Raw genomic sequence first — 44,991 nt, forward strand, 5'->3', positions numbered from 1 at the left:
GCACCGACAAAGCGAATCTCCGGCCGCTGTGCCGGGCCCACCACGTGTTGCGCGGCGAACCGGGCTGGACCTTCACCACCAACGACACCGGCACCCTCACCGTCACCACCCCGAACGGCCGCAGCTACACCGAAGAACCACCACGCACCGGATTCGCCTGACGGACGCTCGCGAGCACGACTTCCGGTCGGGTCAGCCGACTGGTGCGCGGTCCGGCAACGCCCGCTCCCGGCTGGGAGGCGCAGCCGCGCGGTCCTCAGCGGACGCTTAGCAGGTTTCGGAGCCGGTCGGCGGGCGTGCGGATCGAGTGATCGCACGTCCTTCGGATGGAGTAAGCGCCGCGGGGAAAAGAGATTCACCCCCGCCGGAACGCCGCATCCAATCGAGTGATGGCGGTAGCGCCGGTGGGGGCTGCTGCTAAAGAGGTGACATGCGATTTCTCCCCGTTGTCTTTTCCGCCCTGTTGTTGACCTCTACGACGGGTGCCGCCGTCGCCGCCCCGGCGCAATCCGCCGGGCACGGGCATGGCCACCACATCCACGCTCACGGCACTTTCGCGCCGTACACCCCGGGCGCGAACGCCGTGACCCACGACCCGAAGCTGGCCCCCGCCGGCTCGAAGGCCGCCGTTTCCGGTTACACCAACGCGCACCGGACCAAGCTCAAGCTGTACGTCAAGGGCCTGCTGCCCAACCGCGAATACGGTTCTCACGCGCACTCCAAGCCCTGCGGTGCGGCCGCCGCCGACTCCGGCCCCCACTACCAGAACGTCGTCGACCCCGTGCAGCCTTCGGTCGACCCGAAGTACGCCAACCCGCAGAACGAGATCTGGCTCGATTTCACCACCGACGCGAACGGCGCCGCATCCGCGGTGTCCACAGTGGATTGGGGTTTCGCCGCGGAAAGGCGCGCGCACTCGGTCGTCATCCACGAAATGCACACCCACACCGAGCCGGGGCACGCCGGTATGGCCGGTGCCCGGCTGGCCTGCCTGAACGTCGGCTTCTAGCCGTGCCAAGCGGGATCGCGGGGACCGCACCCGCGATCCCGCCCCCGGTCAGGCCGGGGCCGTCCGCAGCGATTCGGAAAGGGTGACCAGTTCGCGGACGTCGTCGTCCAGGCTGTCCCCATCGGGCATCGCGACGGGCATCGCCTCCGGCGGCACCGGTTCGCCGCGGGCGCGCGAGCGCAGCGCTTCGGCGAGCTGGTCGGCGAGCGAACCGTCGTGGCCGAGGTGCGCCAGGTACGGGCTGATCCGGACCAGGCCGTCACGGCACTCGATCACCCGCCGGTAGTACTTGCGGTGCACGCCGCGCAGGCTCAGCGCGTCCCGCCACGGGTTGAGCGGGGCCCTGCCGAGCGCGTCCTCCGGGAACGCCTCGTGCAGGAGTGTCCACAGCGGACCAAGCCGGTGGTAGGTCCGCCGGTGCTGCCGCCACACGCGGCCGGCGGCCAGCCGGGTGGCGACACCGGGGTACGACAGGCCGACGACGAGCAGGATCGCGCCGGGGAACACCAGGAAGACCGTGCCCTGCACGAGCAGCCACGGGATGCCCGCGCCCGCCCAGTGCACCAGGACCACCGCGGCCAGCGTCGATCCGCCGACCGCCGAGATGGCGAATCCCACCGACGCCACCCGCAGGCCGCGGGCCAGCCTCGGACCGGCGCCGCGGGCGTAGCGCCGCGTGAAGAAGTACGCGCTCGCGATGCCGTAGGTGAGGTAGAGGTCGACGGCGAGGTAGAAGATCGAGACCCCGGCGCGGGGGTACTGCGACGGCGGGGCGTCCGGCATGAACACCGCCACGGCCGCCATCACCAGTATCGCGGCGCCCAGCGGCACCGCCTCCAGCCAGGCGCGCCGCTGCGCTTCGGCGACCGGAAGCGCCGAGAACAGGAAGAAGCAGGCAAGGGTGTAGACCAGCCCGCACAGGAAGATGTGCTGGAACAGCAGCGGCACGATCGGGCCGGGGTCCGGCTGGTTCACGTTCCCGGCCAGGAAGCCGAACGGGTACGCGGCCGCGAAGCAGGCGAGGCACGCGGTCACCATCCAGCGCGCCACATCCTTCGGCGCGCGGGTGAGCTGGTAGATCTTCCACAGCAGGGCGGGGTAGAGGATCACGCCCTGGAGCACGGTCAGCGCGACGTTGGAGTTCACAACCAGCCCAGCCGTTCGCCCAGCGCGGTCTCGATCCGCTGCGCGGTGGCCCCGTCGGAGGACTCCGGGGCGACGTGGTCCAGCACGGACGCCCATTCCAGGATGATCGTCGCCACCGTCTCCGCTTCCCGCTCGTGGTCGGTGTCGTAGGAGGTCCGGTGCAGCGCGTACCGGACCGACTCGGGTTCCAGGTCCGGGTACTGCTCGCGCAGGTCGCCCGGCGGTGCGACGGGCGGGGTCAGCGTGGTGACCAGGCTGTCGTCCTCCGCGGTGGCGACGTGACCGGCCAGCATGTGGCCGAGCTCGTGCAGGATGATGTGGCACTGGTGGGCCTTGCTCGTGTCCTGCTGGTACACGATGTAGTCGGCCCGTCCGGTGGCGATCCACACGCCGAACGGCCCCGGCACCGGGATCCGGTGCGCGATCAGCCGGATCGGGCGGCCGCGTTGTTCCCCCACCTTGCGGCACAGTTCGAGGACGTCGAGCGGTGGGTGGATGCCCAGTTCGTTCAGCAGCCGCCTGCAGCGGCGCCGCAGCTTGCGTTCCTGCACCAGTCACCCCGCCGTCGGTGTGAGTGGCCCCGTCCTTCGAAGCATCGCCTAGACCGTAGTGACCCGGCCGCCGGCCGGTCACCCCCGACCCCACCTCCACTCGTTCACCATTGTCCCCGAGCCGGGCGTGCGGTGCGCGCTCAGCGGTCGACGAGATGTGCGAGCGTGGTGATGAGGCGTTCGGCGATGTCCGGCGGCCACGGGAACGACGGCGACACCGCGCGCTGGTGGGCCAGTCCGTGCAGGCCGAGCCACAACGCGACGGCGTCGGCGTCGAGGTCGGTGCTGGTGGCGCGGCCGGCGTCGACGCAGTCCGCCATGGCGTCGGTGAGCAGCCGCAAGGTCGGCTGGCCGAGTGCCGCCATGTCGTTCTCGGTCAGGGAACTCGTGGTCAGGTCGGGTATCCAGAGCCCGCCGAACATGGTGCGGTAGCGCCCGGGATGGGTGCGGGCGAACTCCAGATAGCCGTCGCAGACGCCGAACAGCCGCTTCCGGGGATCCTCGCCCGCGGCGTCCCGGCCCGCGCGCAGCCGGTCGTCCAACTCGGTGAAGGCGTCCTGCACCACGGCCAGCATGATGGCGGGCTGATCCGGGAAGTGCCGGTAGATCGAGGGCGCGGCGATCCCGACGCGGCGGGCGACGGAGCGCAGCGTGATGGCGCTTTCGTCGCCGGTCTCGTCGAGCAGCTCGACCGCCGCCGCCACGATTTCGTCGCGCAGCTTGGCGCCTTCCCCCCGGCGGTTGCGGGTGCGCGTCGTGGTCCTGTGCTCGCCCATGCCGTCAGCTTACACCGCAAAACTTATAGCTGTTAGCTCTTGTGATCAGTCGACTAACAGTCGTAGCCTTACGGGCGTAATCACAGAAGATCGGAGCACGTCATGGCCACCGCCACCGTTACCACCGCCACCGAGATCGTCCTGCCCGGCAAGGTCGGGCCGGGCGGCCTGCGGGTCCGCACCCGTGCGCTGCCGGAGCCCGCCGCGGGCCAGGTCGTGCTGAGCATGGACGCGACCGGCGTTTCGTTCGCCGAGCAGCAGATGCGCCGGGGCAAGTACTTCGACCAGCCGCCGTTCCCGTTCGTGCCCGGGTACGACGTGGTCGGCATCGTGACCGCGATCGGCCCCGGCGTGGACCCCGCGCTGATCGGGCGCCGGTTCGCCGCGGTCACCAAGGTCGGTTCCTGGGCCAGTGCCCTGCTGCTGGACGCCGCCGATCTGGTGGCCGTGCCGGACGGCGTGTCCGCGGCCGCCGCGGAGACCGTGGTGGTCAACGGGATCACGGCATGGCAGATGCTGCACCGGACCGCCGGGGTGCGCACCGGCGGGACGATCGTGGTGCTCGGCGCCAACGGCGGTGTCGGTTCCACGCTCGTGCAGCTCGCGAGACACACCGGGATCACGGTGATCGGCACCGCGTCGGAGCGGCACCACGCGGCGGTGCGCGAGCTGGGCGCGATCCCGGTCGACTACCGGGACCCGGAGCTGTACCGGCGGATCAGGGAGATCGCGCCGGACGGGGTGGACGCGGTGTTCGACCACGTCGGCGGTGCCGCGGTGGTGGAGTCGTGGCGGCTGCTGCGGCGCGGCGGGACGCTGGTGTCCTACGGCACCGCGGCGACGAAGGACGAGGAGGGCGACTCGCGGCTGCCGGTGCTGAAACTGTTCGCGCGGCTGGCGTTGTGGAACTACCTGCCCAACGGCAAGGGTGCGCGCTTCTACAACTTCTGGGCAGGCAAGCGGCGTCTCGACGCGTTCCGGGACCGGCTGCGCGAAGATCTCACGCGGGTCCTGCGGCTGCTGGCCGACGGAGTGCTCACCCCGCAGATCGCCGCCGAGTTCCCGTTGTCCGATGCCGGTTCCGCGCTGGCGCTGGCCGAATCGCGCACCGTCGCGGGCAAGGTCGTCATCGTGCCGGACGCGCACCGGGTATGACCGCGGATTCGTGCCGGGCCCGCGCGATCGACCCGCGGCTGGTGCGGGACGCGCACGGGCTCCTGCGGCCGACCGCGACCAGTACGACAAGGCGGCCCCGGCGCGGCCGCCCGCCCCGGCCGATGTCGGTCCCGGCGCGCCGTAGGTCAGCCGCCCGCCGCCAGCACGCTCGGCACCCTGTCCGGGGCGGCGGTGCGCAGCAGGCCGTAGCCGATCCCGGCGGCGCCGTTCAGCAGCCCCGGAATCCAGGTGCCGTACGGGCTCGCGCAGCGGAATTCGCCTGCCAGCACCGAATTCGCGATGGTGCCCGCGACGCGTTTCGCGATTTCAGCGCTGGCCGGGTCGCTCAACATGGTCTCCACCAGCCCTAGCGTTCCGTGGCAGAGCGAGTCGTTCGCGAACCCGGTGACCGAGGTGCCGGTTTCGTCGAGGAGATCGCGCCGGACGGCGGCCACCGCCCGGCGCAGGTCTTCCGCGACCGCCGGGTCGGTGAGCACGCCGAGCAGTTCGCCTCTGGCCAGCCCGATCCCGGCGGCGCCGTGGCACCACGCGTTCATGAAGGCGTCCTCCGGTGTGCTGTCGCGGCGGTCCGGCCAGCCGCCCGCCGCGCGGTCGAACTGGGCGTGTTCGTAGCGGAGCACGGAGGTGGCCGCCTCGGCGAACCGGTCCTGCCCAGTGGCCAGCGCGATCCTGCTCAGCGCGACGGCGACCCCGGAGGCGCCGTGCGAATAGCCCAGCATCGGTACGCGGTTGCCCATCGTCGGCACGGTCAGCCCGTCGGGATGCCGCTCGGCCCTGGCGAGCAGGGCGGTGCCCGCGGTCAGCAAAGCCAGTTCCGTTCGCTCATCCGGCCGGGCCGCGTGCAGAACGGAGATCGCGAGCGCCGCGCCCGCGGTGCCGGACATGACGTCCAGCTCGGTGTCCTCGGCGAGCCCTGCGATCATCGCCTGGACCAGGTCCGCGGCGGTGTCGAGCAGCGCGTCCGAGCGCCAGAGCGAGCCGAGCCTGGCCAGTGTGTAGACGGCGCTTCCGAGTTCCGCGAACATCCCGGCCGGCTGGTCCGCCAGGTGGCCGGTGGCGTCGACGATCCTCGTGGTGATCGATTCGGCGGCCTCGCGGTACCGGCTTCGCCCGCTCAACTCGGTCAGGCAGGCCAGGAACAAGGCGATTCCGGCGTCACCGTCGTACAGGTCGAGCGCGGTCGGCGCGAGTACCCAGTGCCGCTCGGCGGCCAGGCGCAGCGTGAGCCACCTCGGCTGCCTGTCTTCGGCGATCGCGGTGTCGAGCAGCCGGTCGCCGATCAGGGTGGCCGCTTCGAGCGCGGTGGGCACGTCGATCGGCGGCGCCAGCGGACGGGGCACGACCGGCGTACCCGGCGCGACGCGGTCACCGGCCAGCGCGGCCAGCGATGCCTCGATGCACCAGCGCTGCCGGGTCAGGTCGGCTTCGCCGAGCGCGGCGATTCCTTCGCGGACCGCGTCGAGCCCGGAAACGGGGTAGAAGTCCGGTACCAGCACACCGGTTTCGTCGCACAGGTCGCGCGAGCCGACGGTGACCGTGAACGCGGGGATGTCCCGGCCGGTGAGCTGCCGGATCTCGCTCGCGATCAACTCCTCGCGGCCGGTGACCTCTTTGTGGCCCTTGGCGAGCAGCTCGAACAGGCAGGACCGGTCGAGTGCGTCGCCGAGCACGTCCGGGTGCCATGACTCCAGCAGGATCCGGGCGTAGATCATCGACGAGCGCAGGATCGGCCGCGCTTCGGCCCCCGAAAACGCCGCGATGGGGCCGTTTTCGGCCAGCAGCTCGTCCCGGTGTGCGACGAGCAGGCGGTAGGCGTCGGTGAACCCGGCGAGCAGCTCGGCCCTGTGGTGCCACGGGTCCACTGTGGACGATCCGAGCGCCGCGCGGTTTTCGGTGGCGGGCATCGGCAGGTGATCGCGTTCGCGCCGCATCCGATCGGTGCCCGCGTCGACCCAGTGCGGCAGCGGCATCGGGGTCGGCGCGCCCTGCGCGCCGGTCATCCCGCTCATATCCACCGCGCGGACACCCGCGGCGTCCTCTTTGACCACCCGGTTCGGGAGCAGGCCGATGCGGAGGACGGTTTCCTTGCTGTGCGCCCGGATCGGCGGTACGAAGACCGATTCGAGGTCAACGAACACCGGGTGCTCGCCGGCGGCGATCAGGTTCTCCGAATGCATGTCCTGCGCGCGCAGGGCGTGCAGGAGCGCGAGTTGTGCGCCCTGCCGCCAGAAGAACCGGGTGACCTCGGCTTCGGTGGTGCAGCTCGCGGGCTCGGCGAACTCCACCCAGCCGTACTCCCCGCGGTCGAAGACCTGCAGGTGGCGAAGCGGATGGCGCAGCCCTCGGTCGTTCGCCCAGGCCAGGAGGGCGGAGAAGTGCCGCTCCGTGGCCAATCCCCGTGGTTTGTAGACGATCCGCCGTCCGTCGCCGAACGTCACCACGGCGACGCTTCGGCCGCCGCGGTGGGTGTCCCCGGCGCCGAAGTCGATCGCCGTGACGTCGGCCGCGGTCAGGCCGGGGAGGATGGCGGGTAGATCGTCCCGGAGCCGTACGGCGAATTCGGCGCGGACGGTCGCCCACGTGCTCAGCTCGGTCACCAGTTCCCTGGCGAGCACCGGATGTCGCGAGAGGATTTCGAGCGAGAACTCCGCCTCCCGCAACAGGTCCGCAAAGGACGAAAAGCGGGCCTCCGGGGTTTCCCCGGTCAGCCGGTCCCGCGCCGCGTGCATTTCCCGCACCAGCACGGGGGTGACCATGGCGGCCAGCTGCCTGGTGTCGCGGGCGAACAGGGGATGGTCCGGCGCGAGCCAGCCGAGGTCCCGCCGGAGCTGGCGTTCGCAGTGACCGAGCAGCGGCGCGGCGAGCGTGAGCACACCGTCCACATCGGCCGGTTCCGGGTGGGCCCACGCTTCGGAGAGCACGGCCAGCCACTCTGGCCGCTCGGGAAGCCTGGCACTGAGCTGTTCGGCGGATTCGCCAAGCACCAGAAGAAGTTCGTCGGATTCCCACCGGGTGAGGTCGATCTCGACACCGCCGGTGGCGAGCTTGTCCCGCCGCCACGCGGCAAGCCTGCGCCTGCCGCGTTCGCGGGTGTTGTCGTCCGCGGTCACCGGCGCTGCCCTGCGTTCGGGCAGGGACAGCGCCGGTGACCAGTTCAAGGTCAGCAAATCACCTGGCTGCTGCACTCCGGCGCGAACACCGAGTTCACCGTGCACGCGGCGCCCGTGAGCGCCGCCAGGTCGGCGGTTGCCGCGGTCTCCTCCAGGTCAAGGTCGGTGAGTTCGATCCGGCCGATCGGGTCGGCGATTTCGGTCAGCATTCGGTTTCCTCCCAGGATTGACGGAATCAGCCCACCACGCCGGCGAGCCATTTCCGGTAGTACGCGACGCTGGTGTCGATGTCCGGGGTCTGGCCGCAGATGTCGCCGGGACCCCTGCTGACCACCCCGGCGAGCTGGTACCGGCCGAGGCTGCCCTGCAGCACCGGCGAGCCGGAGTCACCGCCGCACGAACCCGACACGTCGTCGGGGTAGTCCGTGCAGAAGTCGCCTTTCCGGATGCCGTAGGCGTCGCCCGCGACCGGGTCGCTCACGCACTGCGGGCTCGTCGGCGGCACCACCGGCGAGTCGAGCCTGCTCAGCCGCACGGGAAGCTGGTCGGGGGTGTGCTGGTTGACATCGGTGAAGCCCCAGCCGATCTGGCGGACGACCGTCCCCGTTGCGGGCATCTGGGTGGCGAGGGAGATGGGCTGCTGCGGCACCGCGTGATCGAGCCGCAGCAGCGCGATGTCCATGCCGTTGTTGCGGTCCGCGCTGTTGACGTAACCGGGGATGGGCTTGATCTCGGCGACGTTCGCCGTCGAGCCGCCGGTGGTGCGGTCGTTCGAACCGACCCGTACGCGGTAGGTGGCGGGGTCGATCGGGGTGTAGGGCGCGCCGTTGGCGCCCGGTTTCGTCACGCAGTGCGCGGCCGTCAAGACCCAGTTCGGGCCTACGAGGGAGCCCCCGCAGTACTGCGCGTTCGGATCGCCCTTGTACTCGCGTTGGATGGAGACCACGAACGAGTAGGCCTCGTTCGTGGGTTTGCCGTTGATGATCGCCTGCGCGGGCACCGCGACCGCGGTGCTGCTGACGAACACGAAGGCGACGGCCAAGGCACGTCGCCAGACACGTGGTGTCACTCCAGGTATTCCTTCCCCAGTGAAGGTGTGTCGACGCGATCATCCTGCCAGCAAGAGGCCCTGGTTGGGGAGGAAATCCGCAAAATGGACGAGGCCACTGCGGGCGAACGGGGTACCGCGCCCGGTCGCTCGCGGGGATTCCTGGCAGCGAGGGGAAGCGGCCGTCACCGCGCCCATCGCCGCGGGAACTCGTCGCGCTGCCGTGCGTCGACCGCTTCCAACCGGGCACCGGAGGCGGGGCGTCGGCGCAGAGGAAGCGGCGGCCGCGCTCGCGTCCGTCGAAGTAGGGGAGGGCGCCTGCCGCGGTCCAGTCCTGCTCCAGCGCGTCGAGGAAGTCGGTCCACCAGCCGAGGTGGTGGAAACCGGGCCGCTCGACGTGCCACGGCGAGCCCGGGAGCTTCGGATGTCATGGGGCCTCCGGTCGTTGCTCGGCGATGGCGCCGGCGTAGGCCGTTCCCGTTCACATCTTGCGGCTCCACTGCCCAGGAAAGGTCTCGGCGAATCCCGGCCGAGTCTGTCCTTAGTGGACACCAAGGTGGCGGACCTGGCGAAGTTCGCCTGGTTCGCGGCAACGCTCGCACGGTGATCTGCCCGGTCGTGTCAGGTTCGAGGTACGGACGCGCCACCGGGCAGCACCGGCAGTTCGGTCAGCCGGGTACGACGAGGTGCGCGGCGCGATCGTTCGGGCCCGCTTGTGCGTCGTTCCCGCGCCGCACTACGTTGCTGGAATGGATCTCTTCTCGCGCTCGTGGACGGCGCTGCGCACGGCGGTCGCCGATCTCCACGACGAGGACTTCGCGCGGCCGTCCGGCTGCACCGGCTGGCTCGTCCGGGACCTGGTGTGCCACCTGGTCATCGACGCGCAGGACGTGCTGATCACCCTCGTGACCCCCGCCGAGGCCGAACCGACCCGCGACGCGATCACCTACTGGGCCGTCGCCACGACGCCGCCGACCGGTGACGACCCGCTCGACGCGCTGATCGTCCGGTTGGCCGCCGCGTACGAGGAGCCGGGGCTGCTGAAGTTCCACCTCGACGACGTCGGCTCGGCCGCCGGGCGCGCCGCCGATCTCGCGGACCCCGGCGTGCGCGTCAGCACGCAGGACCAGGTCCTGACCGTCGGCGACTACCTCTCCGCGTACGTCCTGGAATGGACGTTGCACCACCTCGACCTGATCGCGCACCTCCCCGAAGCGGCCGGACCGCCCGCCGAGGGGCTCGCCAAGACGCGCGAAATGGTGGAAAAGATCGCGGGCGCCGCGTTCCCGGCATCGTTCTCCGACTCCGACGTGCTGCTGATCGGCACCGGCAGGCGCCCCCCGACCGACGCGGAGAAGGCCGATCTCGGCGACCTGGCCGCGAAGCTCCCGCTGGTACTCGGATGATCGGTGGCAACGCGGCAGGGGAGTCGTGCGTGGACGGTGCGGAGCGGCACTCGCCGGGGGTGCCACGACGGAGTGGAGGAACCATGCGCCGGATCAGTTCGGTCCTGCTCAGCACGATGCTCGTGGGTGGCGTGTGCGCGGCGACGGCGGGCACGGCGGCCGGTGCGGAACGCCGCGCCGACGTCAGACTGACCGCCGCACCGTCCACAGTGGAGGTTCCAGCGGGCAAGGCCGGTACCGTCACCCTCACCTACTCCAACGTCGGGAACGTGCCGAAGGAGGGCAGTTCGATCACCGCCCCGATCCCGGCGGGCCTCACCGCCACCGCGCGCCCGGCACCGGGATGGACCTGCCACCTCGACGAGTGGCCCTCGCTGATCTGCGCCACCGAAGGCACACTCGCCCCTGGTGACGTGGTCACCCCGGCCGAGGTCGACCTGTCCGCGGCCGTTCCCGTTTCCGCTCGGGTCGAGTTCGGCACGCTCGGCTTCTACCGCGACCCCACCGAGAACCCCGCCGACAACTATTCCACAGTGGACGTTCGGATTTCCTAGCGCGGAAAGTCCTCCGCAGCAATCGTTGCCGCCCCATTGGCTTGCCTGCGGGCGAACCTCTCCCGGGTTTCCCCGACGATGATCGGATCGAGGACGGGGTGAGTTTCGTCGGCGCGCGCCCAAAGTTCGGCGGCCGCGTCGCGTTCGCCGCGCGCGGCAGCGAGGTTGCCGAGACCGGTGTAGGCGCGCGCTGTTTCGTAGGCGCTTCCACATGCCTCGGCTCGGGTGGCCGCGTCCTGGTAGGCGGTGGTGGCGAGATCCTCGCGCCCTGCCCGGAACCACGCCCAGCCGAGGCAGTTCTGCGTCATGGCGGCGTCGAGCGGGAGTCCGAGTTCGTCGAAGAGCGGCAGGATTTCGGTGGCGAGGACGGCGGCTTCGCCGGGTTGTCCGAGCGCGGTCATGACGAGCGCGATGCCGCGGTTGGTGATGGCGGCGTTGCGGCGGTTGCCGGTTCGCTCGTAGCAGACGCGAGCAAGACGCAGATCGTGCAGCGCTTCGGCGTGGTGGCCCCGGTAGTGGGCCACCCAGGCGCGGTGCGCCAGCATGGTGCTTTCGCCGTGGCCGTCGCCGAGATCACGGTACAGACCGAGTGCTTCGCGATAGCAGTCGGCGGCTTCGTCGAGGTTGCCCTGGTCGACCATCGCGACCCCGAGATTGGCCGTCACGGTCGCGAGCGCCCACCGGTTGTCGAGTGCGGCGGCGGATTCGCGCGCCCACCGGTTGGTTGCGATCCATGCGTCCCACAGCTTGCTCGTGAAGAAGAAGCCGCGGAGGAAGTACGCCAACTGCCAGCACCGGTCGTGTTCGCCGCGGTCGTTCGCGGCACGGCACAACGCCACCAGGTTCGGCCACTCGGTCTGGAACCAGGCGAGGGCCATTTCGTCATCGTCCAGCCTGACCTGTTCAGGGACGTCTGGTTCGAATTCGATCGAGGGCTGAAACCGCTGTGGCGTGAGCAGACGGTCGGCGCTGGCGGTGCTTCGCACGGCGAAACCGGCGAGCCTGCGGAAGGCCGTTGCACGATCCCGCTCTGCCGTGCCGGTGAGCACTTCCTCGCGGGCGAACGTTCGCAGCAGGTCGTGGAACTGGTAACGCGCCACGTCGGGTTGCGCGAGCAGATAGGTGTCATGGAGCCGTTCCAGCGTTCGGTCGGCTTCGCGCAGGGAGAGCCCACCCACTGCGCTCGCGATGTGGACATCGAAGTCGTCGCCGGGATGCAGGGCGAGCAGCCCGAAGAGCCGGGACTCAGTGGCGGTGAGCTGTCGTACGGAGAGCAGGAACGCCGCGGACAGAGTGCGTTCGCCGTCATCGAGTTCGCCGAGCCGGGTGGCTTCGGCGCCGAGCCGCCGCTCCAACTCGCCGAGGTGCCAGGCGGGGTGGGCTCGCAGCCGCGCTGCCGCGATCCGGATCGCCAGCGGAAGCCTGCCGCAGCGTTCGGCCACTCGTGCGACACCATCCCCCGGCGGGAGCCCGGTGAGGGCGGTGAACAGTTCGACGGCAGCGGGTGCGGGCAGTACGTCGAGCGAGACGTGGCAGGCGTCGTCAATCGTGGTCAGCCTCGATCTGCTGGTGATCAACACCCGGCATTTCGGCTCGGCGGGCAGGAGCGGTCGCACCTGCGCCGCGCTGACCGCGTTGTCCAGCACCAGGAGCACGCTGCGCCCGCGAAGCCGGGACCGGTACAGGGCGGCGCGGTCGTCAGGGTCCGCCGGGATCAGCTCGGCCGGGACGCCGAGCACCCGCAGCAGGCGGTCGTGCACGGCGGCAGGACCGGCCGTGTGCTCCTCGGGGTCGTACCCGCGCAGATCCACGAAGAGACAGCCGTCGGCGAACCCGGCTTCCAGCCGGTGAGCGCAGCGGACAGCCAGCGCGGTCTTGCCGACACCACCCATGCCCGACACCACGCAGACACCGCTGTCGGCTTGCAGGGCGCGGCGGACACGCTGCATCTCGGCGCTTCGGCCGGTGAAATCGGCCGTGGCGGAGGGAAGCCCGGACGGGCGGATATCGGGTCGCGTACGGCGGCGTTTCGGTCCGTGGGGCAGGAAAGCCACCAGGGTGCCCGGTATGCCCAGTTCTGTTTCGCACAGCGTGGCCAGCGCCGGGTTCGGTGTCGCCAGCCCGGTCTCGACCTTGCTCAGGTAGCCCTTGCTGTAGTGCGTTCGCTCGGCCAGCCAGGCCAAGGTGTGGCCGGCCGCGACGCGGCGACGCCGTAGCTCGGCGCCGAAGGTAGCTCGTTCGCTCATCAGCCCCCATCGTCGTCGGATGACCAGTATGGCCGTGCTGAACGTGCCGCGGTACTGGCCCGCGATGGCCCGTGAGCCGGCCGGCTCATGGGATTCGGCCGGCTCACGGGGGTACGACGTGCGGTTTCGCCACATGCGCTGCCTCAGCCGCAGGCGAGGGTCAGCAGGGTCACGATCAGCCCGAGCACATGGGTCTGCATATCACCGCACCTCCTCTCCGCGCGTCCTGACCACGGAGGGGCTCTTGTCCTCGGACGTCGTCGCGGAGCCGCCGGCGAGCAGCACACCCGCGATCAACGCTGTTACCGACAGCCAGACGAGCAGCCGGAGGAGCAAGGAAAAAGAACAGGTGACCGTCATTTCGCCTCCTTCGACGAGCGCGCAGCAGAGCAGCGCTCGAGCATGCGAGCCCCGCCGTGGTCTTCCGGTGTTTTCGCCGCGGAATCGTTGCGGCTCATCAAGAATGCGGTCGCTGGCACGAGGATGACAACGATTTTCCTGTTTCCACTATCAGCGAGAAAGGAAACCTCGGGATAACGATCGTGGAGGTCGTGCGCGATCGACTGGACACCGTGATCCGCGTTGACGGAGTATTGGCGACCGTGCGTGAACCTGCTTGGGAGGACTGGTGAACGTGAGGGTGCTGGACGTGGTAGGGGAGCTGAAGCAGCTCCGGCGTGGACGGGGAATTGCTGCCCCTCAGCTCGGGCAACGTGTCGGGCCCGCATTGCGCGCGGTCTGCGAGATTTCGGAAGGCGAGGATGCCGCGGCGATTCGGAGAAAGGTTTCCGAGCGTTTGCAGGGCCTTGTCGCACCGCTGCCGGACGATCTGCGCACCGCCGTACTCGCCGCTTTCGGCCTGCACGACCAGGCGAGGAACCAGTTCTACCGTGAGCGGGTTCGCTGGGTCGCGGTGGAGCTGGACCGAGACGACCGGACGATCCGCCGTCGAATCGATCAGGGCATCGAACAGGTGGCCGAGCTGGCGGTCGCCGCCGAGCGCTCCGCGGAGCCGGCTCATCCCAGCCGCCGCTGGCACACCGAGTACCTGCGGGTGACCTTGGCGCTGGACCAGCCGGTACCGGAGGCGTTCGAGTTCCGCCGGGTCGTCGCCGACGCCGACGACATCGCCGAGCTCGACTTGGCCCTCACCCTGACCACGCCCGACGCGCGGAGGTCGGTGGCCGAGACGGATCTCCAGGTCGACGTGTTCCACGGTGGGTCGCTGAGCGAGCGGGTGATGGAGTCCAGCGACCGCGTCGGGCTCGCGCTGCGCCTGCCTTCCCCGCTGCGGCGCGGGGAACGACATGAAATCGCGCTGCGGTTCAGGGCCGCCCTGCGGTACCCGCACTACGTGTGCGTCCCGCGCCACCCCGTCGAGCACTTCGAGCTGCACGTCCGGTTCGCGCGGCCGTCGCCCGCGGATATCGTGTTGCTGGACAAGGTGTTCCAGGACGACGCGCGAAACCCCGCCGCGCGGGGCCCGGCCTTGTCACCGGACGAATCCGGTGAGGTGCACGTCGACTTCCGGCAGCTGGCGCCGGGCTTCGCCTACGGCGTGCGCTGGCGAGCGACCTGACCGAGCGCCTCACCCCGCCAACGCGGTCGTGAGGCGTGCGGCGAGTTCCTCGGCGATGCTCCGAGCGGAGCCGCGCAGATCCGCGACGGCGACGGCTTCGTCGGCGTCGAACCGCACCTGCTGTGGCTGTCCGACCGGAAACGAGGCAGTGGTCGCGGCGGCGTCACTCAGGTCACCCACCCGAACCGAGCCGGTCGGAGCCATCCCGATCGTGGGCGCGAACTTGCCGGGCAAGGGGATTTCGAGATCGGCCAGCAGCCCGAGGTGGTCGGTGAGCTGCTCGGTCAGGTCATTCCGGTCGAGGAGCCATCCGAGTGTGGCCTGGGTGGCGGGGAACCAGCAGGTGCGCTGGCCGGAACGATGCACCGCGAGCCCGCTGCCCACCGTCGCCGGACTCGATGCGTAAGCCCAGACCGCTTGGTCGGACGACTCGACGGTCAGCCCTTCCGACGGCGAGAACAGCCGTCGTGACCGTCCGGCGGAGGCCAGTTCGCCGCGAACGGTTTCGAGCTGGCGGATGCCGAGGCGTGCGGTCGGTTCGACGGGGACGAGGTGCAGCTCGACCGCAGGCTGGAGCCGATGCCGGTGACCGGGAACCAGATCGGGCAGCCAGTGCACCGGAATCGCTTCGGGAAGAGTGGTCCACGTGGCTTCGGTCCTGGCGCCCGGCCCCGACTCGGGTGGGAGCACGAGAGTGCGGCCCAGTGGCGGGCGGACGTGCCGCGGCTGGCGGGTGACGGTACGGATCAGGTCTTCGGCACCGGCCGGCGTGAACGCGTCGACCGCGTACCGATCCGCGGCGTGGGGCTGGAGGAAGAGCGGGATTCCTTCGATGCCTTGTCCTGGCAGGAGCACCGGCAGAATCTTCGGCGTCCAAGCCCGCCGGTCTCCCTGCAGGAGATCGCGCAGCAGGGCGGCCTCCGACTGCCCGCCGAGGTTCCGGTCATTGGGGCCGTTTCCGTCGCCCATCCGCCGATAGCCGTCCGACGCGACCACGATTACGTAGTCCGACTCGGTCATGCCTTTCTGGGCCCACGCTTGCCAGTCCTTCCGGTGGTCCTCCGCCCACTGGTCGAGTACGACATCGACACCGTTGTCCTGCAGGAACGACGCGAACTCGCGCACGGCCCTTCGGTGCTGTTCGTCGTCGTGGGTGTAGGAGACGAAGACCGTCGGGTTGCCGCCGGGGAGCCGGTCCGGCTGGCTTTCCTGGAATGACATCGGGGCCCTCGTAGTCCGGTCGTGGTAACGGCGTCGTTCTGGCGACGAACGATAGCAACGCCGGTATCCGGCCATTTGTCGTGGTGGCGGGCGAAAAGCGGACAAAACAAGGACATTTCATGGGTTCTTCTGCGGATGCGATACGACGCATGGCACCGTGCGTGCCGTCGTTGATCATCTTTTGTTCGCCGAAAGGACGACGATCGTGCCGAATCCGGATGGCGCCGTCAGGCGGCCGCGGGTGTACGTTTCGTACGCCCGCGAGTCGGATGAACACGCGTCGCTGGTTCGTGGGTTCGCCGCTTTCCTGCGCACCGAAGCGGGCGTCGACGCCCGCTTCGACCAGTGGTACGCCGATGGCAGGCGGGATTGGGTCGCGTGGGCGAGCGATCAGTTCGAGCGGGCCGATTTCATCCTGGTCGTCGCATCACCGGGGTACGGGCGTACGACCGGAATGCTCGATACCGCGATGCTGCACAACAACCTCGGCCGGAACCTGCCGAACGCGACGCACCGCATCCTGCCCGTGGTGCTTCCCGGTGGGTCCGTCGACGACATACCGCACGTGCTGTCCGCCTACGCGGCCACGCATTACGTGGTGCACGAGTTCACCCTTGACGGGGTCAAGGACCTCGTGCGCACATTTCACGGCTCCACCGCGCACGCGATGCCGCCGCTCGGTGCGTTCCTCCCTCCCGCGCCCGCGGCCGACCCGGTTCTCGTCGCCGCGCCGCGAAGGCTGCCGGGCACTGGCTCGCTGCTGCGCGCTGGCGCCGAAGTGGTCATCGGTGACGATCATTACCTGGTTCACGCCGACACCTACGACGAGTCCACGACCTCGGACGGCGCCGCGGTACTGCGCCGGGGCCGAGCGCTGTCGATCGGTGCGCCACGCGAGCAGGTCTGGCTGAGGCAGCTCGAAGCCCGGCAGGACACGCCGGTGGCCGTGGCGGCAGCGGCGGCCTTGGCACGCGAGCATGAGCTGCTCAGGTCGCCTGCCGGGCGGCGAACAGGGCTACCCCGATCGCTTGCGCTCACCCGGGAGGACGGTGTGGTGACGCTGGCGACCGGCTGGCCGGTTTCGAGCAGGACCGGCGCGCCGTGTGACACGCTCGCGTCGTTCGTCCCCGATCGCGGCGAACTCGTCGACCCGCTCCGCACCCGGGGAATCCTGCGCGGCCTCGCCGGCCTGTGCCGGAACCTCGCCGCGCTGCACCGCCGGGACGTCGTACATCGCTGCCTCGCGCCGGCAGCGATGATCCGGCTCGACGAAGGCGCGCTGGTGCTCCGCGACCTCGGGCTCGCCACCACCTCGTACGCACCGGGGGAGGGACCAGAGCCGTACCGGGCTCCGGAACAGCGCCGGCGTCATCGCGAGCAGGTCGGTCCGTGGACCGATGCCTACCAGATCGCCGCGATCGCGTACCACTTCGCGACCAGCCACCCGCCCCCGCCGTCGACACCGCCGCCGGCGCGCGGACTGGCACCGGCGCTGCCCGCTTCGGCGATGGAGGCGGTCGATGCCGCGCTTGCCGCCGATCCGGCACGGCGCCCCGATGTTTCCGTGCTGGCAGCCGTGTTCGACAGCGCGCGCTGAAATTCGTCCGAGGAGAGTTCCCGGTGCACTCCGTCACCCTGTCCGGCCCGATCGCACTCGTGCCAGCCAGGTCACTCGATGCCAGGCTCCGCGAGCAGGACGAGGGGTTCCCCGGCGTACTGCCGAACGGGGTGACGCAGGTCGTCGCGGACTTCAACGCGCGTCCGCGGGGAGTCGCGGCCACCATTGCCGCACCGTCGAACGGGGGTGATCGCAGCCTTCTCCTGTACACCTCCGCCTACGTCGTCCGCCTGTACGCAAGCGGGCGGGGAGACGCCTACACAGTGGCGTCGATAAAGCCGCTCCGGCTGACCGACCACGACCGGCTGGCCAAGGGCTGCCTGCTCGTGCGGGCGCACTGGCACGCGATGTTCGAGCTCCGCCAGGTTCCCCAGAACGCCGACCTGCCGGTGTATCCGTACCGCGCGGTCGAACCGGTCGGCGAGCGCCGGTTCAGCGCTTCCGCGATCTACGGCTTCGCCATCGTGGGCGAGCGGCTCCCCGAACGGAACCGGTATGTCCGGATCTGCGGTGACCCGGGTCAGCGTGGCCAGGTGGTCCGGGTCGAGGAGGAGCGAGCGGTCGTGCGGTTCGACCAGCCCGTCGACTGGGCACAGCTGCCACGGCAAGGGCAGCTGGCGGAAACGTCCAGTTCCATCGTGTTCGCCAAGCAGCGTGCGGCGGTCGAAGCCTTGCGCACGCGGCAGGCTCGCCACGAGTCGCTGCTCTCCGTGCTGGTGGAGCATCGGGTCCAACCCCTGCCGCTGCGGTCCGAGGTGCCGGGGGACGAACTGGACGAGGATCAGCTCGCCGCGTTCCGGAAAGCGCTCGGGGTACGGGACATGCTGCTCGTGCTGGGGCCGCCCGGTACCGGCAAGACCCGCACCATCAGCGGGATCGCGCGCTCGCTCGCGCTCGCGCGGGACCACGGGCCGGTGCTCGTGTCCTCGCACACGAACCGCGCCGTGGACAACGTGCTGGCCAAACTGCCGCGTGAGGTCGTCGTGGTCCGTGTCGGGAACGAGGGCAAGATCGATCCCGACGGCCGTCCCTTTCTGCTGGAGGTGCTGGCCGCGGACCTGCGCCGCGAGATCGTGGGCAGTACCACCAGCGCGCTCGGTGGTTACGCCGGCTTGCCGCTGGCTCGTCAGTGGGTGCCGGAGCTTGGTCGCCGGATCGGGGCGCTGGCGTCGGCGTTCGACGTGACCGCGCGTGCGTGGGCGGAACTGGACCGGATCCGGGGTCTGGTGGTAGGGCCCGCTCGGGAACGGGTGGCGCAGTCGCGGTCCGAGCTGGCGAGGCAGGAAGAACAGTGGGTGCGGCAGGGCCGGAAGCTTGCCCGGCTGGTTCGGCGCGACGAACGCGCTCGCGCCCGCAGGTGGTGGTCACCCTTCGATGCCGTGGCAAGGGCTGCGGCGCGTGCCAGGGCGCGACGGCTCGCGGTGCGGCAGGCGGAGTCGGCCGGGCTGGCGGAGGCCGTCCGCGGGTGCCGAACCAAGGTGGCCGACGCAGAACGCGCTTTGGAGGCCGAGACGCGGGACATACCCGAGGTACGAGCGGCGGAGCAGGTCCTCGACGACGCGCGACGGCAGATCGAAGGCACCAGAACGGGTGTCGCTCAGGCAGTACAGGCGATCAGCGCCGCGCTCACACCGGTGGACGTGCTGCCGGGGATCGCGTGGGAAGGGGACCCGGCAGCCGTGCTGGCCGCGTTGTGGCGACTGCACGCGTTGCTGGAGCCGCGCCTGGGGCTGCTGGAGGCCAGGTCGGCCCTTCTCGGGGAATGGCGTGACGAGGTGTCCGGCGCCGTCGAGCAGCTCTATCCCGAACTGGTCCGGTACGCCGATGTCGTCGGGGCGACGTGCGTGGGTGCGGCGACACGCACCGAGATCTCAGCGGTGGAGTTCGATCTCGCGATCGTCGACGAGGCAGGGCAGATCGGGGTGCCGGACCTGCTCGTGCCGCTCGTGCGCGCGAAACGGTCCGTACTGGTGGGTGATCATCGGCAACTGCCCCCGGTCGTCAAGAGAGAGGTGACCGACTGGGCCCGCGAAACCGGTGACACCGCCATCGGCACGATGCTCGAGAAGAGCGCGCTCGAGATCCTCGTCGGAGAGCTGCCGGACAGCCACATCGTGCGCTTGACCCAGCAGCGGCGGATGCCGAAGGTCGTCGCGGACTTCATCTCGGGCACGTTCTACGACGGGACGTTGAAGACGATGGTCGACCGCACCCACGACCCGTCGTTGTTCGCCAGCCCGCTGGCCTTCGTCGATACCTCGCGGCTGCCGGAACACGAGCGCGCCGAATCACCGGCAGGCGAACGGGCACGGGGCGGCTGGGTCAACCACGCCGAAGCGGCCTTGCTCGTGCTGCTCGCGTCGTACTACCACCGGCGAGGGGCGGAGTGGGCGCTGATCGTGCCCTACGCCGCGCAGGCGAGGCTGGTCTCCGAACAGCTTCGCGCCAGTATCCGCGATTCCGACGCGATCGATGCGAATGTCGGCACCGTGGACTCCTTCCAGGGTGGTGAACGCGACGTGATCCTGTACGGCTTCACCCGGAGCAACCGCGCCGGCAACGTCGGATTCCTCGACGAGCTTCGTCGGGCGAACGTCGCCTTCACCAGGGTCAAGCGGCAGCTTGTCCTGGTCGGCGACATGGACATGCTGTTGCGCGCGGGGGATCTTCGATTCCGGGAGCTGGCTCTTTCCCTGCGCGATCACGTGCGCGAGAGCGGTGACGTCCGGAGATACGCGGAGGTCGCGGCCCGGTTGAAGGGAATGACGGCGTGAGTGGCGGGAGGAACCTGATGCCGTTCCCGCAGCAGCGGGCGCTGGAGGACGCGGAGTTCGGCAGGGGGCTCGTTCCGACGCGGATCTTCCCGCTGCTGCTGCCGGTCTGGCAGGTCGAGGTCAAGGCCGCGGTCACCGAAGGCAGACCGTACGAGCTGATCGACCGCTATCTCGAGCGCGGGATCGCGGAGGGCGGGTTGGGCACGACGGCGGAACTGGCCGGATTCTTCGCGCTGGACGCCCCGCTCGTCGACAGGGCACTGCGGTTCCTGGACGCGATCGGGCACATCACGGTGCGCGAAGGCAGGCTGTCCCTCACCGAACTCGGCTACCGGTCCCAGCGGGACGAGGTGTGCTACGTGATCGAACGGGAAGATCGCCGCAAGCTGTACTTCGACGGTTTCCTGTCCCGTCCTCTCTCCAGACCCCACTACGACGCCCGCGTGGTCACGCTCCTGCGCCCGCACGAGGTCAACGCGGCAACCGGGTACCCGAGCTTCAAGATGCTCTGGGCCGCGACCGGATTCCGCCGCGAGGCGCTTGCCGAGCTGGCGAGCCACGCGGATCGCCACCGCTACAACCTGCCGGCGCGGATCGAACAGGCGCAGAGCGTCGGCGAGGAACTCGTCCACCTGCCCCTCTACGTCGTGCGTGCACTCGATCGGCGACGGCAGGTCCGGCACCTCGCGTACAGCCAGGCAGGAGACCTGGCCGACCCGGATCTGAGCGAACTGTGCGAACGGAGCCCCGAAATCCGCGGCGTGCTGGACCGCGAGGAACTCGCGGCACGACCGGACGTCCAGGAACGGCATGTCAGCGCCTGGCTCCGCGGGAAAGACCTCGGACGCTTCCAGCCGGAACGGCTCGCACACGGCGGCTGGCAGGTCACCTTGACCGCCGACGTGGTCGAACCGGCCGGTTCGGTGCCGCTGAGCATGCTCGGCTCGTTCGCCGTGCTGAGTTCCTGCCTCCTCCGCATCGCCTGCGACGACGAGGAAACCAGAAGACGCGCGTTGCTCACGCGACTGGACGCGTACCTGACCGGTCACCTTCGTGCGACCGCCGCCGACGTCGAGGTGCGCGTCGATCGCGTCGCACGACAGCTCGGTTTCACCGCGGACACGAAATCGGTGCAGAAAATGGCCTCCGAGGGTGGCTGGGCCGAGTTGGCGAAGCGGTTTTCGGACTTGCGGGACGGGTAGCCGGACCGGACCGGAGCCGTCCACTGGACAATTCGTGGACAACAACGAACGCTTCGCACTGTCCATGGCGGACTTCGCGTGCCGGGTCTACATTTCCGGTGTTATGAAGAACCAGAACCAGGACTCCGCGTTCCCTTCGTTGCACCTCGTGGACCTGAAACCGTACGTGTCCGTGGTTCTGCTGGAATGCACGGACGACGAGCCCGCGCGGGCGTTCGAAACGCTGCGGCGCTTCCTGCGCAAGAACGCGGGCGATCCGGGGCGTGCGGACGGGATCCGCGTCCGCGCCGAAATCGTGTCACGTGCGGATGAAGTCCTCGACGAGGTCGGGCGGATGGACGAGTTCGGGGTCGACGAGATCCACAGCCTCGTCCGCGAGGTGACGCGAGTGCCCGAATGGGCGGAACGGGACGCCGGTTTCGTGGACGTGGTCCACCAGATGTCGGTCGCCGTTCGGCGGGACCGGCTCGTCGCCGTCTACTCCGGTTTCACCAGTGACGCGAAGTTCAGCAGGTGGATTCACCGGGAAGCCGCTCCGTACCGGTTCGTGCCCGCCGATCTGCTCGCCGGTGTGTTCCGGGGCGACGGCAGGATGCTGTGGGTGCGCGGGGTGCACCGCCGTCGCACCACCAAGTCGGACAGCAAGGCGCTCGGGGGCCTGCGTCTCCAGGACGCGCTCGATGCGATCGAGGACAGCACGTACGCGATGACCGCGGCGAAGGTCACCTACCTTCCCGGTAACCAGAACGCGGTGCTGCGCGACGTCGTCACGGTTTCCCCCGGCGCGTCCCGGATCTCGTGGAAGCGGACCTCGCACTTCCCGATGTTCGCGGCCGCGGTGGGCGAGGTGCTCGACGTCGTCGAAAAGGCACTTGCCTCGGGCGAGGAGCCGGAGCCGCAGTTTTCCGAACTCGCGGTGCCCGAGTCCGATCTCGGCCGAGTGCGCGGCGCGTTCGAAGCGCTGGTGGCAGAGCCGGATCTGGTGGGCGGGGACCCCGAGAGCGTCGAGGAATCCGATGAGCGCGCCGAATTCCTCCGTTCGGCCATCATCGCGGTGCGCGGCGAGCCGACTTCCGCAAAGGCATACCTTGACGTCGGCCGCGACGGCGCGGTGACGGGGACCTTGGTCGTCAGACCCGCCGAATCCGCCGGACGGGTGTGCTTGGACGTGGGCTATTGCGGCACGCCCACCGCCGAGGCGTTTACCCGCGAAGTCAAGGAGGTGATCGCCGAGGGTGATCTGCTGACCGTGTACTACGAATCGGGACACCTGTTCAACGGAAGCCAGGTGGTGCGGCAGAAGCCGATTTCGAAGCCGTTTCCGAACCTCGAGTTCGCCGACTTCTCCGGCTATTCGATCACGAAGGAGAAACCGGTCCGGCGGGATGGCCTGCGCCTTCACGATGCGATTTCGACGGATGGGGACGACTCGCTGTTCGCCTGGGGGGTACAGCGCTTCGGCTCCGACTGGCTGCTCTGCGACGACGGCGCCGGCGAGGTCGCGGACTACCTCCACCTGACCGACGACGGGACGCTGACCGCGATCCACGTGAAGGCGGCGGCGAACGCCGGTCCTGGCCGCCGGATCGCGGTCACCCCGTTCGAGGAGGTGGTCAGCCAGGCCGAGAAGAACGTCCGCTTGCTCGGCACGGAGAACCTGGAAGAGCGGCTCGGCCGTCCGCGGGCATCGCGAGCCGCGGCCTGGCATGCCGGACAGCGGAGCACGAGTGCCGAGTTCGCCCAGCAGTTGGCGGCCAGGGTGGCGACCGACCGGACCAGGGTCGTGATCGTCCAGCCCCACCTGTTGCGTGCTTCCCACGATCAGGCGCGTGCCGACGTCGTGGCCGGTCGGGTGACGAGGGATACCCTCAGCCTCGCGCTCCTCGACAACCTCCTGCACAGCACACGGCGGACCGTCACCGCGTTCTGGGACGACCTGACCGTCATCGGCTGCGCGTGATCGGCGCACTCAGGAGAGGGCCGGATCGCCCCATGCCAGTTCGGGCAGGTTGCTGGACCGGACGCCGGTTCCGGTCGGCCTCGTGCCCCCGGGCGAGGTGCGGGTGCCGGGCCGGTACATCTCCAGCCGCAGCTTCAGTGCGCCCGTGACGTCCACGTCCACCAGCCGCGGTTTGCCGAGCGCCGCACGGTATTCGGATCGCGGGCGCCCGTCGAGGCGCACCCGGAAGTGCCCGATCTGGAACGGCTCGGCGGCGTCGTCCAGCACCCCCACGACCGAGGTCATCCGCCGGTAGGCGGCGCCGAGGTCGATCTCGACGAAGCTCACGATTTCCGCGGTGCCCGAGGGCCGCACCAGCACGCTGTCGGCGTACTGCACGCCGTCGATCCGCGCGCGGCCCGATCTGATCTCGGTGCTGCTGGCCAGCCAGGGGAGGCCGTTGGCCAGCAGCACCGACCCGTTTGCCGCCGCACCGGTCGCACCGGTGGTGCCGGTCCATGGACCGCGTTCCGGAAGGGGAAACCGCCCGCGTCCGGTGATCGCCGCCATCAACTCCGATACACCGCCTTCGGTGAACGCGTCGATGCGGAAGCTCGTGGTGGAATGGGCGTTGAGGAAACCGGGGATCCCCTCGATCGTTTGCCCAGGCAGGATGACCGGGAGGATGCGTTCGGTCGCGCGGTGCAGATCCTCGACCAGGTCGTCGCGGAGCATCGCCGCCTCGAACTGCGCCCTGCGTCCCTCGCCGGGGAGCGCTGCGCCGTCGGCACGTCGCCGGTACTCGGGGGACGCGATGACCAGGATGAACTCCGCGGCCGTCAAGTGCTCGAGCGCCCACAGCGACCAGTCGCGGCGCTTGTTCTCGTACCACTGGTCGAAGCGCATGTCGAGTCCCATCCGGGTACGCAGGAACTCGGCGAACCGCTGCACGAGCTTCTGATGCTCGGGCGAATCGCGGGCGTAGGTGACGAACACCCGTGGTGCTTCGTGATCTGGCATCGGGGCCCCCGGGGAAGAGCGGTGTCGAAACGAATATTGTCGGCGACCGGTCGAATCAGGGCGATGCGCGTCACCCGATTGCCCCACTCTTGTCGATTTCGCCGTGCTGTCAAGGGTTTTCCGGCGAAGTCATCTTCTGGTCCGGACATGTCCGGGTGTCCGGATAATGTCCCGTTTTTGTCAGGTTTCGTGTCTGTTTCCGGCTCGTGCCACCGACTTACGATCAGCGCTCCTGAACGACGGGCACGAAGGGGCGATGACACGCGTGTACGAGTACGACGTGTTCATCAGCTATCAACGCGAGGGCAATCTCGTGCCTGCCTGGGTGCGCACCCATTTCTACCCGCGGCTGCGGGAGCTGCTCGACGATCACCTCGATCGCGAGGTGAGCATCTTCTTCGACGAAAACCTCCACGGCGGCGCTCGATGGCCGCTCGAGGTGCGGAGAGCCCTGCAGCGGGCCAGGATCCTGGTTCCCGTCTGCTCGCCGAAGTACTTCCTCAGCGAGTGGTGCCTCGCCGAATGGCATTCCATGGCGCGGCGGGAGGAGCTCGTCAGGACCGCTTCGCCGGAGGAATCGCGGACACTGATCTATCCCGTGATCTTCTGCGACTCGAGGAACTTCCCGGCGTACGCGCACGAACGCCGCATGCAGGATCTCAAGACCTGGAACGCCCCGTACGAGCACTTCATGGCGTCACCGGCGTACCTCGACTTCCACCACGAGGTGGCGCGGATCGCCGAAGAGCTGGAGGTGCTGATCGAACGGGCGCCGGAATGGCGGCCGGACTGGCCGGTGGACATGCCCGCCCCCGGCGCGCCCCGCCCGTCCGAATTGCCGAGGTTCTGACCGATGCCGGGAACAGTGGTCACCTTCTACTCCTACAAAGGCGGTGTGGGGCGGAGCTTCACGCTGGCGAACATCGCCGTCCTGTTGGCGCGCTGGGGCCATCGGGTGCTGTGCGTGGACTGGGATCTGGAGGCGCCCGGCCTGCACGACTACTTCCGGCCGATGCTGGAAGCCCCGCCCGCGGGCGGGGTGGTGGACCTGGTCGACGACTTCCTCGGTGGCCGGGTACACCCCACCGCACACGTCACCCGGCTGGCCCGTGTCGGCGCACTCGACTTCATCGCGGCGGGCAGGGACGAGCCGGACTACGTCCGCCGAGTCCAGGAAGTCGACTGGGAAGCCTTGTACGACAACGGCTTTGGTGACTACCTCGAACGGTGTCGCGACCGGTGGACGGCCGACTACGACTACGTCCTCCTCGACAGCCGCACCGGGATCTCCGATATCGGCGGTATCTGCACCGCGCACCTGCCGGACAGCCTCGTCGTCCTGTTCACGGCCAACATGCAGAGCATGCGGGGTGCCGTCGAGATCGCCAGGCGTGCCAATGAGGCCCGTGACCGCCTGCCGTTCGATCGGCCGCAGCTCGCGGTGCTGCCCGTGCTGTCCCGGTTCGACACCCGCGAGGAGTACGACCGGTCGGAGCAGTGGCGGAGCATCTGCGTCGACGAAACCCAGGGCCTGTTTCACAACTGGCTCGACCACAAGGTCCCGCCCGAGGTGATGTCCCGGCACCTGACCCTGCCCTACGTTTCCTACTGGAGCTTCGGCGAGCAGTTGCCGGTCCAGTCCGAGTCCAGTCCCGGTGCGGATCAGATCGGCTTCGCACTGGAGACCGTTGCGGCGGTCGTGTCGCGACATTTCGATCGCACGGACTTGCTGGCGGAGAACCGTGACGCGTATGTCGCTTCGGCGAGGACGGCCAAGCACGCCTTCACCCACGACGTCAGGGTGAGCACGACTAGGTCCACATTGGACTTCGCGGACGCGCTCATCGCCGATCTGGCGGAACGCGGTGTGCGGGTTCGCAAGTCGATGTCCGGTGACCGGTCTTTCCTCGACAACGCCGAAGACGACGCCCGGCATTTGTGCCTCATCGTCGATCGGAAGGTCAGCCGGTGGCAGTCCGCGGAGGTCGAGCTGTTCCTGCACCGCACGCTCGGCCAGGACCGCAGGGTCATCCCCGTGCTCACCGCCGACGCCGAGCCGAACGCGTTGCCCGGCTACCTCGGCAACCTGCGGTACCTCCGGCTCGGCCCGTCGCAGGGGCCGGTCGAGGTGGCGCGCGGGCTGGTGGACCAGCTCAACGGCGACGTCTCGCTCGTCGACGCCGGTGAGGTCGATCCGGCCGACGTGGTGCGGCTGGCCGCCGGCGCGTGGCTGCGCCCGCTGCTGTGGGAGCTCGTGGACGAGACCGTTCGCGCACTCGTCGTCGTGGCCGGAGCGGGCGACGCGGTGAGAACGCGGGAGCTCACCGCTGACCTGGCGCTGGCGATCAGGCCCCGCGCCGAGTCGGCAGGGGATGGCCGGCGCACGCCCGTGCCATCGGCCGTCAAGGCGACGCTCGAGCAGGCGAGGCAAGTGCTCGAGGTGCGGGCCAAGGGCCCGGACGGCAGCCGCCACGAGTTCAGCAGGTTTCTCCGCGAGTAGTCCGGTGCAGCGCTCGATCCGGTGGTCGCGATCGCGGCCACCGACCACGGTGGGGAAGGATCTCGGATGGCCGATCGATTGGGACACAAGCAGACCGCGGCGATGTTCACCCTGATGGTGCTCGCCCGCGACGTGTCCAACCCCGAGCTGGAAACCATCGTGGGCTTCACGCTCACCGGGAACGAGCGGAGAGAGCTCAACGAGCTCGGATACGTCGTCAGCGAGATGTCCGGACGCGCTTTCCACCACCAGCTGACCGAGAGCGGATGGGCGTGGTGCGGCGCCGAACTGGGAGCGAAGACGCCACCTCCCCAGTCGCGGAGCACCCTGATTTCCGGGCTTTACATCCTTCTCGGCGGCTTCGACGACTATTTGCGGCGCCAGAACCTGCGCTTGGCCGACCTTTTCACGCCCACCGTCGAGCTGACCACGGAGGACATCGAGAGCAGCATCCGGACGGCCTACCGCAAGCTCGCCAGGTCGCCGCGAGACTGGGTGGGGCTGGTGGACCTGCGGCCGATGCTCGGCGGCGCGTCCGCGCATGCCGTGGACGCCGTGCTCAAAGAACTGAGCCGTACCGGGAAGGTCCGCCTGATCCCGGAGTCCGACCGAAAGGCGCTCACCGCGGCCGATCACAAGGCGGCCGTCCGAGTCGGGGGCGAGGACAACCACCTACTGTCCATCGAGGCGCCATGATCGACCAGATGTCAGCGCTGGCCGCGCTGCGCTTCGACTGGGCCGATACTCCGGACCACGTGTGGCGGGACTCGCCGTACCACGTGGACGGGCTGCACACGGACGTTGTCGCGGCTATCGAAGTGGGGCTGCGCGACGCTTCGGCCAGCGGTGGGCCCAGCCCGATCGGATTGGTGCTGCAAGGCCAGAAGGGGGTCGGCAAGACCCACTTGCTCGGTCTCGTCCGGCGGCGGGTGCACCGTGCCCGTGGGTATTTCTTCCTCGACGACCTTACGGCGGGCGATGCGTTTTGGGAGAACACCGCCGACGCGCTGCGCCAGGGACTTTCCCGGCCCGACGAATCCGGTTCCTCTCAGCTCGTGAGCTTCCTTCGCCGGGTTTGTCTACGGGTCGGCGTCGATGCCGGGGCCACCAAGGCGATACTCGGCGGGCGCGGGCTCACCAGGACGCATCTCGAAACCTTCATCGACGGTCTGCGCACATTCGACAAGCAGGTCGCCGTCGAGTGCGCCGACACCGCACGGGCGCTGGTGCTCTACGCAAGTGAGGAAACGGGGAAGAACTACATCGGAGACGATTACCTCGGCGGGTTCGAGGAATCGAAGTCCGGGGAACGGCGGAAATGGGGGATCCGTCCGCAACCCAAGTCCGCGCAGGCCCAGGTGCGGGACATCACGCGGCTGTTGGCGCTGACAGGGCCGGTCGTGATCGGGGTGGACCAGCTCGACACGCTCATCGCGCGTTCCACCTTGCGCACGGACGAAGAAGGACCAGGCTCGGGCAGTGGCATGCTCGTGGCGCAGATCGCCGACGGGTTGATGCGACTGCGCGAGGTGACCCGGCGGACCATGACCGTGCTCATGTGCCTGCCCAATACCTGGGCGCAGATCAAGAACAACGCGGCCGACACGGTTCCTGACCGGTTTCGCGAGTCGTTGATTCTCGGGCGGGTGACCGATGCCGCGCTGGGCAAGGCGCTGGTGGAAAAACGGCTCGGCGTGGCGTGCGAAGCCATGGGTTTCACACCGCCGCACTCGACCTGGCCGGTCGCGCCGTCCGCGTTCGAGGGGACCTGGGAGGAGTACACGCCGCGTGAGTTGCTGAAGCGCATCGGTGCCCACATCGACACGTGCCTGCGAACCGGTGAGGTTCGCGAGCTGACCGCCTTCGGCGACCACGCGGCCCGCGTTCCCGAGCCGTCGCGTCCCGCGCCCGAGCCGGACCGCTTCGCCGAGCTTGACGCCTGGTTCGAAAAACTGCGGTCGGAGGCCGACGCGTCGATGCTGCTCGACCAGCGGACAGAGGACGCGGTGATGCCCGCACTGCTGTCCGCCGCGCTCAAGGGGTGGATCACCGAGGTCGGGGACGACAACATGGAATGGACTTGTGAGACCAGGACCGAGCGGAACGAGGTGCACGCCTGGCTGACCCGCACCGTCGACGAGGCGTCCGATCTGGAGGAGCACTGGGCGTTCAGAGCGATCGCCGCACCGCATCACCTGGCTGTGCTGCACCGCTTCCGCAAGGCGCGGTCCGCCGCGGGACTGCGGCAGGGTGCTGACAACCGGCACCTGATCCTCCTCCGCAACGCGTCATGGTCACCTGGACCGACGACTCAGGCGGAGCTGAGGGCGCTCGAAGCCGTCGGCGGGCAGCGACTCAAGCTCTCCGAAGCGGACGTCCGGACCTTTTGGGCGCTGGAAAAGATGTTCGTGCAGGGTGGCACCGATCTGCACGAGTGGCTCGTCGATCGGCGGCCTGCCGGACGGTCACAGCTGTTGTCGGCGGTATTGCCGGAGACACCGGCGGGGCAGCGTGCGGACGGGAGGCATCCACCCCCCGCGGACGGCGAACTAACGCTCGGCGCCGTCGTGGGCACGGGCGAGCCGGTGCGCGTCGAACTCGCGGCGCTGCGCAAACATGCCGCGGTGTTCGCTGGCTCGGGGTCGGGGAAGACCGTCCTGCTGAGACGAATCGTGGAGGAGTGCGCCCTGCTCGGGGTCTCCGCGATCGTGCTGGACCCGAACAACGACCTGGCTCGCCTCGGGGACGCCTGGCCGAGTCCGCCCGCGGGGTGGGGGCCGGACGACGCGCGGCTGGCCAAGCGGTACCTGGCGGAGACGGACGTCGTCGTCTGGACTCCCGGCCGGGCCACCGGCAGACCGCTGGCCTTCCAGCCGTTGCCGGACTTCGCAGGCGTCCTCGATGACGAAGACGAGTTCGCCGCCGCCGTCGAGGTGGCCGTGGCGACCTTGGCGCCGCAGGCCCGGCTGACCGGAAGCACCGTCAAGGCGAACATCGGGCTCGCCGTGCTGCGACAGGCGGTCATCCACCACGCCCGCACCGGATCGCGCAGCCTTCCCGCACTCATCGACGTGCTGTCCGATCTGCCCGAAGGGGTGAGCAACCTCAACAACGGCAAGCGCATCGCAGGAGATCTGGCCGAAGTGCTCAAGGCCGCGATGGTCAACGACCCGCTGCTGGCCGGGGACGGCCATCCCGTCGACCCCGGTGCGCTGCTCACACCGGAGCAGGGAAAGCGTGCCAGGGTGTCCGTCATCAGCTTCATCGGCCTGCCTGCGGAAGAGCAGCGTCAGAACTTCGTCAACCAGTTGCAGATGGAACTGTTTGCCTGGGTCAAGCGCAATCCGGCTGGTGACCGCCCGCTCGGCGCGCTGTTCGTGATGGACGAAGCCCAGACTCTCGCCGCCTCGGGCACCTTGACCGCGAGCACGCGCAGCACCATCGTGCTCGCCTCTCAGGCCCGTAAGTACGGGCTCGGCCTCCTGTTCGCGACCCAAGCGCCGAAAGGGCTGCACAACCAGGTCGTCGGCAACGCGATGACCCAGTTCTTCGGCCGCCTCAACAGCCCGGCCCAGATCGCCGCCGCCAACGAGCTGGCCAGGGCGAAGGGAAGCACGGTCGACGACATTTCCCGGCTGGAACGCGCCCAGTTCTACGTGGCGGGCGAGTCGTTCGGCTTCCGCCACCTCGCTACGCCGCTGTGCCTGAGCAACCACCCGGCCAGCCCGCTTCGCATCGAGGAGGTGATCGACCGCGCCCGAGGCCGCCGTCCCTGATGCGTCACTTCTCGATAACCGCCTGGACACTCCCCGCAGGTGCTGGCCACCGGCGGCAGGGTGCCCGAACGAGCGTCGGAACACTTGGCAGCCTTCCGTGGCAGCGGTGTTCTCGTTCGCGGGTGAGACGATCGCTTAATCCATGTTGGCGAGAAACCGGCTTCGGGCACCATGCCAGGTGACTGACAGCTGCTCACGGGCCCGAGTGCAGGCGACGAAGAGCAGGCAGAGTTCGCGCTGCAGGTCTTGCCGGTGAGTTGTTTCGTCTTCTTCGATCGGGGTAACCGCGTTCCTGGCCGGTATCTGACGATCACCAACCCCGATCACGGCGAGGCACCGGTACTCCAGGCCCTTCATCAGGTGCATTGTCCCGAGTGACACAGCCTCATCTGCCGCCCGTCCTTCGGCCAGCATTCCGGTGGGGATCGATGCTGACGACAGGGACTGTTGTGCCATGGTGAGTAGCCATTTCGCGCGTGCCGCGACGCCGATCTCGCCTGGTTGTACTCCCGAGCCCAGCCAAGTCCGGATCTTGGCTCGAAGGTGGTCGAGTTCGGCATCGAGGGTCGCGAAGCCCTGCGGTTCGGGCGGCAGCCCATGTACGTCTGATCGGCACCCCGCGATCGAGTCCAGACCGTCCTCCATGTCGTCGATCCGCTCTCCGCGCATCAACCCCAGGCTCCACGCCAGAATCTCGGCTGTGGTGCGGTAGTTGATCCGCAGCTTGGACGACCGGCCGCGGATGTTGATTCCTACGTCTTTCAGAGTAACCCTGTTGTTGTAGATCCTTTGGTGGGTATCGCCAGCGATGAAGATGTCGTCCCGGTCACCGGGGGTGGCCTCCCGCAGTAGTCGCCATCCCTCGGCACTGAGATCCTGTGCCTCGTCAACGACGATGTGCCGGTAGGGTTTGTCGTTTCGATTCTCAAGCAATCGAGTTGCCTCGGCGCGAACCGTTTCGTGCGTCCAATGGCCCTCCGTTCGAAGGGTTTCCGTGAACTCCAGCAGCGCTTGCCAGACCTGTGCTTTCTGGCGCGGCCCAAGTTGGCGACCACGACCATCGCGCTTGGCTGCCAGGTATTCTCGCGCTGAGGAAACGCGTTGAGCCAGCACGACTTGCCGCCATTCGTCGGCTAGGAAGCTCTCGCTGAAATCGAGTCCGAGGTTCTCTAGTATGTGCTGCCATATTATTTTCTCCTCGGCCCTTTGAAGGATCGAAGGCGACCCATGTGCATCACGGAAGATGCGATGGGCAAGTTGATCGACGTTCAGTACTTCGATACGGTTTGCGACCTCAGGGAAGGGTGTCAAGAGTTTGATTCCAGCCTTGAGGGAATCGGTGAGCGCAGAGGTAAAGGTGGTAACCAGAATTCGCCCTTCCCCTTGTTCCGCCAAGAAGTGTGCGCGGTGAAGAGCGACTACCGTCTTGCCTGTTCCGGGACCGCCGCTTACGCGTGCCGGCCCGCGGTACCGTTTTCGAACTACGCTGCGCTGGGCCGGGTGCAGGTAGATCCGCCACAGTGCGAAAGGATGTGCGAAAATGGCCATGAGCTCGTCGGGACCGTCGACGAGAACAATCCGGTCCGGGCTGCGCTTGACGGCTGCTACGAGGTCATCGGTATCGACTGGTTCTGCGACAATGGCTTCGCTGAGTTCCATCCAGACCTCGTCCGGCGAGAGTCCTGCCGCGAGCCCGTAAAGCACATCCCACTGGGTGCTCGGCAGGAAGGACTTGGCCGCTTCGAGTTGAACGGGATCCGTCAGCGCCCTGGCGAAACCCAGGGTCTGCTGGTCGATGCCGAGCTGTATCAGATCACCGTCGTCGACAGCGGCGAAGAGCCGGGTCGGGGCGGTCTCGGCCATTCGCGATAGCTCAGGCAGCGAGGCGTCGATAGCGACAGTGTCCCGGATCTCGATACGTCCGGTTGTGGCGTTCACCGACGCGGTGCGACCTTTTGCCCAGTCGTAAGCCTTGTCGTGCGGTAGGACTTTGAGCAAGACGTAGGTATCCCCGGACTCGGGAGCGAGCACTATGCCGCGCAAAGAATGGGTTATCCGGATGGACCGAAAGCGAGTGTCGTGCGCATTATTGATGCGCTCGAGATGGATTCCCGCGTGGTGCGCGTTCTCGAATCGTGCGAAGACTTCCGTGACTCGGTCTTGGACCTGCCGCTCCAGCCGGGCGAACTCGCGAAGGAAGTCCTTGTCGATAGCAAGTTGCGCCACTGCTCGATCCCCTCCAGGTGGTTGCCCGGTCGAAAGGTGCGGTTCGGTGCAGACCGGTCACGACGACCTTCTCATGAGGCTACCGCGATGGATTTCGATACTTCGGTCCACCGTGTCCTGTAGCGGCTTGTTGACATCGAGCAGGTCGGCGTGGTGTTGCCAAGCGTCGGTCGTGCGCTCCACCGTGTCTGCGACGACATCGGCCAGGTCTGCTCCGTTGGCGTGAAGCCGCTGTTCGAGACGACTGAAAGTGCGGTAGTCGACCCGCGAGAAGTTCCGGGTACCACCGAACTTGAGTCCGAGATCCTCCGGCTCGTTCTCAGCCCGGTAAGCGGCCGTACTCACCAGATCGTAGGCGGGAGAAAGAGTGGGCACCCGCTGGTTGGAGTAGATCAGCGACCAGTTCTTGAGATGTGCGTCGCCGTTCGAGATCAAGATGATGAATGTGAGTCGCCGGGCAAACTCTCGGAGCGCGGTGACGTCCCGGCCGCGGTACAGCAACGCCGCGATGGTCTCGAAGTTGCCGTGGTACTTCCGATCTGGGTAGACATTTCGAACCTGTGCGAGATCTTCGATGTGCACCGGCCGCCGGTGTTCTGCACGATCGAACCGGCGCACCGCGTATGCCCAGTCCTCGCCCTCCGGCCAGACGTGCGGCGGAAGTCTGTCGAGCTTGTCGCGGTGGACGAGGGTCACGTCCGGTACGTCGATGCCGACCGCCGTGGCAAGGGACATCATCGCGTGTTCGTTTCGTGGAACGTCGGCGTAGACCCGGTCCGGCAGCTTGACGATCCAATCACCGCCTTCGCCATGCGCGGGAAGGGTGAGTCGGTCGTCATGACGGATCATGGAGAACTTGAGGCCCACTCCTGCCAGTGAGAACCGCCAACCACCGTGCTCGCCGTCGCCATCGGGGCCGTAGGGATCCGCCCCCGCAGTGAACGGATCCCAGCCGTCATCGGGCGCATCCGCCTCAGCCAGTACCCGGATCGCCCCGGGAAGGTCGTGGCCTACCTGCGCGAGTAGTTCCATTTCGCGGTCGGCGGATACTCTTCGATCCGTGGCGATCCAGTCTCGTAGCCTGCCCTCTGGCAACAGGTTGGAGAACCATGCCGGTAGTCGCAACGCGCTGGCGTGGCGTGCGACGAGGTCCTGTTCGAAGACCAGTCCGAGCACGGGACGATCAGGGTCCGCAAGATACTCTTCAGTGAAGGTGAACCAGGTGTAGTCGCCGCGTTGGTTCAGGGTGCCGACTCGATAGTCGCCCAGCCAAACGCCGTGGCGTTGCTCACGCGGCGTCATAGTTGCTCTTCATCGTCCAGTACGAGCTCGGTCAGTGACGGCGTGTCTTCGAAGCCCCATTCGCACATGTTCTGCAGGAAATCCTGCAGATGCGTCGTCAGCAGTTCACGTCGTTTCTCCAGTGCCTTGGACAGGGCGCCGACACGGAGTAGCTCGATGATTTCGTCGGTGACCGCATGAGATTCAAGGACCTTCGACCAGGACGCCTCGTCGGTGACGACCTTGTCGACGAGCCGCAGGCCGACTTCCTCCGAGTCGATCTCCACGATCGGCATCAGTACCCGGTTGGCCGCCCATGGACGGTACGGCTTGGTGACCGACATGTTGGGTGCGAGATATCGGACGGCGTCCCTCGCCGTCGTGCGGTCGACGAGACAGTCCGCAAGATCGGAGATTTCGTACTGCTCGTGGCTATCGGGGTTCCTCGGACCCGCAGCCCACCATGAGCAGAGCACGATCTTGGTCGCAGCCTGATTGGTGGCGAAGCTCCTGAGGTCCGGCAACACGTGCTCGCTCTGTTCGACCAGTTCGAGAAGATTCTGGACCGAACTGCTGAGGTCTTTTTCCAGCACGCGAGAGCACAGCATCCGCGCGGCGTCACCGGTGCCTGCCTTGAACTGTTGTGGTCCAGCTACAGCGGCCCGCCAGTACCAGCGGCGGAGCAACCGTCGATTGCGCGGGTCGGGATTGGGGTGATGGGCGAATACTCGCGCCAGTGGAGGCAGGAGATATCGATAGGCGAGCATGGAGAAATGTGGAACGAGCGCGTCTTGCTGCAAGAAGGCCACCGCTCGTCGGAGAGCCTGTTCCCCCTCGTGATAGGCCGCGTCCCGCCCTTCGTCACCATTGACGGCGAATTCGTCACGGATATCGCGTTTGACATCGGAGCCGCGTCGCGCGAGCACGCCCTGGAGGATGGTGTTGCCGTCGATCGTGCCGAAGCCGAGGTCGGACGCGATATGTTCCGCGATGAGATCGATGGTGAGCTGTCCGGCGACCTCTTGGTCGTTCAGAGCCGAGAAGATCTCCGCACGAGAAAGCCGTTTTCCGTAGTTGTTCATCCGATCGAAGATGTCTTGCAGAACCTTGGGGTCTGCTTGACGAACCTGATACGCCGGAACCTGGAACTGTCGCAGGGTCCGGGTTACTCCACTGGCTTGTTCGAGCCTGTCGGAAATACCGGAATGATGGTTGAACCAGATGAGAATTTTCTGCAGGTCAAACAGCACTGGTAGTGGAATTACCAGCGGATCTTCGACCTTTGGCAATCGGACGAATTGCTCGTCGCGCAAGTCGTAGGCCAATGCGAAGCGTTGGTCCTGCTGGCCGTCGGGATGCAGCGCGTTCGCCAGACTCGTAATACGTTGCTGGCCGTCGACCACCCACAGTGCCTCGGTGCTCGCTGGGGCATCGATATCCAACGTGCCCAAGCGGAGCCGCTGCTCGTCAGCTTTTCGCACCCAAAGCAGGAGGCTGCCCACCGGGTAGCCCCGGACGATGCTGTCGAACAATCGGCGTACATCCTCCCAGTGCCAGCGAAAGTCGCGCTGGAAGCTCGGCACCCGAATCTGACCGTTCCAGGCCATGCCGACCAGGGACTCCACGTCCATCGTGGTGGTGCTGAGCGGTGAATTGAGCGTCATCGCCATTGTTACGATCTCCCGTCCTCTTCACGCACCTTGCCAGACTCGAGTGCTTGCCTCGTGCACTTCGACGGCGTGTGCATCGAAGCGATCGGGACTATCGCTGACGGGGATGAGTCTAGAGGCTCGGGCTTGGCTGCCTTCCCGTATGTGGGTAGCCGACGTGCGGCGGTCGGTCGGACGCGAAGGTCAAAGGCATTCACAACGGGTCGCGGCAGTCTCACCACTGGTGACTGGGTTCGGGGCGGCGGCGCCTACCGTAAGGTGCTGGGGAGGTCGAAGCCGGGGAAAGGGGAGTCGAATGGGTTCGCTGTCGATCGTCAACGCGAGGGTGTTCGACGGGGTGTCGGACGAACTCATCGACGGGCCGGTGCACGTCGTCGACGGGCGGATAGCCGAGGTCGGGCCGGGGGCGGCGGCCACGGCGGACCGGGTCCTCGACGCACGTGGCGGCACGGTGCTGCCGGGGCTGATCGACGCGCACTTCCACGCATACGGGATCGGGCTGGACGGGCTGCGCATCGAGTCCACGCCGTTGAGCTACGTCGCGCTGGCCGGGGCGAAGCGGCTTTCCTCGGCGCTCGCACGCGGTTTCACCACGGTGCGCGACGTGGCGGGTGGCGATCCCGGGCTCGCGACCGCGATCGACCAGGGGCTCATCGCCTCGCCGCGGTACCTCTACACCGGTGCCGCGCTGAGCCAGACCGGCGGGCACGGCGACGCCCGCGCCGCCGACAGCGACCTGTGCGCGTGCCACGCCCACACCACCGAGGTCGTGGACGGCGTGGACGCGCTGCGGCAGGCCGTGCGCGACCGCTTCCGCCGCGGCGCGCACGCCATCAAGATCATGACCTCGGGCGGGGTCATGTCGCTCACCGACCCGATCCGCATTCCGCAGTACTCGCCGGACGAAGTCCGCGCCGTGACCGAAGAAGCCGCGCGGCGGGGCAGCTATGTCGCCGCGCACGCCTATTCGCCGGAAGCGATCCGGCATTCCGTGGAGAACGGCGTGCGTTCGGTCGAGCACGGCAATCTGCTCGACGCCGAAACGGCGAAGGTGATGGCCGAACACGACGCGTTCCTCGTGCCGACGCTGGCCACCTACGACGCGATGAACCGGCGCAGTGACGAGATGGGGCTGGCGGCGGTTTCGCGGGCCAAGAACCTCGAAGTGCTCGACCACGGCAGGACCGCGATCGAGCTGGCTCGCGCGGCCGGGGTGCGGGTCGGCTTCGGCACCGACCTGATGGGCGCGCTCGAAGACGAGCAGCTCCACGGCGTCCGGCTGCAGACCGAAGTGGACGGTGTGCTCCTCGCGCTGCGGTCGATGACATCGGTGAACGCGGATCTGTTGCGGCGTCCCGATCTCGGGCGCGTCGAGGAAGGCTGCGTCGCCGATCTCCTCGTCCTCGACGGCGATCCGGTGCAGGAACCCTCGCTGCTGTGGGATTCCTCGAAACGGCGCATCGTGGTGCAGGCCGGCGTTCCGCTCGGCTGAACCCGGCGCGCGGAATTGTCGGTCGGCCGTATTAGGCTCGCCGTCGACTCGGGGAGGGAGTTGCGATGAGCACGAAAAACAGGGAAAACCGCGCGGCCAAGCAGAAAGCACGGGCCCGGCGAGCGAACCGTTACCAGGACGGCGTCGGGCAGGACGCCGCCGAGCGGCATGCCGCGACGGTCAACTTCGTCGGCAGGGTGCTGTGGGAGGCGGCGTCCGGCCCTTCGGAGGCTGAGGCGCGGATGCTGGCCGCCGAGCTGGCGAGCGGCCGTCATGGCGCCCGGCGGTCGGTGGACACCGCCGTCGATCTCGTGCTGCGGCGCGCGCTCGGGCACACCTGGACCGGCGGCTGGCAGCCCTACGACGTCTTCCAGATCGCCAGGCGGCGGCTCACCGAAACCGGGACGGGGCTGCTGGTGGACGCGATCGCCGGAGAGCTTGGCCAGCGCGCGGCGGCCTCGGTGCACTGGCGATGGCGTGCGCAGCTCGACGAAATCGGCGCGGTCGTGTGGTGGGAGGCCGACCGGCCGCAGTTCGGCCAGTGGGCCGAGAAGCACGGGCACACGCACGAGTACGCGCTTGGCGCGGTCATCGCCGCGCTCGCCATGCTGATGACGTTGCCGAAGCTGCCCGAGATCCCGTTGCCGGACGAGGGCAGTGCCCGCACCGGGGTGGACGAGCGGATGCTCGCCAAGGTGCGCGGGCTGCTGGCGAAGGCCGAATCGAGCCAGTTCCCCGAAGAGGCCGAGGCGCTGTCGGCCAAGGCGCAGGAGCTGATGAGCCGCTACTCGTTCGAACGGGCGCTGGTGGAGGCCGAACAGGGAAGCGGCGCGCGGGGCACGGGGCGCCGGTTCTGGCTCGACAACCCGTATCCGGGGGCCAAGGCGTCACTGGTGTCCGCGGTGGCGAAGGCGAACCGGTGCCGCGCGGTGTCGTACGAGAAGCTGGGTTTCGTCGCGCTCGTCGGGCACGAGGTCGATCTCGAACTCGTGGAACTGCTGTCCACTTCGTTGCTGGTGCAGGCCACCGAGGCGATGCTGACGACGGGCAGGCAGGTCACGCGCACCGGCCAGTCGCGGACCAGGTCGTTCCGGCAGTCCTTCCTGCTCGCCTACGCGCAGCGGATCGGGGAGCGCCTCGCCGAGGCCGATCACGCCACCAGCGAGCAGGTCTCCGACGAGCGCCTGCTCCCCGTCCTCGCCCGCCGCACCAAGGAAGTCGACGACCTGTTCGAGACCATGTTCCCCGAGGTCGTCCTGCGCGCACGGACCATCAGCAACCACGCGGGATGGGACGCGGGCCGCGCCGCCGCGGAAGCCGCCAAGCTAGGCGTCGACCGCGCTCGTATCACCTAGGTCCTGTTCCGGAGCCGCGAAGCGAGGGCGTCGAGTCCGGGTTCGGGGTGACGGCGCCCGATGCGGAAGCGGTCGGTGGGCGTGCCGGTGAGTTCGGAGCGCCTCGCGAAAGGCGCGACACGTACCCAGCTCAGGTTGGCGCTCGGCGGTGAACCGGACTCGGGCTCGTCGAGCGCGTCCACCGGCGCAGGCGGCCGAATCGGCGCTGGAGGCCGGTGACCGCGCGGCCGCCGCGGCGCTGGCCGCCGACGGGCACAGCAACCGGAAGATCGCCGAAGAGCCGTTCATCCCGGTCAAGACCGTCGGCGTGCACGCCTCCAGCATCTTCGGCAAGCCCGGCGTGACCAGCCGCGTCCAGGCGGCCACCCTCGCGCACCGCCTCGGCATCGTGTGAGGCGTCAGGGGGTGCGGCCGGTGACGGCCACGATCCGGTCGATCAGCGGCGCGTCGTCGGCGACCTGGGCCGGGGTGCCCCACAGTTCCGGCACCGGTGCCTTCGGCACGAACTCGGTGACGTGGTCGAGGCAGGCCAGCAGCGTCTCCTCCGGCAGGGCGAAGGGCTGTCCGGTGGCCCGTGCGAGGTCCCAGCCGTGCACCACCATCTCGGTGAGCGAGATCCTGCCCCACAGCTCGTTGGGCAGTGCGAGATCCGCCGCCACCGCCGTGCTGCCTTCCCACGCCGCCGTGTCGTCCCACGCCTCGCCGAGTGCGCGCACGTGCTCGGCGGTGCCGTCGGGCCAGCCGTCGGCGAAGGTGAGTTCGGCCTGCTCGCCGCCGGTCCTGCGGGCGAGGGAGGCGAACCCCTGCGCCACCCCGTCGACGTGGGTGACGAGATCGGCGACGGTGTACTCCGCGCACGGCGTCGGGCCGGTGAGCTGGTCGTCGGTTACTCCGGCCAGCAGGTCGGCCATCCGGTGGCAGGCTGGCTTCAAGTCGATCATGGCTGCTCCTCGGTTCGGGGTCTCACCGTGCGGTCGCAGCCGGGGCCCCGTGCCGGACATCACCACCGGATCTTTCCACCCGGATGCGATGATCACGCCGACCTGCCGAAAGGAAGAGCATGACCGACGTCACCGGATTCGCGACCGTCCCGCCGACCACCCTCGCCGACCTGCTCGGCCGCGAGCAGGTCATGGACATCGGCATCCGCCCGCTGTGGCCGTCGGTACCGAGGGTCGCGGGCCCGGCGTTCACGGTGCGGTGCCCGCCAGGCGACAACCTGATGCTGCACGCCGCGATCTACCGCGCGCGGCCGGGTTCGATCATCGTCGCCGAGGCGGGCGACGTGGACTACGCGCTGGCAGGCGGAAACGTTTGCGCCGTGGCGCAGCGGCGCGGGATCGCGGCGTTCGTGATCGACGGTGTGCTCCGCGACCTCGCCGAAGTGCGGGAGATGGGCTTCCCGGTCTTCGCCAGGGGCGTCATCCCGATCCCGGGGACCAAGGCGGCCGTCGAACCGCTCGGCGGCGAGGTGCGGTGCGGTGGCGTGCGGGTGCGCGGTGGCGACATCGTGGTGGCCGACGAAGAGGGCGTCGTGGTCTGTCCCGGGGACCGTCAGGAGCGGGTGCTCGCCGACGCCTGCGCGAAACTCGCCAAAGAGGCGGATGAGTCCCTCGACGAGTGGGAAGAGGCGCACCGCGCACGCATCGAAAAGATCCTGGCGGAAAACGGTTTTCCCGCCTGAGGTGTAGCCAGCGCCACCCTCGCGGCGGGTGCTCGCCGGTCCGGTGATCGGGGTGCTGGTGACATCGGCGTGCGGGGCGGGAATTCCTAACCTCGGAAGGACGAGGGCCGATCGGCGGCCCGTCGGTCTTCCAGGAGGAATCCGTTGCGGACAAGGACTTCGCGTCGTGTAGTGGCCGGGGCGCTGACCGGGGCGAGCCTGCTGGCCGGTACCGGCATCGCCGCCGCCGAACCGGCCGCCGGGAACGGCGGGCCGGACCGGTTCTACCACCAGCGCCTCGACTGGAAACCCTGTGGGGACAAGGGTTTGGACGCGGCGGGCGCGCAGTGCGCCGACGTCACGGTGCCCGTGGACTACGCCAGGCCCGGCGGCCGCACGATCACCGTGGCGATCTCCCGGCTGAAGGCCGCCGATCCCGCGCGGCGGCGCGGGATCATGCTGTCCAACCCCGGCGGGCCCGGTGGCCCAGGGCTCGACATGATGCTCGACGTCAAGAAGGCGATGACGCCCGACGTGGTGTCCCGGTACGACCTGATCGGCATGGACCCGCGCGGCATCGGCCGGTCCGCGCCGGTCGACTGCGGCTGGCCGGTGGGCATCATGCTCCGGTCGGCGGGCGTGGACCGGCAGGCGTTCGAGCGGACCGCCCGGCTGGAGGCCGATCTCGCCAAGCGGTGCGCGGCCGCCGAAGGCCCGGAGCTGCGCCACATCTCCACCCGCAACACCGCCAGGGACATGGATGTCGTCCGCGGTGCGCTCGGCGAACCGAGGATCAGCTACTTCGGCTGGTCGTACGGTACCTACCTGGGCGCGGTGTTCACCCAGCTTTTCCCCGGTCGCAGCGACCGGATCGTGCTGGACAGCGCCGTCGACGCGAAGCGGTACGGCTCGCCCATGCTGCACGACATGGGCGAGCCGAACGAGATCGCGCTCGACGAGTGGGCCACCTGGACCGCGGCCCACGACGCCGAATACCACCTCGGCACGACCCGGGAACGAGTGCGGGCGCTGACCGAGGACCTGATCCGCCGGGCCGCGCGGCAGCCGATCCCGATCGGCGACTACCGCCTCGACCAGCACGTCCTGCCCATGATGCTGTTCAACCCGCTGTCCGACGCGCGGAACGACGCCGTGCTCGCGCACACCGTGCGGCAGATCGCCGACGCCGCCGACGCCGCGGACGGCAAGCACGTGGTGCCCAATCCGGCGCTGGAGAAGGACCTCAGCTTCGTCTACAAGCCGCGTCCCGGGATGCAGAACTCCGGGCAGGCGGCCGTGCTGTGCGGTGACGTCGCCGAGCGGCGTGACCCGGAGTGGTACTGGCGCAACATCCAGCGCGGCCGCGCCGGCCAGCCCGTCTTCGGCGCCTTCGCCGACAACATCACCGCGTGCGCTTCCTGGGCCCCGCCCGCGGAGCGCCAGACCGTCGTGCGGAACCCGGTGCCCGCGCTGATCGTGCAGGCCACCGGTGACACCCGCACCCCGTACGCGAGCGGGGTCGCGCTGCACCGCGCGATGACCGGCTCCCGGCTGGTCACCCTGCAGGACGTCCGCGTCCACGCCGTGTTCGGCAACTACCCCAACGCCTGCGCGGAGCACGCCGTCAACACCTACTTCCGCGACGGCACGCTCCCGGAGGCCGACACCACCTGCCGCGACGACTGATCAGGAATTCCGTGTCGTCAAGACGGGTTGGACGAGGACATGAAGGCCATTGGCGTCCACGAGTTCGGTGGTCCGGAAGCGCTGCGGGTCCTGGACCTGCCCGAACCGCAGGCGGGTCCCGGCGAGGTCCGCATCCGGGTGCACGCCGCCGCGGTGAGCCCCACCGACGTGTTGCTGCGCACCGGTGGGCACGCGGTCCGCATGCCGGACCGCAGGCCCCCGTTCGTCCCCGGCATGGATGCGGCGGGGGTGATCGACCAGGTCGGTCCCGGGACCGACGGCCGCCTCGCGGTCGGCCAGCGGGTGATCGCCATGGTGCTGTTCACCAGCCCGCACGGCGGGGCCTACGCAGAACAGGTCGTCGTGTCGGCCGCATCCGTGGTTCCCGCTCCGGAGGGGGCGGACTTTCCCGCGGCGTCCACACTGCTCATGAACGCCGTGACCGCACGCCTCGCGCTGGACGCGCTGGCCGTGCCGCGAGGCGGGGTCATCGCCGTGACCGGCGCGGCCGGCGCCGTCGGCGGGTACGCGGTCGAGCTGGCCAAGGCCGACGGCTTGACAGCGATCGCCGACGCCGCCCCGCACGACAGCGCGCTCGTGCGCGGTTTCGGCGCCGACCAGGTCGTCGAGCGGGGCACGGACGTCGCCGATCGAATTCGCGCGCTGGTCCCGGACGGTGTTCTCGGCCTGGTGGACGGCTCGGTGCAGACCACCGAGGTCGTGCCCGCGATCGCGGACGGCGGGGCGCTGGCCGAACTCCGGGGCTGGCCAGGGCCCGCCGGACGCGGCATCGGGGTGCACCCGGTGATGGCACCCGACGGCATCACCGGCACCGAGGGGCTGGACCGGCTCCGCCGCCAGGTCGAGGACGGCACGCTGACGCTGCGCGTCGCCGAGGTGCTCCCCGCCGAGGAGGCCGCCAAGGCCCACCGCATGCTGGAGGCGGGCGGCCTGCGCGGGCGAGTGGTGCTGGACTTCAGCTGACGGCGTGGTCGCCGGACCCATTCTGAAACGGCTGCTGCATCTTGTTCGGAAATATTCCGTGTGGTGCTTTTCCGGGTGGGACGGAATTTCCGGGTCACCGCGCGCGTGGGTGTCACCTGCTCGCGTCACCGGATGACGGTGTCGTCCCGCTGCTGGTGAAACGCTGCCCGGGGTGGCCAGGGCCGAAATCGGCGACCGGTCTTTTCAGTAAGACCACGAAATTGTCTTTCACCGTTCGTTCCCCGTTCTCACTGGCCGGTGTCGACCGTTCGGGGTCACTTTCCACTCTGGTGGCCGATTGCCGCGCATCCACTACCCGGAGAAGGATTCGTCGTGCTGCCCTTCCACTCGGCCAAGAGTGCGCGGGGCGAACGCAGCTCCTGTGCGACGAAGCCGGGAATTCTCGCCGCGGTCTCCTGGTGTGGATCGCAAAGGAAAGGATGTCATGAGAGACCTGCATGTCGTGCCCGCACGCGCGGTTCGCAGGATACTGGACGAATTCGCGCCCGAGGTCGTGGAGATTGTCCGTGGCATCTATCTGAACCACGGCGTGGACGACGGCGAGTCGCCTGCCAGCGGTTTCGCCCGCTCGGTCGCGGCGGACGGGCAGGTGGCCGCGTTCGACGCGCCGTCGGGATCGGGGGCGCGGTGGGTGGTGAGCGTGCCGTCAGGGCAGGACGCCACCCCGCAGACGAGGGGCATGCTGGTACTGGCCGACGGGGTGGACGGACATCCAGCGGCCTGTATGGAAGCCACTTGGATCGGCGCGGCGCGCGCGGCCGCGTCGGCGGTGGTGGCGATCGCGGAGTTCGCCCCGAAGGATCGTGGCCTGTCCGTGGCGTTCGTGGGTGACGGCGCGGTGGTCACGCAGATGGCGAGCTATCTCACAATGCCGGCCTCGCGGCAGGCCGAGGTGGCGCGGATATCCGTTCTGGGAACCGGCGACGAGGACCTCGCGCGAATTTGTTCCGACGCCGATGTCGTTCTCGAACGGATCCCCGGACTGACCGGAATGCTCGACGCCGACGTGGTGGTACTGGCGAAGCGGGAGAAGGATCCTTATGTTCCTTCGGACACACCGCTGAACGCGGGACAACTGCTGCTCAACGTGTCACTTCGCGCTTTGCCGGTGGAGCTCGTCCTCGCCGCCAACAATGTCCTCGACGACGTCGACGAGTGCCTGCAGGCGTACACCTCGCCGCATTTGGCCGAACACGCCACCGGCGGGCGGCGGTTCGTCACCGGAACGCTCGGCGAGGTCCTGCGCGGCGAGGTGCTCGTGGACGCGGCGAAGCCGACCGTGTTCACCCCGTTCGGGATGAGCCCGCTGGACGTGGCCGTCGGGCAGTTCGTGCTCCGGGCAGCGACGGCGCAGGACGAGATCATCGCGGTGCCCGACTTCCTGGCGAGCTCCGCCTACGCCGAACCGGCCCTGCTCTGACCGGCGGGCGGTACTTCACCGGCGTCGGGACTTCGGCCGGTGACATGCCCGTCGTCGCCGAGCGGGCCGCGAACGTCTTCTGGCTGCCCCGCGAAGCCGGTGGCTCGTTCCGGGTGGCGCGCCTGACCGTCAGCGACCTGGATCCCGGCCGTGCCCTCAAGGGAGCCTTCGGGGAATGTGACGCCGCGAAGGCGCCCTTCGGGGCATCGGCGGCGTCATGGTCGCGCGCTGTGCGGGCCGAGATTGTGGCGTTGGATGCCCCGAAGGGGTCCTTGCGGGCATGTGCCGGGATCTCGGCGGCTCGCGCTTATTTCACTTCCGCGCTCGCGCCCCGGCAGGGGCCTTCATATAGGCGTGGGAGCCGCGGATTCGGCCTTCACCGACCTGCCCGCGGGGCCGCATGCCCTTGAAGGGGTCCTTGCGGGAATCTGGTGCCGTGAAGGCTTGGCGGATTCATGCGGTGGTCGCAACATGCTCTATTTAGGACAGTAGCATGGTGAGTTTTTCTTTGGGGGTGAGCCAGTTGAGGGTTTTGCGGGGGC

34 protein-coding genes are annotated in these 44,991 nt (G+C 68.7%); 20 read left to right on the forward strand and 14 right to left on the reverse strand.

What is annotated here, in order from left to right; all coding sequences use genetic code 11:
* Window positions 1-430 precede the first annotated feature (430 nt).
* Window positions 431-1,009, forward strand: coding sequence for a superoxide dismutase (locus ABD256_RS39860; protein WP_425546599.1), 579 nt, complete (start codon window positions 431-433; stop codon window positions 1,007-1,009).
* A gap of 48 nt (window positions 1,010-1,057) precedes the next feature.
* On the opposite strand, the gene ABD256_RS39865 is transcribed toward ABD256_RS39860, so the two are convergent.
* From ABD256_RS39865 to ABD256_RS39875, 3 genes are all read right to left on the reverse strand, one after another.
* Window positions 1,058-2,155 (reverse strand): MAB_1171c family putative transporter, encoded by a 1,098-nt coding sequence (locus ABD256_RS39865; protein ID WP_344430846.1) that lies wholly within the window; start codon window positions 2,153-2,155, stop codon window positions 1,058-1,060.
* Window positions 2,152-2,706, reverse strand: coding sequence for a hypothetical protein (locus ABD256_RS39870; RefSeq protein ID WP_344430848.1), 555 nt, complete (start codon window positions 2,704-2,706; stop codon window positions 2,152-2,154). The genes ABD256_RS39865 and ABD256_RS39870 overlap by 4 nt, the downstream gene beginning before the upstream one ends.
* 140 nt (window positions 2,707-2,846) lie before the next feature.
* Window positions 2,847-3,482: a TetR/AcrR family transcriptional regulator gene (locus ABD256_RS39875; protein ID WP_344430850.1), complete on the reverse strand. Its 636-nt coding sequence runs from the start codon at window positions 3,480-3,482 to the stop codon at window positions 2,847-2,849.
* A gap of 102 nt (window positions 3,483-3,584) precedes the next feature.
* Here ABD256_RS39875 and ABD256_RS39880 point away from each other — a divergent pair, with 102 nt between their 5' ends.
* Window positions 3,585-4,637, forward strand: coding sequence for a medium chain dehydrogenase/reductase family protein (locus tag ABD256_RS39880; protein ID WP_344430852.1), 1,053 nt, complete (start codon window positions 3,585-3,587; stop codon window positions 4,635-4,637).
* A 146-nt stretch (window positions 4,638-4,783) separates the two neighbouring features.
* Here the strand turns inward: ABD256_RS39880 and ABD256_RS39885 are convergent, their stop codons facing one another.
* Genes ABD256_RS39885 through ABD256_RS39895 form a run of 3 tightly spaced genes read right to left on the reverse strand, consistent with a single transcriptional unit; the run spans window position 4,784 to window position 8,837 of the window.
* Window positions 4,784-7,816: a type 2 lanthipeptide synthetase LanM family protein gene (locus ABD256_RS39885; protein WP_344430854.1), complete on the reverse strand. Its 3,033-nt coding sequence runs from the start codon at window positions 7,814-7,816 to the stop codon at window positions 4,784-4,786.
* Between the two features lie 2 nt (window positions 7,817-7,818).
* Window positions 7,819-7,977, reverse strand: coding sequence for a hypothetical protein (locus ABD256_RS39890; protein WP_344430856.1), 159 nt, complete (start codon window positions 7,975-7,977; stop codon window positions 7,819-7,821).
* 26 nt (window positions 7,978-8,003) lie between these two features.
* Complete coding sequence (locus tag ABD256_RS39895) at window positions 8,004-8,837, reverse strand: S1 family peptidase (protein WP_344430858.1); 834 nt, start codon at window positions 8,835-8,837, stop codon at window positions 8,004-8,006.
* Window positions 8,838-9,565: 728 nt separating this feature from the next.
* Here ABD256_RS39895 and ABD256_RS39900 point away from each other — a divergent pair.
* The gene (locus tag ABD256_RS39900) at window positions 9,566-10,222 is read left to right on the forward strand and encodes a maleylpyruvate isomerase N-terminal domain-containing protein (RefSeq protein WP_344430862.1); all 657 of its coding nucleotides are present in this window, start codon (window positions 9,566-9,568) and stop codon (window positions 10,220-10,222) included.
* Window positions 10,223-10,305: 83 nt separating this feature from the next.
* Window positions 10,306-10,776 (forward strand): hypothetical protein, encoded by a 471-nt coding sequence (locus ABD256_RS39905; protein ID WP_344430864.1) that lies wholly within the window; start codon window positions 10,306-10,308, stop codon window positions 10,774-10,776.
* Here ABD256_RS39905 and ABD256_RS39910 read toward each other — a convergent pair.
* Both ABD256_RS39910 and ABD256_RS39915 read right to left on the reverse strand, forming a co-directional pair.
* Complete coding sequence (locus ABD256_RS39910) at window positions 10,773-13,022, reverse strand: ATP-binding protein (RefSeq protein WP_344430866.1); 2,250 nt, start codon at window positions 13,020-13,022, stop codon at window positions 10,773-10,775. The genes ABD256_RS39905 and ABD256_RS39910 overlap by 4 nt on opposite strands.
* A gap of 201 nt (window positions 13,023-13,223) precedes the next feature.
* Window positions 13,224-13,382 (reverse strand): hypothetical protein, encoded by a 159-nt coding sequence (locus tag ABD256_RS39915; protein WP_344430868.1) that lies wholly within the window; start codon window positions 13,380-13,382, stop codon window positions 13,224-13,226.
* Window positions 13,383-13,818: 436 nt separating this feature from the next.
* Between ABD256_RS39915 and ABD256_RS39920 the strand changes: the two genes are divergently transcribed.
* On the forward strand, window positions 13,819-14,601 hold the full coding sequence (locus ABD256_RS39920) for a hypothetical protein (protein WP_344430870.1): 783 nt from the start codon (window positions 13,819-13,821) through the stop codon (window positions 14,599-14,601).
* A gap of 9 nt (window positions 14,602-14,610) precedes the next feature.
* Here ABD256_RS39920 and ABD256_RS39925 read toward each other — a convergent pair whose 3' ends face one another.
* Window positions 14,611-15,822 (reverse strand): toll/interleukin-1 receptor domain-containing protein, encoded by a 1,212-nt coding sequence (locus tag ABD256_RS39925; RefSeq protein ID WP_344430872.1) that lies wholly within the window; start codon window positions 15,820-15,822, stop codon window positions 14,611-14,613.
* A gap of 205 nt (window positions 15,823-16,027) precedes the next feature.
* Here ABD256_RS39925 and ABD256_RS39930 point away from each other — a divergent pair, with 205 nt between their 5' ends.
* From ABD256_RS39930 to ABD256_RS39945, 4 genes are read left to right on the forward strand one after another with little or no spacing between them, the layout of a single operon-like run.
* A complete protein-coding gene (locus ABD256_RS39930; RefSeq protein WP_344430874.1) occupies window positions 16,028-17,419 on the forward strand; it encodes an SEFIR domain-containing protein in 1,392 nt (463 codons plus the stop codon).
* 23 nt (window positions 17,420-17,442) lie between these two features.
* A complete protein-coding gene (locus ABD256_RS39935) occupies window positions 17,443-20,214 on the forward strand; it encodes a DEAD/DEAH box helicase (protein WP_344430876.1) in 2,772 nt (923 codons plus the stop codon).
* Complete coding sequence (locus ABD256_RS39940) at window positions 20,211-21,416, forward strand: hypothetical protein (RefSeq protein ID WP_344430877.1); 1,206 nt, start codon at window positions 20,211-20,213, stop codon at window positions 21,414-21,416. The genes ABD256_RS39935 and ABD256_RS39940 overlap by 4 nt, the downstream gene beginning before the upstream one ends.
* Window positions 21,417-21,450: 34 nt before the next feature.
* Window positions 21,451-23,376: a hypothetical protein gene (locus tag ABD256_RS39945; protein ID WP_344430879.1), complete on the forward strand. Its 1,926-nt coding sequence runs from the start codon at window positions 21,451-21,453 to the stop codon at window positions 23,374-23,376.
* A gap of 9 nt (window positions 23,377-23,385) precedes the next feature.
* Here the strand turns inward: ABD256_RS39945 and ABD256_RS39950 are convergent, their stop codons facing one another.
* Complete coding sequence (locus tag ABD256_RS39950; RefSeq protein ID WP_344430881.1) at window positions 23,386-24,375, reverse strand: SEFIR domain-containing protein; 990 nt, start codon at window positions 24,373-24,375, stop codon at window positions 23,386-23,388.
* Between the two features lie 256 nt (window positions 24,376-24,631).
* Here ABD256_RS39950 and ABD256_RS39955 point away from each other — a divergent pair, with 256 nt between their 5' ends.
* The 4 genes from ABD256_RS39955 (at window position 24,632) to ABD256_RS39970 (ending at window position 30,651) form a co-directional block, all read left to right on the forward strand.
* On the forward strand, window positions 24,632-25,225 hold the full coding sequence (locus ABD256_RS39955; protein ID WP_344430883.1) for a TIR domain-containing protein: 594 nt from the start codon (window positions 24,632-24,634) through the stop codon (window positions 25,223-25,225).
* Window positions 25,226-25,228: 3 nt separating this feature from the next.
* Window positions 25,229-26,875 carry a KGGVGR-motif variant AAA ATPase gene (locus ABD256_RS39960; protein WP_344430885.1) on the forward strand — a complete coding sequence of 549 codons (1,647 nt, stop codon included), beginning with the start codon at window positions 25,229-25,231 and terminating at the stop codon, window positions 26,873-26,875.
* A 66-nt stretch (window positions 26,876-26,941) separates the two neighbouring features.
* Window positions 26,942-27,571: a hypothetical protein gene (locus ABD256_RS39965; protein ID WP_344430886.1), complete on the forward strand. Its 630-nt coding sequence runs from the start codon at window positions 26,942-26,944 to the stop codon at window positions 27,569-27,571.
* Window positions 27,572-27,579: 8 nt separating this feature from the next.
* A complete protein-coding gene (locus ABD256_RS39970; RefSeq protein WP_344430887.1) occupies window positions 27,580-30,651 on the forward strand; it encodes a helicase HerA domain-containing protein in 3,072 nt (1,023 codons plus the stop codon).
* Between the two features lie 135 nt (window positions 30,652-30,786).
* Here the strand turns inward: ABD256_RS39970 and ABD256_RS39975 are convergent, their stop codons facing one another.
* From ABD256_RS39975 to ABD256_RS39985, 3 genes are read right to left on the reverse strand one after another with little or no spacing between them, the layout of a single operon-like run.
* Window positions 30,787-32,877: a UvrD-helicase domain-containing protein gene (locus ABD256_RS39975; RefSeq protein ID WP_344430889.1), complete on the reverse strand. Its 2,091-nt coding sequence runs from the start codon at window positions 32,875-32,877 to the stop codon at window positions 30,787-30,789.
* Window positions 32,878-32,934: 57 nt separating this feature from the next.
* Window positions 32,935-34,179, reverse strand: coding sequence for a type II toxin-antitoxin system HipA family toxin (locus ABD256_RS39980; protein WP_344430891.1), 1,245 nt, complete (start codon window positions 34,177-34,179; stop codon window positions 32,935-32,937).
* Window positions 34,176-35,828 (reverse strand): DUF262 domain-containing protein, encoded by a 1,653-nt coding sequence (locus ABD256_RS39985; protein ID WP_344430893.1) that lies wholly within the window; start codon window positions 35,826-35,828, stop codon window positions 34,176-34,178. The genes ABD256_RS39980 and ABD256_RS39985 overlap by 4 nt, the downstream gene beginning before the upstream one ends.
* Before the next feature lie 295 nt (window positions 35,829-36,123).
* Here ABD256_RS39985 and ABD256_RS39990 point away from each other — a divergent pair, with 295 nt between their 5' ends.
* The 3 genes from ABD256_RS39990 (at window position 36,124) to ABD256_RS40000 (ending at window position 39,069) form a co-directional block, all read left to right on the forward strand.
* Window positions 36,124-37,320: a metal-dependent hydrolase family protein gene (locus ABD256_RS39990; protein ID WP_344430895.1), complete on the forward strand. Its 1,197-nt coding sequence runs from the start codon at window positions 36,124-36,126 to the stop codon at window positions 37,318-37,320.
* A gap of 65 nt (window positions 37,321-37,385) precedes the next feature.
* Complete coding sequence (locus ABD256_RS39995) at window positions 37,386-38,675, forward strand: DUF2786 domain-containing protein (protein WP_344430897.1); 1,290 nt, start codon at window positions 37,386-37,388, stop codon at window positions 38,673-38,675.
* A 148-nt stretch (window positions 38,676-38,823) separates the two neighbouring features.
* A complete protein-coding gene (locus tag ABD256_RS40000) occupies window positions 38,824-39,069 on the forward strand; it encodes a LuxR C-terminal-related transcriptional regulator (protein WP_344430899.1) in 246 nt (81 codons plus the stop codon).
* 4 nt (window positions 39,070-39,073) lie between these two features.
* Here the strand turns inward: ABD256_RS40000 and ABD256_RS40005 are convergent, their stop codons facing one another.
* Window positions 39,074-39,616, reverse strand: coding sequence for a TIGR03086 family metal-binding protein (locus tag ABD256_RS40005; protein ID WP_344430901.1), 543 nt, complete (start codon window positions 39,614-39,616; stop codon window positions 39,074-39,076).
* Between the two features lie 119 nt (window positions 39,617-39,735).
* On the opposite strand from ABD256_RS40005, the gene ABD256_RS40010 reads away from it, so the two are divergent.
* The 4 genes from ABD256_RS40010 (at window position 39,736) to ABD256_RS40025 (ending at window position 44,449) form a co-directional block, all read left to right on the forward strand.
* Window positions 39,736-40,359 (forward strand): RraA family protein, encoded by a 624-nt coding sequence (locus ABD256_RS40010; RefSeq protein WP_344430903.1) that lies wholly within the window; start codon window positions 39,736-39,738, stop codon window positions 40,357-40,359.
* A 171-nt stretch (window positions 40,360-40,530) separates the two neighbouring features.
* Window positions 40,531-42,024, forward strand: a complete 1,494-nt coding sequence (locus ABD256_RS40015; protein ID WP_344430905.1) for an alpha/beta fold hydrolase — start codon at window positions 40,531-40,533, stop codon at window positions 42,022-42,024.
* Window positions 42,025-42,063: 39 nt separating this feature from the next.
* Window positions 42,064-43,008 (forward strand): NADP-dependent oxidoreductase, encoded by a 945-nt coding sequence (locus ABD256_RS40020; RefSeq protein WP_344430907.1) that lies wholly within the window; start codon window positions 42,064-42,066, stop codon window positions 43,006-43,008.
* A gap of 445 nt (window positions 43,009-43,453) precedes the next feature.
* Window positions 43,454-44,449, forward strand: coding sequence for a Rossmann-fold NAD(P)-binding domain-containing protein (locus tag ABD256_RS40025; protein WP_344430909.1), 996 nt, complete (start codon window positions 43,454-43,456; stop codon window positions 44,447-44,449).
* Window positions 44,450-44,991 lie beyond the last annotated feature (542 nt).

Source organism: Amycolatopsis minnesotensis (genome assembly GCF_039529815.1).
Classification (GTDB): Bacteria; Actinomycetota; Actinomycetes; order Mycobacteriales; family Pseudonocardiaceae; genus Amycolatopsis; species Amycolatopsis minnesotensis.

What these genes read in the sequence shown, in the direction of transcription:
- ABD256_RS39965 (WP_344430886.1), top strand. Translation starts at nt 26,942, where the DNA reads ATGGCCGATCGATTGGGACACAAGCAGACCGCGGCGATGTTCACCCTG.
- ABD256_RS39915 (WP_344430868.1), bottom strand. Translation starts at nt 13,382, where the DNA reads ATGACGGTCACCTGTTCTTTTTCCTTGCTCCTCCGGCTGCTCGTCTGG.
- ABD256_RS39905 (WP_344430864.1), top strand. Translation starts at nt 10,306, where the DNA reads ATGCGCCGGATCAGTTCGGTCCTGCTCAGCACGATGCTCGTGGGTGGC.
- ABD256_RS39985 (WP_344430893.1), bottom strand. Translation starts at nt 35,828, where the DNA reads ATGGCGATGACGCTCAATTCACCGCTCAGCACCACCACGATGGACGTG.
- ABD256_RS40020 (WP_344430907.1), top strand. Translation starts at nt 42,064, where the DNA reads ATGAAGGCCATTGGCGTCCACGAGTTCGGTGGTCCGGAAGCGCTGCGG.
- ABD256_RS39925 (WP_344430872.1), bottom strand. Translation starts at nt 15,822, where the DNA reads ATGTCATTCCAGGAAAGCCAGCCGGACCGGCTCCCCGGCGGCAACCCG.
- ABD256_RS40005 (WP_344430901.1), bottom strand. Translation starts at nt 39,616, where the DNA reads ATGATCGACTTGAAGCCAGCCTGCCACCGGATGGCCGACCTGCTGGCC.
- ABD256_RS40025 (WP_344430909.1), top strand. Translation starts at nt 43,454, where the DNA reads ATGAGAGACCTGCATGTCGTGCCCGCACGCGCGGTTCGCAGGATACTG.
- ABD256_RS39995 (WP_344430897.1), top strand. Translation starts at nt 37,386, where the DNA reads ATGAGCACGAAAAACAGGGAAAACCGCGCGGCCAAGCAGAAAGCACGG.
- ABD256_RS39875 (WP_344430850.1), bottom strand. Translation starts at nt 3,482, where the DNA reads ATGGGCGAGCACAGGACCACGACGCGCACCCGCAACCGCCGGGGGGAA.
- ABD256_RS39990 (WP_344430895.1), top strand. Translation starts at nt 36,124, where the DNA reads ATGGGTTCGCTGTCGATCGTCAACGCGAGGGTGTTCGACGGGGTGTCG.
- ABD256_RS39970 (WP_344430887.1), top strand. Translation starts at nt 27,580, where the DNA reads ATGTCAGCGCTGGCCGCGCTGCGCTTCGACTGGGCCGATACTCCGGAC.
- ABD256_RS39955 (WP_344430883.1), top strand. Translation starts at nt 24,632, where the DNA reads ATGACACGCGTGTACGAGTACGACGTGTTCATCAGCTATCAACGCGAG.
- ABD256_RS39880 (WP_344430852.1), top strand. Translation starts at nt 3,585, where the DNA reads ATGGCCACCGCCACCGTTACCACCGCCACCGAGATCGTCCTGCCCGGC.
- ABD256_RS40010 (WP_344430903.1), top strand. Translation starts at nt 39,736, where the DNA reads ATGACCGACGTCACCGGATTCGCGACCGTCCCGCCGACCACCCTCGCC.
- ABD256_RS39950 (WP_344430881.1), bottom strand. Translation starts at nt 24,375, where the DNA reads ATGCCAGATCACGAAGCACCACGGGTGTTCGTCACCTACGCCCGCGAT.
- ABD256_RS39980 (WP_344430891.1), bottom strand. Translation starts at nt 34,179, where the DNA reads ATGACGCCGCGTGAGCAACGCCACGGCGTTTGGCTGGGCGACTATCGA.
- ABD256_RS39860 (WP_425546599.1), top strand. Translation starts at nt 431, where the DNA reads ATGCGATTTCTCCCCGTTGTCTTTTCCGCCCTGTTGTTGACCTCTACG.
- ABD256_RS39890 (WP_344430856.1), bottom strand. Translation starts at nt 7,977, where the DNA reads ATGCTGACCGAAATCGCCGACCCGATCGGCCGGATCGAACTCACCGAC.
- ABD256_RS39910 (WP_344430866.1), bottom strand. Translation starts at nt 13,022, where the DNA reads ATGAGCGAACGAGCTACCTTCGGCGCCGAGCTACGGCGTCGCCGCGTC.
- ABD256_RS39900 (WP_344430862.1), top strand. Translation starts at nt 9,566, where the DNA reads ATGGATCTCTTCTCGCGCTCGTGGACGGCGCTGCGCACGGCGGTCGCC.
- ABD256_RS39960 (WP_344430885.1), top strand. Translation starts at nt 25,229, where the DNA reads ATGCCGGGAACAGTGGTCACCTTCTACTCCTACAAAGGCGGTGTGGGG.